54 protein-coding genes, 3 tRNA genes and 2 pseudogenes (1 of these 59 cut by a window edge) are annotated in these 56,164 nt (G+C 65.7%); 27 read left to right on the forward strand and 32 right to left on the reverse strand.

Translation table 11 applies throughout. The features are described 5' to 3' along the window. The 12 genes and pseudogenes from dnaA to NMQ03_RS00060 all read left to right on the forward strand — a co-directional run bounded on the left by dnaA (window position 1) and on the right by NMQ03_RS00060 (window position 13,226). On the forward strand, window positions 1-1,422 hold the full coding sequence (dnaA, locus tag NMQ03_RS00005) for a chromosomal replication initiator protein DnaA (RefSeq protein ID WP_255173836.1): 1,422 nt from the start codon (window positions 1-3) through the stop codon (window positions 1,420-1,422). Window positions 1,423-1,960: 538 nt separating this feature from the next. After that, a complete protein-coding gene (gene dnaN / locus NMQ03_RS00010; RefSeq protein ID WP_214945168.1) occupies window positions 1,961-3,085 on the forward strand; it encodes a DNA polymerase III subunit beta in 1,125 nt (374 codons plus the stop codon). A gap of 54 nt (window positions 3,086-3,139) precedes the next feature. Beyond that, entirely contained in the window at window positions 3,140-4,024 is an 885-nt protein-coding gene (gnd, locus tag NMQ03_RS00015) for a phosphogluconate dehydrogenase (NAD(+)-dependent, decarboxylating) (RefSeq protein ID WP_255173837.1), read from the forward strand. Between the two features lie 45 nt (window positions 4,025-4,069). Continuing rightward, window positions 4,070-5,275: a DNA replication/repair protein RecF gene (gene recF, locus NMQ03_RS00020; RefSeq protein ID WP_255173838.1), complete on the forward strand. Its 1,206-nt coding sequence runs from the start codon at window positions 4,070-4,072 to the stop codon at window positions 5,273-5,275. Continuing rightward, entirely contained in the window at window positions 5,265-5,819 is a 555-nt protein-coding gene (locus NMQ03_RS00025) for a DUF721 domain-containing protein (RefSeq protein WP_255173839.1), read from the forward strand. Before recF ends, NMQ03_RS00025 begins: the two co-directional genes overlap by 11 nt. Window positions 5,820-6,197: 378 nt before the next feature. Next, a complete protein-coding gene (gene gyrB / locus NMQ03_RS00030) occupies window positions 6,198-8,285 on the forward strand; it encodes a DNA topoisomerase (ATP-hydrolyzing) subunit B (RefSeq protein ID WP_303694134.1) in 2,088 nt (695 codons plus the stop codon). Between the two features lie 55 nt (window positions 8,286-8,340). Next, the gene (gene gyrA / locus NMQ03_RS00035; protein ID WP_255173840.1) at window positions 8,341-11,019 is read left to right on the forward strand and encodes a DNA gyrase subunit A; all 2,679 of its coding nucleotides are present in this window, start codon (window positions 8,341-8,343) and stop codon (window positions 11,017-11,019) included. After that, window positions 11,012-11,661 (forward strand): annotated as a pseudogene (locus NMQ03_RS00040) (DUF3566 domain-containing protein). The gene gyrA and the pseudogene NMQ03_RS00040 overlap by 8 nt, the downstream one beginning before the upstream one ends. A 97-nt stretch (window positions 11,662-11,758) precedes the next feature. Next, window positions 11,759-11,832: transfer RNA gene (locus NMQ03_RS00045), tRNA-Ile, on the forward strand. Window positions 11,833-11,903: 71 nt separating this feature from the next. Then, window positions 11,904-12,020, forward strand: coding sequence for a DLW-39 family protein (locus NMQ03_RS00050; protein ID WP_210411329.1), 117 nt, complete (start codon window positions 11,904-11,906; stop codon window positions 12,018-12,020). Between the two features lie 72 nt (window positions 12,021-12,092). Next, a tRNA-Ala gene (locus tag NMQ03_RS00055) sits at window positions 12,093-12,168 on the forward strand. Between the two features lie 83 nt (window positions 12,169-12,251). Continuing rightward, window positions 12,252-13,226, forward strand: a complete 975-nt coding sequence (locus tag NMQ03_RS00060; RefSeq protein ID WP_255173841.1) for a DMT family transporter — start codon at window positions 12,252-12,254, stop codon at window positions 13,224-13,226. A gap of 3 nt (window positions 13,227-13,229) precedes the next feature. Here the strand turns inward: NMQ03_RS00060 and NMQ03_RS00065 are convergent, their stop codons facing one another. Both NMQ03_RS00065 and NMQ03_RS00070 read right to left on the reverse strand, forming a co-directional pair. After that, a complete protein-coding gene (locus NMQ03_RS00065; RefSeq protein WP_159629370.1) occupies window positions 13,230-14,105 on the reverse strand; it encodes a glycosyltransferase family 2 protein in 876 nt (291 codons plus the stop codon). Between the two features lie 156 nt (window positions 14,106-14,261). Continuing rightward, entirely contained in the window at window positions 14,262-15,203 is a 942-nt protein-coding gene (locus NMQ03_RS00070) for a hypothetical protein (protein ID WP_255173842.1), read from the reverse strand. A gap of 154 nt (window positions 15,204-15,357) precedes the next feature. Between NMQ03_RS00070 and NMQ03_RS00075 the strand changes: the two genes are divergently transcribed. The 3 genes from NMQ03_RS00075 to NMQ03_RS00085 all read left to right on the forward strand — a co-directional run bounded on the left by NMQ03_RS00075 (window position 15,358) and on the right by NMQ03_RS00085 (window position 17,801). Then, entirely contained in the window at window positions 15,358-15,903 is a 546-nt protein-coding gene (locus NMQ03_RS00075) for a peptidylprolyl isomerase (RefSeq protein WP_255173843.1), read from the forward strand. 9 nt (window positions 15,904-15,912) lie between these two features. Continuing rightward, window positions 15,913-16,791 carry a rhomboid family intramembrane serine protease gene (locus NMQ03_RS00080; protein ID WP_255173844.1) on the forward strand — a complete coding sequence of 293 codons (879 nt, stop codon included), beginning with the start codon at window positions 15,913-15,915 and terminating at the stop codon, window positions 16,789-16,791. Between the two features lie 542 nt (window positions 16,792-17,333). After that, on the forward strand, window positions 17,334-17,801 hold the full coding sequence (locus NMQ03_RS00085) for a carboxymuconolactone decarboxylase family protein (RefSeq protein WP_255173845.1): 468 nt from the start codon (window positions 17,334-17,336) through the stop codon (window positions 17,799-17,801). A 215-nt stretch (window positions 17,802-18,016) separates the two neighbouring features. Here the strand turns inward: NMQ03_RS00085 and NMQ03_RS00090 are convergent, their stop codons facing one another. Then, complete coding sequence (locus NMQ03_RS00090) at window positions 18,017-18,628, reverse strand: DNA-3-methyladenine glycosylase I (protein ID WP_255175694.1); 612 nt, start codon at window positions 18,626-18,628, stop codon at window positions 18,017-18,019. A gap of 34 nt (window positions 18,629-18,662) precedes the next feature. After that, window positions 18,663-18,914, reverse strand: a complete 252-nt coding sequence (locus NMQ03_RS00095) for a cell division protein CrgA (RefSeq protein ID WP_141158788.1) — start codon at window positions 18,912-18,914, stop codon at window positions 18,663-18,665. A gap of 173 nt (window positions 18,915-19,087) precedes the next feature. Between NMQ03_RS00095 and NMQ03_RS00100 the strand changes: the two are divergent. The 3 genes and pseudogenes from NMQ03_RS00100 to NMQ03_RS00110 all read left to right on the forward strand — a co-directional run bounded on the left by NMQ03_RS00100 (window position 19,088) and on the right by NMQ03_RS00110 (window position 20,691). After that, a pseudogene (locus NMQ03_RS00100) lies at window positions 19,088-19,880 on the forward strand (class E sortase). 2 nt (window positions 19,881-19,882) lie between these two features. Beyond that, complete coding sequence (locus NMQ03_RS00105; protein WP_201302364.1) at window positions 19,883-20,053, forward strand: hypothetical protein; 171 nt, start codon at window positions 19,883-19,885, stop codon at window positions 20,051-20,053. Then, entirely contained in the window at window positions 20,050-20,691 is a 642-nt protein-coding gene (locus NMQ03_RS00110) for an aminodeoxychorismate/anthranilate synthase component II (RefSeq protein ID WP_255173846.1), read from the forward strand. Before NMQ03_RS00105 ends, NMQ03_RS00110 begins: the two co-directional genes overlap by 4 nt. Before the next feature lie 27 nt (window positions 20,692-20,718). On the opposite strand, the gene pknB is transcribed toward NMQ03_RS00110, so the two are convergent. The 7 genes from pknB to NMQ03_RS00145 are packed head-to-tail and all read right to left on the reverse strand — an operon-like array spanning window position 20,719 to window position 30,253. Next, complete coding sequence (pknB, locus tag NMQ03_RS00115) at window positions 20,719-22,731, reverse strand: Stk1 family PASTA domain-containing Ser/Thr kinase (RefSeq protein WP_303694144.1); 2,013 nt, start codon at window positions 22,729-22,731, stop codon at window positions 20,719-20,721. Window positions 22,732-22,749: 18 nt separating this feature from the next. Further along, a complete protein-coding gene (locus NMQ03_RS00120) occupies window positions 22,750-24,480 on the reverse strand; it encodes a serine/threonine-protein kinase (protein WP_255173847.1) in 1,731 nt (576 codons plus the stop codon). Next, entirely contained in the window at window positions 24,477-25,937 is a 1,461-nt protein-coding gene (locus NMQ03_RS00125; protein WP_255173848.1) for a penicillin-binding protein 2, read from the reverse strand. Before NMQ03_RS00125 ends, NMQ03_RS00120 begins: the two co-directional genes overlap by 4 nt. Further along, window positions 25,934-27,322: an FtsW/RodA/SpoVE family cell cycle protein gene (locus NMQ03_RS00130; RefSeq protein WP_255173849.1), complete on the reverse strand. Its 1,389-nt coding sequence runs from the start codon at window positions 27,320-27,322 to the stop codon at window positions 25,934-25,936. Before NMQ03_RS00130 ends, NMQ03_RS00125 begins: the two co-directional genes overlap by 4 nt. Further along, on the reverse strand, window positions 27,319-28,971 hold the full coding sequence (locus NMQ03_RS00135; protein WP_255175696.1) for a PP2C family serine/threonine-protein phosphatase: 1,653 nt from the start codon (window positions 28,969-28,971) through the stop codon (window positions 27,319-27,321). Before NMQ03_RS00135 ends, NMQ03_RS00130 begins: the two co-directional genes overlap by 4 nt. 59 nt (window positions 28,972-29,030) lie before the next feature. Next, window positions 29,031-29,513, reverse strand: a complete 483-nt coding sequence (locus tag NMQ03_RS00140) for an FHA domain-containing protein (protein WP_255173850.1) — start codon at window positions 29,511-29,513, stop codon at window positions 29,031-29,033. Next, entirely contained in the window at window positions 29,510-30,253 is a 744-nt protein-coding gene (locus tag NMQ03_RS00145; protein ID WP_255173851.1) for a DUF3662 and FHA domain-containing protein, read from the reverse strand. The genes NMQ03_RS00140 and NMQ03_RS00145 overlap by 4 nt, the downstream gene beginning before the upstream one ends. A gap of 394 nt (window positions 30,254-30,647) precedes the next feature. Between NMQ03_RS00145 and NMQ03_RS00150 the strand changes: the two genes are divergently transcribed. Continuing rightward, a tRNA-Leu gene (locus tag NMQ03_RS00150) sits at window positions 30,648-30,730 on the forward strand. Window positions 30,731-30,902: 172 nt separating this feature from the next. Here NMQ03_RS00150 and NMQ03_RS00155 read toward each other — a convergent pair. Further along, window positions 30,903-31,607 carry a FadR/GntR family transcriptional regulator gene (locus NMQ03_RS00155; protein ID WP_255173852.1) on the reverse strand — a complete coding sequence of 235 codons (705 nt, stop codon included), beginning with the start codon at window positions 31,605-31,607 and terminating at the stop codon, window positions 30,903-30,905. Window positions 31,608-31,630: 23 nt separating this feature from the next. Beyond that, entirely contained in the window at window positions 31,631-32,758 is a 1,128-nt protein-coding gene (locus NMQ03_RS00160) for a mandelate racemase/muconate lactonizing enzyme family protein (protein WP_255173853.1), read from the reverse strand. A 153-nt stretch (window positions 32,759-32,911) separates the two neighbouring features. Between NMQ03_RS00160 and NMQ03_RS00165 the strand changes: the two genes are divergently transcribed. After that, window positions 32,912-33,841 carry an NADP-dependent oxidoreductase gene (locus tag NMQ03_RS00165; RefSeq protein ID WP_255173854.1) on the forward strand — a complete coding sequence of 310 codons (930 nt, stop codon included), beginning with the start codon at window positions 32,912-32,914 and terminating at the stop codon, window positions 33,839-33,841. A 15-nt stretch (window positions 33,842-33,856) separates the two neighbouring features. Here the strand turns inward: NMQ03_RS00165 and NMQ03_RS00170 are convergent, their stop codons facing one another. Further along, window positions 33,857-34,567: a TetR/AcrR family transcriptional regulator gene (locus NMQ03_RS00170; protein WP_255173855.1), complete on the reverse strand. Its 711-nt coding sequence runs from the start codon at window positions 34,565-34,567 to the stop codon at window positions 33,857-33,859. Window positions 34,568-34,703: 136 nt separating this feature from the next. Here NMQ03_RS00170 and NMQ03_RS00175 point away from each other — a divergent pair, with 136 nt between their 5' ends. Further along, window positions 34,704-36,095, forward strand: a complete 1,392-nt coding sequence (locus tag NMQ03_RS00175) for an NAD(P)/FAD-dependent oxidoreductase (RefSeq protein ID WP_255175697.1) — start codon at window positions 34,704-34,706, stop codon at window positions 36,093-36,095. A gap of 66 nt (window positions 36,096-36,161) precedes the next feature. Continuing rightward, window positions 36,162-36,644 (forward strand): pyridoxamine 5'-phosphate oxidase family protein, encoded by a 483-nt coding sequence (locus NMQ03_RS00180; RefSeq protein ID WP_255173856.1) that lies wholly within the window; start codon window positions 36,162-36,164, stop codon window positions 36,642-36,644. Between the two features lie 28 nt (window positions 36,645-36,672). Here NMQ03_RS00180 and NMQ03_RS00185 read toward each other — a convergent pair whose 3' ends face one another. After that, window positions 36,673-37,281 carry a hypothetical protein gene (locus tag NMQ03_RS00185; RefSeq protein ID WP_255173857.1) on the reverse strand — a complete coding sequence of 203 codons (609 nt, stop codon included), beginning with the start codon at window positions 37,279-37,281 and terminating at the stop codon, window positions 36,673-36,675. Window positions 37,282-37,341: 60 nt separating this feature from the next. Beyond that, complete coding sequence (locus NMQ03_RS00190; RefSeq protein WP_255173858.1) at window positions 37,342-37,968, reverse strand: hypothetical protein; 627 nt, start codon at window positions 37,966-37,968, stop codon at window positions 37,342-37,344. A gap of 162 nt (window positions 37,969-38,130) precedes the next feature. On the opposite strand from NMQ03_RS00190, the gene NMQ03_RS00195 reads away from it, so the two are divergent. After that, entirely contained in the window at window positions 38,131-38,511 is a 381-nt protein-coding gene (locus tag NMQ03_RS00195) for a VOC family protein (protein ID WP_255173859.1), read from the forward strand. Window positions 38,512-38,542: 31 nt separating this feature from the next. Here the strand turns inward: NMQ03_RS00195 and NMQ03_RS00200 are convergent, their stop codons facing one another. After that, window positions 38,543-38,944, reverse strand: a complete 402-nt coding sequence (locus NMQ03_RS00200; protein WP_255173860.1) for a DUF5997 family protein — start codon at window positions 38,942-38,944, stop codon at window positions 38,543-38,545. Here NMQ03_RS00200 and NMQ03_RS00205 point away from each other — a divergent pair. After that, window positions 38,907-39,728, forward strand: coding sequence for a LysR family substrate-binding domain-containing protein (locus tag NMQ03_RS00205; protein ID WP_255173861.1), 822 nt, complete (start codon window positions 38,907-38,909; stop codon window positions 39,726-39,728). The two genes, NMQ03_RS00200 and NMQ03_RS00205, sit on opposite strands and share 38 nt — an antisense overlap. Before the next feature lie 101 nt (window positions 39,729-39,829). Here NMQ03_RS00205 and NMQ03_RS00210 read toward each other — a convergent pair whose 3' ends face one another. The 3 genes from NMQ03_RS00210 to NMQ03_RS00220 are packed head-to-tail and all read right to left on the reverse strand — an operon-like array spanning window position 39,830 to window position 41,816. Further along, window positions 39,830-40,492 (reverse strand): DUF3618 domain-containing protein, encoded by a 663-nt coding sequence (locus NMQ03_RS00210; RefSeq protein WP_255173862.1) that lies wholly within the window; start codon window positions 40,490-40,492, stop codon window positions 39,830-39,832. Further along, window positions 40,489-40,920: a phage holin family protein gene (locus NMQ03_RS00215; RefSeq protein ID WP_255173863.1), complete on the reverse strand. Its 432-nt coding sequence runs from the start codon at window positions 40,918-40,920 to the stop codon at window positions 40,489-40,491. The genes NMQ03_RS00210 and NMQ03_RS00215 overlap by 4 nt, the downstream gene beginning before the upstream one ends. Then, a complete protein-coding gene (locus tag NMQ03_RS00220) occupies window positions 40,920-41,816 on the reverse strand; it encodes a hypothetical protein (RefSeq protein WP_255173864.1) in 897 nt (298 codons plus the stop codon). The genes NMQ03_RS00215 and NMQ03_RS00220 overlap by 1 nt, the downstream gene beginning before the upstream one ends. Window positions 41,817-42,091: 275 nt before the next feature. Here NMQ03_RS00220 and NMQ03_RS00225 point away from each other — a divergent pair, with 275 nt between their 5' ends. After that, window positions 42,092-42,625 carry a MarR family winged helix-turn-helix transcriptional regulator gene (locus tag NMQ03_RS00225; protein ID WP_255173865.1) on the forward strand — a complete coding sequence of 178 codons (534 nt, stop codon included), beginning with the start codon at window positions 42,092-42,094 and terminating at the stop codon, window positions 42,623-42,625. Between the two features lie 72 nt (window positions 42,626-42,697). On the opposite strand, the gene NMQ03_RS00230 is transcribed toward NMQ03_RS00225, so the two are convergent. The 9 genes from NMQ03_RS00230 to NMQ03_RS00270 all read right to left on the reverse strand — a co-directional run bounded on the left by NMQ03_RS00230 (window position 42,698) and on the right by NMQ03_RS00270 (window position 51,703). After that, window positions 42,698-42,982: a hypothetical protein gene (locus NMQ03_RS00230; protein WP_255173866.1), complete on the reverse strand. Its 285-nt coding sequence runs from the start codon at window positions 42,980-42,982 to the stop codon at window positions 42,698-42,700. A gap of 46 nt (window positions 42,983-43,028) precedes the next feature. Next, entirely contained in the window at window positions 43,029-44,165 is a 1,137-nt protein-coding gene (locus NMQ03_RS00235) for a Vms1/Ankzf1 family peptidyl-tRNA hydrolase (protein WP_255173867.1), read from the reverse strand. A gap of 158 nt (window positions 44,166-44,323) precedes the next feature. Then, on the reverse strand, window positions 44,324-44,659 hold the full coding sequence (locus NMQ03_RS00240) for a hypothetical protein (protein WP_255173868.1): 336 nt from the start codon (window positions 44,657-44,659) through the stop codon (window positions 44,324-44,326). A gap of 22 nt (window positions 44,660-44,681) precedes the next feature. Further along, window positions 44,682-45,932 (reverse strand): D-arabinono-1,4-lactone oxidase, encoded by a 1,251-nt coding sequence (locus NMQ03_RS00245; RefSeq protein ID WP_255175698.1) that lies wholly within the window; start codon window positions 45,930-45,932, stop codon window positions 44,682-44,684. 165 nt (window positions 45,933-46,097) lie between these two features. Further along, entirely contained in the window at window positions 46,098-47,870 is a 1,773-nt protein-coding gene (locus NMQ03_RS00250) for an amidase (RefSeq protein ID WP_255173869.1), read from the reverse strand. Next, entirely contained in the window at window positions 47,867-48,970 is a 1,104-nt protein-coding gene (locus NMQ03_RS00255) for an agmatine/peptidylarginine deiminase (protein WP_255173870.1), read from the reverse strand. Before NMQ03_RS00255 ends, NMQ03_RS00250 begins: the two co-directional genes overlap by 4 nt. A 42-nt stretch (window positions 48,971-49,012) precedes the next feature. Then, window positions 49,013-49,729, reverse strand: a complete 717-nt coding sequence (locus NMQ03_RS00260) for an alpha/beta fold hydrolase (protein WP_255173871.1) — start codon at window positions 49,727-49,729, stop codon at window positions 49,013-49,015. Between the two features lie 44 nt (window positions 49,730-49,773). After that, complete coding sequence (rsgA, locus tag NMQ03_RS00265; protein WP_255173872.1) at window positions 49,774-50,934, reverse strand: ribosome small subunit-dependent GTPase A; 1,161 nt, start codon at window positions 50,932-50,934, stop codon at window positions 49,774-49,776. A 250-nt stretch (window positions 50,935-51,184) separates the two neighbouring features. Beyond that, complete coding sequence (locus NMQ03_RS00270; protein WP_255173873.1) at window positions 51,185-51,703, reverse strand: CGNR zinc finger domain-containing protein; 519 nt, start codon at window positions 51,701-51,703, stop codon at window positions 51,185-51,187. A 109-nt stretch (window positions 51,704-51,812) separates the two neighbouring features. Between NMQ03_RS00270 and NMQ03_RS00275 the strand changes: the two genes are divergently transcribed. Continuing rightward, window positions 51,813-53,078, forward strand: coding sequence for an MFS transporter (locus NMQ03_RS00275; RefSeq protein WP_255173874.1), 1,266 nt, complete (start codon window positions 51,813-51,815; stop codon window positions 53,076-53,078). Window positions 53,079-53,096: 18 nt separating this feature from the next. On the opposite strand, the gene NMQ03_RS00280 is transcribed toward NMQ03_RS00275, so the two are convergent. Beyond that, window positions 53,097-53,333 (reverse strand): zinc-ribbon domain-containing protein, encoded by a 237-nt coding sequence (locus NMQ03_RS00280; RefSeq protein WP_255173875.1) that lies wholly within the window; start codon window positions 53,331-53,333, stop codon window positions 53,097-53,099. Window positions 53,334-53,480: 147 nt separating this feature from the next. Here NMQ03_RS00280 and NMQ03_RS00285 point away from each other — a divergent pair, with 147 nt between their 5' ends. Next, complete coding sequence (locus tag NMQ03_RS00285; protein WP_255175699.1) at window positions 53,481-54,632, forward strand: diguanylate cyclase; 1,152 nt, start codon at window positions 53,481-53,483, stop codon at window positions 54,630-54,632. Between the two features lie 36 nt (window positions 54,633-54,668). Here NMQ03_RS00285 and NMQ03_RS00290 read toward each other — a convergent pair whose 3' ends face one another. Further along, window positions 54,669-55,784: a Gfo/Idh/MocA family protein gene (locus NMQ03_RS00290; protein WP_255173876.1), complete on the reverse strand. Its 1,116-nt coding sequence runs from the start codon at window positions 55,782-55,784 to the stop codon at window positions 54,669-54,671. Further along, on the reverse strand, window positions 55,769-56,164 hold the 3' portion of the coding sequence (locus NMQ03_RS00295; RefSeq protein WP_255173877.1) for a ThuA domain-containing protein. It continues 303 nt past the right edge of the window; only the last 396 of its 699 coding nucleotides appear in the window; its start codon lies beyond the right edge, outside the window; its stop codon occupies window positions 55,769-55,771. Before NMQ03_RS00295 ends, NMQ03_RS00290 begins: the two co-directional genes overlap by 16 nt.

The following is a 56,164-nucleotide window of genomic DNA, read 5'->3' on the forward strand; positions in this document are numbered from 1 at the left end:
ATGACAGTAGACGAAGCCAACCACGCCAATACTGTCGGAAGTTCCTGGCGCCGGGTTGTCAGCCTGCTGGAACAGGACCACCGCGTATCACCCCGCCAGCGTGGCTTTGTCATCCTTGCCCAGGCGCAGGGTCTCATTGGTTCCACGCTTTTGGTTGCCGTACCCAACGAACTCACCCGCGAGGTGCTCCAGACCCAGGTCAAGGAAGCCCTTGACGATGCACTTCACAATGTCTTCTCCGAAGACATCCGCTGCGCCATCGACGTGGACACCGATCTGGTCCCCATCCACGAGGAACCCGAAGCCACCGTCGAGCCGGCTTTCGCACCGGACCAGGTCGTCGAGCAGAAACCGCAGCCCATGCTGCCCAGCACCTCGCACGAATTCGGCCGTCTGAACCCCAAGTACGTCTTTGACACCTTCGTGATTGGTTCCTCGAACCGTTTCGCCCACGCCGCCGCCGTTGCTGTTGCCGAAGCGCCGGCCAAGGCCTACAACCCACTCTTCATCTATGGTGACTCCGGCCTGGGCAAGACCCACCTCCTGCACGCCATCGGCCACTACGCCCGGAGGCTGTACAGCGGGATCCGCGTCCGCTACGTAAATTCCGAAGAGTTCACCAACGACTTCATCAACTCCATCCGCGATGACGAGGGCACGAGCTTCAAGACGACCTACCGCAATGTGGATGTCCTGCTGATCGATGACATCCAGTTCCTGGTAAGCAAGGACCGGACGCTGGAGGAGTTCTTCCACACGTTCAATGCCCTGCACAACAACAACAAGCAGGTGGTCATCACCTCGGACCAGCCGCCCAAGCTGCTGGCCGGCTTCGAGGACCGCATGAAGTCACGCTTCGAGTGGGGCCTGCTGACGGACATCCAGCCGCCGGAACTCGAGACCCGAATCGCCATCCTCCGCAAGAAGGCGCTCAGCGAGGGCCTGTCGGCGCCGGACGACGCCCTCGAGTACATCGCGTCCAAAATCTCCAGCAACATCCGCGAGCTTGAAGGCGCACTGATCAGGGTAACGGCGTTCGCCAGCCTGAACCGCCAGCCGGTGGACGTGGCCCTTGCCGAGATGGTCCTGAAGGACCTGATTACCGACGACGGCGCCCAGGAGATCACGTCCGCCCAGATCCTCCAGCAGACCGCTGACTACTTCAAACTCAGCATGGAAGAACTGTGCAGCAAATCCCGGACCCGGACGCTGGTAACTGCACGGCAGATCGCCATGTACCTCTGCCGGGAGCTGACGGACATGTCACTTCCCAAGATCGGCCAGGAACTCGGCGGCCGCGACCACACCACCGTCATCCATGCCGACCGGAAGATCCGCGAGCTGATGGCGGAGCGCCGTGTGATCTACAACCAGGTGACCGAGTTGACCAACCGGATCAAGCAGCAACAGCGCGACTCCTGAATCCACACTGCGCCCGGCACTCTATACCTTATTAACAGGGGCATGTGGATAAGCCTGTGGATACTTAAGGGGACAAGCGCGGTTAATGGGCTTAAAACCCTTAAGCCGTCTGTGGATCGTTAAAAATGGCCCTTTGCGTTGTCCCCATCCACACCCTGTTTAAAACCCACTTAACGCACAGCCGGTGAACAGGGCTTAAGCGCGGAACCGCGCGGCAGAACTGGGTTATCCACAGTTTCCACAGCAGTTATTAACACTACTAATCCCAAAAAATTGAAATCCCTCAAACAACAAGAACGATCCGCACATCCGGCAGAGGGGGCCTGCGGGCCCCCGGCGGGCTGGACCGGACCCCGGGGGATGGGTTAATCCCCGATCTTCCGGCTAAGCTGTCAGCAGCGCTCCCATCCCTGGGTTTTCGTGTGGTTTCCGTCTTCGCGGACCATGCACCAGCCGGGGTGCGCCCAACTTCTTCCGGAGTTTCCTGCGAAATTCCCGGGTTTTACATGGCAGCAGCAATGAAAGGCGGCACCCTTCCGTGAAGTTCAGAGTCGATCGGGACGTCCTGGCAGAAGCCGTCACCTGGACAGCCCGGTCGTTGTCTCCGCGGCCGCCCGTACCTGTCCTCTCCGGCCTGCTTTTGAAGGCTGAAGCGGGAACCGTCAGCCTTTCGAGCTTTGACTACGAGACCTCGGCACGGCTCGAAATCACGGCCGACATCAGGGACGAGGGCACCATCCTGGTATCCGGCCGGCTGCTCGCCGACATCTGCCGGAGCCTGCCTTCTGCTCCCGTGGACGTGGAAACCGACGGCAACAAGGTCACGCTCACCTGCCGTCGAAGCAGCTTCCATCTCGCCACCATGCCGGAAGCCGAATACCCGCCCCTGCCTTCTCTGCCGGCCATCAGCGGAACCGTCCCCGGCGATGCCTTTGCGCAGGCCGTCTCACAGGTCATCATCGCGGCAAGCAAGGACGACACCCTCCCCATCCTCACCGGTGTGCGGATGGAGATCGAGGACGATCTGATCACCCTGCTGGCCACCGACCGTTACCGGCTCGCCATGCGCGAAGTTCCGTGGAAGCCGGTCACGCCCGGCATCTCCACCAGCGCCCTGGTCAAGGCCAAAACCCTCAACGAGGTAGCCAAAACGCTTGGTAACAGCGGCGACATCAACCTCGCCCTGTCCGACGACGACAGCCGGCTTATCGGCTTCGAAAGCGGCGGGCGCACCACCACATCACTGCTGGTGGACGGGGATTATCCGAAGATCCGTTCTCTGTTCCCCGAGTCCACACCCATCCACGCCACAGTGCAGACCCAGGAGCTGGTTGAAGCTGTCCGCCGTGTATCGCTCGTGGCAGAGCGCAACACTCCGGTCCGGCTGGCCTTCACGGCAGGCCTGCTGAACCTCGATGCCGGCACCGGTGAGGATGCCCAGGCATCGGAAGAACTCGAAGCCCAGCTGTCCGGTGATGACATCACGGTCGCCTTCAACCCGCACTACCTGATCGAGGGACTCAGCGTCATCGAGACTAAGTTCGTCCGGTTCTCATTCACCACCGCTCCGAAGCCCGCCATGATCACGGCCCAGGCGGACGCAGACGGCGAAGACCAGGATGACTACCGCTACCTGGTGATGCCGGTCCGACTCCCCAACTAGGCCCCACCCACCGCCAACCCGGTTCCTCCCACTAGCGCAGAAAAGAGTTCCACCATGCACATTGGACTGATCGGCCTCGGCAAAATGGGATTCAACATGCGTGAGCGCCTGCGCAAGGGAGGCCTGGAAGTCACCGGCTACGACCGGAACCCTGACGTCACGGATGCCGCCAGCGTTGATGACCTGATCGCTGCCGTTCCGGCGCCCAGGATCATCTGGGTGATGGTGCCCTCGGGCCCCATCACGGACGCCGTCATCACTGAGCTCAGCGAGAAGCTGGAAACCGGCGACCTCGTCATCGACGGCGGCAACTCCCGGTTCACCGAGGATCAGAAGCACGGCGAACTCCTCGCCGCCAAGGGAATCCGCTTCGCGGACTGCGGCGTGTCCGGCGGAGTCTGGGGCCTGCAGAACGGCTACGGGCTCATGGCCGGCGGCGACGCCGCGGATATCGAACGTGCCCTGCCCGTCTTCGATGCGCTGCGGCCGGAAGGTGAAAGGGCGAACAGTTTTGTCCACGTCGGCGGCATCGGGGCCGGTCACTACGCCAAGATGGTCCACAACGGAATCGAATACGGCCTGATGCAGGCCTACGCCGAAGGCTACGAACTGCTCGCCGCCAAGGACATCGTCACCGACCTTCCCGGCACGTTCAGGGCATGGCAGAAGGGAACGGTAGTCCGTTCATGGCTCCTAGACCTCATGGTCAAGGCCCTTGACGAAGATCCCGGTTTGGCCACCATTGACGACTACGTGGAGGATTCCGGCGAAGGCCGGTGGACCGTGGAGGAAGCCATCGCCAACGCGGTCCCCGCCCCGGCCATCACCGCCGCGCTGTTCGCCCGGTTCGCATCCCGGGAGGACACCTCGCCCGCCATGAAGATGGTTTCCGCGCTGCGCCACCAGTTCGGCGGCCACGCAACCCGTCCCGCCAAGTAGTACCCACCGGGAACCAGCAGAGTTCCCAGAATTGCCGAAAACCGCGTGTATCTGGAACACCTTTCCCTGACCGACTTCCGCAGTTATGCCCAGGTTGACCTCACCCTGGGACCGGGCGTCACCGTCCTGGTGGGTTACAACGGCATCGGCAAGACCAACCTGATGGAGGCCATCGGGTACCTGGCCACGCTCAGTTCCCACCGGGTCAGCTCGGACGCGCCCCTGCTCAGGTTCGGGACGGAACGCGCACTGGTCCGCGCGCGGCTGGTCCGCGGCACGCAGACCACGGTCCTTGAGCTGGAAATCAACGCCGGCCGCGCCAACCGGGGACGCATCAACCGCAGCAACCCCGTCCGGGCCCGCGACATACTCGGCATCTGCCAGACGGTCCTGTTTGCCCCGGAGGACCTGGCACTGGTCAAGGGGGATCCATCGAACCGCCGCCGCTTCCTGGACGAGCTGCTGGCAAGCCTTATCCCGCACCATGCTGCCACCCGCAGCGACTATGACCGGGTCCTGAAACAACGCAACGCCCTGCTCAAATCGGCGCGCGCGGGCAGGTTTACCGCCGCACACGAATCCACCCTGGACGTGTGGGACCAGCACATGGCCCGGGCGGGAGCGGAGTTGCTGCACGCGCGGCTGGAACTGGTCGAACGGCTCCGCCCGCATCTTGCCCGCGCCTACGCCCAACTCACGGACGCCTCCAAGCCGGCGGATGCCACCTACCGGTCGACGCTCCAAAGCCAGATGGACGACGACGGCGTCCCGGCGGGAAGCGCGCAGCGCTCCGCAACAGGAGGTGCTTCAGACGGCCAGGATGATCTTCGCCTTCTCTCCGTGGAACAGCTCACCGAACGCTACGTCCAGGCGTTCGCGGAATCCCGCAAGAAGGAACTGGAACGGGGCATATCCCTGGTTGGACCGCACCGAGACGAACTGGAACTCATGCTCGGGCAGGCGCCCGCCAAAGGATATGCGTCCCATGGTGAGACCTGGTCCATGTGCCTGTCCCTCCGGCTGGCCTCGTACTACGTGATGCTGGACGATGCCCGGACCGGAGGTTCTGCCCCCATCCTCATCCTTGACGACGTCTTTGCCGAACTGGACGTCCAGCGGCGGCGTAAACTGGCGGCAATAGTCTCCGGCGCGGAACAGGTCCTGGTGACCGCCGCCGTCGACGCCGATATTCCGGAGGAACTGTCCGGGCGGCGGGTGAAGGTCATCCCGGGAGGTATCGATGAGCAGTGACCAGGGCGGCGGGCTCCAGCCCGGCCGCGAGCCTGACGACATCGATGCGCCGCAGGCGGCGCTGAACCGGATGCGCGAAGCGGCGGCCGCGCGGGGCGAAGTCCGCCGGAAAGTTGCACGGCCCGGTTCCCCAAAGGCTAAAGGCAGTATTCGGGACACCCGTGGCTTCAGCCAGTTCCACGCCACCGGCCGGGACCCATTGGGCCTGGGGAAGGTGGTCGGACGGCTGGTGGCCGAGCGGGGCTGGACTTCACCTGTGGCTGTCGGATCGGTCATGGCCGAGTGGCCCACGCTGGTGGGGCCGGAAATCTCTGCCCACTGCACGCCGGAAAGCTTCACCGACACCACCCTGCACGTGCGGTGCGATTCCACTGCCTGGGCCACCCAACTTCGTCTTTTGAGCAGCAGCCTGCTCGACAAATTCCGCCGCGAACTGGGCGACGGGGTGGTCACCAGCATCCAGGTGCTGGGACCCTCCGCACCAAGCTGGCGCAAGGGCGGACGCAGTGTCAACGGCCGTGGTCCGCGGGACACGTACGGATAGTCAGGACGGCGGCTCTTGAAACTGCGCGCAACGGCGTGTAGGGCGCTGTAAGCACCGCGGCGTGTATAGGCACCCGGAGGCCGTACCGCTGGGCCGCCCTAGGCGCGGCCAAGAGCCTCGCACAGCCATATTCACCGGCGCTGAAGGCTCCGGAATGCGGGGATATGTCCTGGTTCACGGTAGAATTGGTGCAGATAACTGGGCGCGGATGAAACGTTGACTTCAGTCCGTTCTGCGCGCGCTCTCCGCGCGCGGAGCGCGGACCACCAACCGTCAGCAGGTCACCGGCGCCATGAGTTTGTGCCTGTTGGCGGGTGGCTTTTCCCTGGGAAAAGCCACCGGCCGGTCATCATCGAGAACAGAGGAGTCGCAGCGCCTGTGGCTAACGACAATACAGATATTCTGGCAGCAGATACAGCAGTCGAGGATGGCCGCACCCCTGATACTCCACCCGCGCCAGCCACCCCAAGGGAGTACGGCGCCAGTGACATCACCGTGCTGGAGGGCCTTGAAGCTGTCCGCAAGCGTCCGGGCATGTACATCGGCTCCACCGGGCCCCGTGGCCTGCACCACCTGGTCTACGAAGTGGTGGACAACTCTGTGGATGAGGCGCTGGCCGGTTACTGCAGCCATATCGAGATCGTCCTGCAGGCCGATGGCGGCGTAAAAGTGGTCGATGACGGCCGCGGCATTCCGGTGGATATGCACCCCACGGAACACAAACCCACCGTCGAGGTGGTCATGACCATCCTGCACGCGGGCGGCAAGTTCGGCGGCGGCGGATACGCCGTTTCCGGTGGCCTGCACGGCGTGGGCATCTCGGTGGTCAACGCACTGTCCAGCCGCGTGGATACCGAAGTGCGCCGCCAGGGGCACGTGTGGCGGATGTCCTTCGCTGACGGCGGCAAGCCGCAGGGCAGTCTGGTCAAGGGCGAAGAGACAGACGCCACCGGCACCACCCAGACCTTCTACCCGGACCCGGCGATTTTCGAAACCACCGAATTCGATTTCGAAACGCTGCGCGCCCGCTTCCAGCAGATGGCCTTCCTGAACAAGGGACTGCGCATCACCCTGACGGATGAGCGTGCTGCAGCCAGCGACGACGCCGACGGTGACCTGGACCTCGACGACCTCAGCACCGAGGGTGAGGTCAGCGCCGAACACCGCACCGTGGTGTACCAGTACAACGAAGGCCTGCTGGACTACGTCAGGCACCTGAACTCGGGCAAGAAGGTGGAGGTGGTCCACGAGGACGTCATCGCCTTCGAAACCGAGGACACGGAGCGCCGCATTGCCTTGGAAATGGCAATGCAGTGGACCAGCGCCTACTCGGAAAGCGTCCACACCTACGCCAACACCATCAACACCCACGAGGGCGGCACGCACGAAGAAGGCTTCCGCGCCGCCATGACCTCCCTCATCAACCGGTATGCCCGCGAAAAAGGCATTATCAAGGAGAAGGACGACAACCTCACGGGCGACGACATCCGCGAGGGCCTCACCGCCGTCATCTCGGTCAAGCTGGCCGAACCCCAGTTCGAGGGCCAGACCAAGACCAAGCTGGGCAACTCCGAGGTGAAGGGCTTCGTCCAGCGCGTGGTCACAGACGGCCTGGGCGACTGGCTGGAGCGCAACCCCGGTCCCGCCCGCGACGTGATCCGCAAGGCGATCTCTGCCGCGCAGGCCCGGATGGCGGCACGGAAGGCCCGCGACAACGCCCGTCGCAAGAGCCCGCTGGAATCCTTTGGCATGCCTGGCAAGCTTTCGGACTGCTCCTCCAAGGACCCGGAGAAATGCGAGGTCTACATCGTGGAGGGTGACTCGGCCGGCGGCTCCGCCAAGCGCGGCCGCAACCCCGAGACCCAGGCCATCCTTCCCCTCCGCGGCAAGATCCTGAACGTGGAGCGCGCACGCCTGGACAAGGCCCTGGGCAACGCGGAAGTGCAGTCCATGATCACTGCCTTCGGTACCGGCATCGGCGAGGACTTTGACCTGGCCAAGCTGCGGTACCACAAGATCGTGCTGATGGCAGATGCCGACGTGGACGGCCAGCACATCACCACGCTGTTGATGACACTGCTGTTCCGTTACATGCGGCCCCTCATCGAGAACGGCTACGTATACCTGGCCCAGCCGCCGCTGTACCGGATCAAGTGGTCCAACGCACCGCACGATTATGTGTACAGCGACCGCGAACGCGATGCCAAGCTTGTGTCCGGCCAGGCCGCCGGCCGCCGCATCCCCAAGGACAACGGCATCCAGCGCTACAAGGGCCTTGGCGAGATGGACTACACCGAGCTCTGGGACACCACCATGGACCCCGACCACCGCACCCTGCTGCAGGTGACCATGGACGATGCCCTGGCTGCCGACCAGATCTTCTCCGTCCTCATGGGCGAAGACGTCGAATCCCGCCGCAACTTCATCCAGCAGAACGCCAAGGACGTCCGGTTCCTGGACATCTAAGGATCCGCTCCAACGTATTCGGAACCAGACATATACCTGAAACGGAAAATATCTAATGAGCGACGAAACCCCCGAGAATTCCGCCCCTGAGGCCGGAACTCCGGACACCGTTCTTGAAGGCGACGTGCTGATCGACCGTGTGGAACAGGTGGACCTGCAGACGGAAATGCAGCGGTCCTACCTGGACTACGCCATGGCCGTCATCGTGGGGCGTGCCCTCCCGGACGTTCGCGACGGCCTCAAGCCGGTGCACCGCCGCGTGCTCTACGCGATGTTCGACGGCGGTTACCGCCCCGACCGGTCCTTCAACAAGTGCGCCCGCGTGGTCGGCGAGGTCATGGGCCAGTACCACCCCCATGGCGACACCGCGATCTACGACGCCCTGGTACGCCTCATCCAGGACTGGACCATGCGCTACCCGTTGGCGCTCGGGCAGGGCAACTTCGGCTCGCCGGGCAACGACGGCGCCGCCGCACCGCGGTATACCGAAACCAAGATGGCGCCCCTGGCCATGGAAATGGTCCGGGACATCGACGAGGAAACCGTTGATTTCCAGGACAACTACGACGGCAAGAACCAGGAACCCACCATCCTGCCGGCACGGTTCCCCAACCTGCTGGTGAACGGTTCCTCCGGTATCGCTGTTGGCATGGCCACCAACATCCCGCCGCACAACCTCCGCGAAGTGGCTGACGGCGTGCAATGGTACCTGGCCAACCCCGGTGCCACGCGCGAGGAACTCCTCGAGGAATTGCTGGTGCGGGTCAAGGGCCCGGATTTCCCCACCGGAGCCACCATCCTTGGCCACAAGGGCATTGAGGACGCCTACCGGACCGGCCGCGGATCGGTCACCATGCGCGCAGTGGTCGCAGTAGAGGAACTGCAGGGCCGCACGTGCCTGGTGGTCACCGAACTTCCGTACCAGGCCAACCCGGACAACCTGGCCATCAAGATTGCCGAACTGGTCAAGGACGGCAAAATCTCCGGCATCGCCGACCTCCGCGATGAGACCTCCGGACGCACCGGCCAGCGCCTGGTCATTGTGCTGAAGCGTGACGCAGTTCCCAAGGTGGTGCTGAACAACCTCTACAAGCACACCGAACTGCAGAGCAACTTCTCCGCCAACATGCTGGCCATCGTTGACGGTGTTCCGCGGACCCTGAGCCTCGATGCGTTTATCCGCCACTGGGTGACGCACCAGATGGACGTCATTGCGCGCCGCACCCGGTACCGCCTGCGCAAAGCGGAGGAGGAAGCCCATATCCTCCGGGCCCTCCTGAAGGCACTGGATATGCTCGACGAGGTCATCGCCCTCATCCGCGCTTCCAACACCACCGAAGCCGCCCGCGACGGGCTGATGGAACTGCTGGACATCGATGAGCTGCAGGCCCGGGCCATCCTGGACATGCAGCTGCGCCGCCTGGCCGCACTGGAACGCCAGAAGATCCAGGACCGGCATGCCGAACTTGAGGCCCTGATCGAGGAGTACAACGCGATCCTGGGTTCCGAGCAGCGACAGCGCGAGATCATCAGCGTCGAGCTGGGCGAAATCGTGGACAAGCACGGCGACGACCGGCGGACCAAGATCCTCATGGGCTACGACGGTGACATGTCCATGGAGGACCTGATCCCCGAAGAGGAGATGGTGGTCACCATCACCCGCGGCGGCTACGTCAAGCGCACCCGCAGCGACAACTACCGGTCGCAGCAGCGCGGCGGAAAGGGCATCAAGGGTGCCCAGCTTCGTGGTGACGACGTGGTGGAACACTTCTTTGTCACCACCACCCACCACTGGTTGCTGTTCTTTACCAACCTGGGCCGCGTCTACCGTGCCAAGGCGTACGAACTGATGGAAGCGGGCCGGGACGCCAAGGGCCAGCACGTGGCCAACCTCTTGGCGTTCCAGCCGGATGAACATATTGCCCAGGTCCTGGACCTGAAGGACTACCAGCAGGCGCCGTACCTGGTGCTGGCCACCAAGAGGGGCCTGGTGAAGAAGACCAGGCTGGAGGATTACGACACCAACCGTTCCGCCGGCGTGATCGCGATCAACCTGCGCGACGGCGATGAACTGGTCTCCGCCCAGCTGGTCTCGGAAACCGACGACCTCTTCCTGGTTTCCCGCAAGGGCCAGTCCATCCGCTTCACCGCCACCGATGACGCACTGCGCCCCATGGGACGTGCCACATCCGGCGTTACCGGCATGAAGTTCCGCGAGGACGACGAACTGCTGGCCGCCGACGTGGTCACCGACGGTTCGTTCGTGTTCATCGTGACCGAAGGCGGGTACGCCAAGCGCACGGCAGTGGAGGAATACCGTCTGCAGGGCCGTGGCGGACTGGGTATCAAGGTCGGCAAATACCAGGAAGAACGCGGCCACCTGGTAGGTGCGCTGATCGTCCAGGAAGAAGATGAAGTCCTGGTGGTCATGGAAGGCGGCAAGGTTGTCCGTTCCTCCGTTACCGGGGTTCCTGCCAAGGGCCGCGACACCATGGGCGTCATCTTTGCCAAACCGGACAAGAATGACCGGATTATCGAGGTGGCACGTAACAGCGAACGCGGTCTTGAGGACGAGGAATCCGCCGGGGATGACGTAACGTTGGCTGAAGATGGCGGGACCGCTGGGGAATCCGCCGCGCCAGCAATGGCAGAAGAATCACCGGCCGTTGAGTCAGAGGACGCCTCGGGCGACGCTGAGCCGAACGAAGACAACACGGAGGTAACGAGTGAGTAATTCCGACTCATTTCCCAAGCCGAACAGTACTGTTCCCGACGGGAACCGGCCTTCAGCGGCACCCCGCGTGAACGCCCCCGTTCGTCCGCAGCAGCGCCCCGCGGCGCCGCGCTCGCTCCGGGCCAGCGCCCTGCCGTCCCTGGCCAGCGGCCGCAGCAGGGCGACCGCCCCGTGCAGCCCGGCCAGCGCCCCTTCCAGGGCCAGCCCGGACAGCGTCCTGCGCAGGGCGCCTCCAGCCAGGGAACCCCTGGCCTGGTGAAGCCGGCGCCGAAGGCAAAGGTCCGGCGGGCCCGGCTCCTTATCAGCAAGGTGGACCCGTGGTCCGTCCTGAAGATGGCATTCCTGCTGTCCGTGGCACTGGGGATCGTGACTGTGGTGGCCGCCATTGTCCTGTGGACGGTCCTGGACCTCACCGGGATCTTCGACCAGGTGGACAGCCTGCTCGGCACGCTCGCCGGCTCGGAAAGCGGCGGCTTCGAACTGAAGAAGGTGGCTTCGCTGGGCCAGGTTGCCTCGTTCGCCACCATCATCGCCGTGGTTAACGTTGTCCTGCTGACAGCACTGTCCATGCTTTCGGCTGTCCTCTACAACATCTCTGCCACCCTGGTGGGCGGCATTGGCGTGACCCTCACCGACGATTAGGAACCATTTTCGCCGGGCCCGCACCGGCGAAAAGGCCCGATTTGAGATCGGGCCGGGGTGTGCTGTAAAGTCATGTCTCGGCCCGATGAGGGTTTGAGGGCGTATAGCTCAGGCGGTTAGAGCGCTTCGCTGATAACGAAGAGGTCCCAGGTTCAAGTCCTGGTACGCCCACGGAACCTGTGCAGGTTTCAAACGGAGGTTTGGTCCGGATTCATCCGGTACCGGATCGGAACGGGGAGCATGTGAAAAAGTTGCTTGTACTGGCAGCGGCAATCGCAGGCTTCCTGGTCTACCGGAAAGCACAGGAATCCGAAGCACGGAAGACAGTCTGGAGCAAGTCAACCGATACGGTGGACTAGGCCGGACACCTGCTCCGGGAGCCTGTCAAGGGCTTCCTGGTTCTAGGGTATGATGGACGGGTTGCTTCTTATGGGGGCATGGCGCAATTGGTAGCGCACCTGCTTTGCAAGCAGGGGGTTCGGGGTTCGAGTCCCCGTGCCTCCACCATAGGGAAGTCCCGGTCAGCGGAAACGCCGGTCGGGACTTTTTGCTTTCCATCTGCGCAAGGAACCAGCACCAAGGGGGCTGCATTGAACTTCTTCTTCGCTGCCCTGGGGGTCCTGGGCGTTGCATCATCCGGGCCCTTGATCGCGGCCACGCTCGGCGCCACGAGTGTCAGCGCCCTTGCCATCGCCTTCTGGCGCAACGCCATCGGCGCCGCCGTCATGGCCTCCCCCACCCTGGTCCGGGAGCCCGGCCAGTTCCGCAGGATCAGCCGCCGCGAGTTCCGCTGGTCGATGCTGGCTGCCATCGCGCTTGCGCTGCACTTCGCCTGCTTCATCACATCCCTTCAGCTGACATCCGTTGCAGCTGCCACCGCGCTGGTCTGCCTGCAGTCAGCCTGGATTGCCGTCTTCCAGCTCTTCCGCGGCATCCGCCATCGCTGGCAGGTCCTGGCGGGGCTGGGAATCGCCTTTGGCGGGGTTGTGGCGATCACCGGCTTCGATATGGGCTCTTCCCCGCAGGCCCTCACGGGAGACCTGCTGGCGATGGCCGGGGGCGCCCTTGCCGGCCTTTACACGCTCGCGGGTGGCAAGGCGCGGCAAAGTATGACCACAGGAACCTACACCACGCTCTGCTACGGAATGTGCGCCGCCCTCGTTGCCGTCCTTGCCCTGTTCGCGGGCCAGCCCCTGACGGGGTTTGAGCCGTCCGGGTGGCTGGGCATCGCAGCAATCACCGTCTGCGCACAATTGGTTGGCCACACCGCCTTCAACCACCTGCTGGCCACCATGAGCCCGCTCATCGTCTCCATGATCATCCTCCTGGAAATCCCGGGGGCAGCGCTTTTGGCAGCCGTGTTCCTGCATGAGACCCTGCCCGCAGGCACCTATGCCGGGCTCGGCCTGATCCTGGCGGGACTCGCCGTCGTGGTCCTCGGTCAAAGGAACAGCAGAAGTCACAGGAGCAGCAGGGGCCAGGGGAGCGGCAGGCGCGGCAGCCGTGGAACGGCACCCACGGAGGAACCGCCGTCGGACCGCCTGGCCGGGCTGGGAACTGACTGAGCGCTACTGTCCGCCGCGGCGGACCGGCTGTGCAGTGTTGACCGTGTGGATGGCCCTGAGGAGCTTGGCCGGAAAGTACACCGAGAAGAAGACCACCATGGGGGCCTTGAGCGCCATCTTCCTGACGTTGTGGGCTTTGTAGGTCCGGTCAAAGCGGGTGACGTAGTAGCGGTAGTCCCGCGGTGAATCCTCCAGGCGGCGCGCAGACATCCCGGACACCATTTGCGGCCAGTAGCGCACCGGCAGTTCATGGTCGGCCAGGTGCAGGGACAGGTCGATGTCCTCGTGCATCTCGTCCTTCTCGTCCCGGCAGGTCTCGGAACGGATGGTCTCCCAGGCGGTGGCCCGCAGGGCCATGTTGGAGCCGAACAGGAAATGGTACTGGTGCTTGGCCAGCTTCAGCATGAGCTGGCGCATTTTGTCGTCCGCCTTGAGTCCGAACCGGCGCATCGGCATGTCGTAATAGACCACAGGGCCGGTGGCGGCCTGGACCGACTGGTCAGCGAAGGCCTTCTGCACCTGTTCAACCCAGTCGGGTTCCACGATGGAGTCAGCGTCAATCCGCCCCAGGATATCCCCGGTGGCACTGTCCAGACCGAAGTTCCTGGTGGGGATGAGTCCCTGTTCCCGGTCCTGGCTCAGGAGGATGATGGGGCTTTCCGGATACTCGAGCTGCATCTGGCGCACAATGTCAGCGGTCCGGTCCTTCGAAAGGTTGTCCACCACGATGATCTCGTGGGCGGGAACGGACTGGTAAATCGCAGCTATCAGGCACTGCCTGATCACGCTCTCCTCGTTGTACGCCGGGATGACGATTGACACGCGGAGCTGTACGGCTGCGTCGTTCACGGCATCCCCAGAGGATCGATTGGCTGACATCACTTCAAATCTAGCATCCGGGAAACGTCCTGCCACGGTCACCGCGGTCCGGATGAACCGCGGTCCGGGAGTCTGGGACAGCCGGTTTCCAGGGCCTGTCCAGGCATGCAAAAGGGGCCCCGTCGCAAAACGGAGCCCCTTGCAACAGCTTGAGAACTAGGCCTGGCTGCTGCCCTTGTCTTCATCGGCAACCGTCTTGGCGCCGCCTTCGGTGTCGTCGGCAACGTGCTTGGCCTTGTCGGCAGCTTCTGCGGACTTTTCCTTGACCGCGTCCGCTGCGTCGGCGGACTTGTCGGCCACGGCACCGGCACCGGAAGCAGCCGCGGAAGCACCCTTGTCAGCGGCGTCAGCAGTGGTTTCCTTGACATCGCTGACGGTGGTGGCCGGAACCGGCGCAGGAGTCGGCGTGACCGGCGAGGGGGTCTTCCACGGGTCTTCCACGGGCTTGGATGCCTTCCATGCGGCAACGCCCGCGGCAACGGCAGCGGCCACCACGCCGAAGATCAGCCAGCCACGCTTCTTGGGCTTCTCCGGCTGGGCAAGCTGCACATCGACGGCGCGGCTTGCTCCTGCCGCGGCTGCCTTCAGCTGCGTGCCGGTGGCCTGGGCCTGCTCCTGGAGGGCGTGGATGATTCCCACGTCCCCGAGCTTCTGCGCGACTGCGTCAACCCGTGCAGGGGTGTTTTCCAGGGTGCGGTGAACGGCGCCGGACGCCACGCCAATCTGGTCCGAGAGCTTGGGCAGGTACTCCACCACTACCCGGTCACGGGCATTCAGGACCACCGGGGTGGCCTTGTCCAGGGCTTCGTGCAGCCTGGGCGATGCGCCTTCAACCACGTCATTGATCTTCGGGGCCAGGTGGGCCAGTCCGTCCTGGATCCGCGGAGTCACAGTGGCCACGCCGTCGGCCAGGCTGTGGGCCGCCGTCTTCAGTCCTTCCTGGATCTTGGGAGATGCGCTGTCCAGGCCCTGCTGCAGCCGGGGAACAGCCCAATCCACGGCAGCTTCCACCCGGGGGGCCGCCCAATCCTTGGCGTTTTCCACCGCACTGGTGACCGACTGCTCAAGGTCACGGGCAATACGATCCGATTTCTTCACAACTACCTCCCGATTAATGTGACGGTTCTGTCGCTAGCCTACGTGCCCAGATCACCACGGGCTATTCACTCTGCGGATTTTAGGGTGATTTCACCCAGCGCGGAACTGCCCCAACCGCCGTGGCTGCCCAGGACCGGCATGGGAGAATCAACCTATGACTGCCATCGCAACTGCAAAAGCAACCATCCACACCAGCCTCGGCGACATCGTGGTTAACCTCTTCGGCAACCACGCGCCCAAGACGGTCAAGAACTTCGTTGGCCTTGCCACTGGCGAGCAGGCGTGGACCCACCCGGAAACCGGTGAGGACAAGACCGGCACGCCGCTTTACAACGGAACGATCTTCCACCGCATCATCAAGGACTTCATGATCCAGGCCGGCGATCCCCTGGGCCGTGGAACCGGTGGCCCCGGCTACCGCTTTGACGACGAGATCCACCCTGAACTGAGCTTCAACCAGCCCTACAAGCTGGCCATGGCCAACGCCGGCATCCAGATGGGCAAGGGCACCAACGGTTCACAGTTCTTCATCACCACCATTCCCACGGACTGGCTTCAGGGCAAGCACACCATCTTCGGTGAAGTGGCTGACGAGGAATCCAAGAAGGTCGTAGACGCCATCGAGGGTGTCCGCACCGGCATGGGTGACCGCCCGGTCGAGGACGTCACCATCAACAGCATCGACATCGAACAGCTGTAACGCCCCACCATGAGTTACGGAATTCCGTCGGCTGAGCCGTCCGCCCAGGTCCCGGTTTGCCCCCGGCACCCGGACCGGCCGTCCTATGTGCGCTGCCAGCGCTGCGGGCGCCCCGCCTGCCCGGACTGCCAGCGGGCGGCCGCCGTCGGATTCCAGTGCGTTGACTGCGTCAACGAAACAAAACGTACGACGCCGGAAGTACGGAGCGTCTACGGCGGTGCTGTTGCTACCGGCAAACCTTTGGTGACGTACGGCATCATTGCAGCCTGCGTTGTCGTCTACGCGCTGCAGATGCTGATTCCCGGGGACTGGGTATACAAACAGTTCGCCTACAACAACATCTTCGCCGCCCCTCAGTACGGCGCGTTCGAGCCGTGGCGGATGGTGACGTCTGCCTTCCTCCATTCCCCGGATTCGCTGCTGCACATCCTCCTGAACATGTACACGCTGTGGATTTTCGGCCAGGCCCTGGAGCCCATCCTCGGCCGGGTCCGCTTCCTGGCGCTGTACCTCATTTCTGCCTTTGGTGGTTCAGTGGGCTACCTGCTGATGAACCCCGTGCTGGTGCCAGGGCAGGGCCTGGTGGGGCTGGTGGGCGCCTCCGGTGCCATCTTCGGCCTCTTCGGCGCCATGCTGCTGGTCCAACGGCAGCGCGGCGGCGACACGCGGCAGTTGTGGGTTCTGATCGCCATCAACGGCGTCATCGGCTTCCTGATTCCGCACATCGCCTGGCAGGCCCACCTGGGCGGCCTCATCACGGGCGGCCTCTGCGCCGCGGTCCTTGCCTATACACCCCGGGGACGCCGTCAGGGCCTGCTCCAGGCGCTGGGACTGGCCGCCGTTTTTGCGCTGCTTGTGGCCGCGAGCTGGGTGCGCGTGACGCTTTAGGCGCCGCTGGTCCACAATCAACCGGAATGCCCCCGTCACCAATGGTGACGGGGGCATTCGTGTTTTCCACAGTGCTTTTCCACAGTGTTGGTAACTTACATAGCTGTAGTTCAGATGCTGATTTGGCCCATACCGGCCCCTGGCAGCTGATATCGATCCAACTGCCGGGCGCTTCTCCACAGTTGTGGATAACCTGTGGGGATATTGCTGTGCGTAAGTGGATAAGCCGTACTTTGTGGGCGCTTCTGTGGAAAAGCTGGTCCATGGAACGCCCGCAGGACCGCTCTGCCGTCCTTTGCGGCAGGTTATCGACACCGGTATCCACACTGTTAATAAGTCACAATGCTGTGGTTCGGATTGCCCTGCGTCCCGCGGCAGTAGGGGCGGGCCCGGCCAGGGGCGCGGATTTCCACGCGGTTTCCCACAGCTGTGGATAACTTGTGGGTATCGCATTGTTGGTAAGTGGATAACACCAGGGGCCGGGACGTGGAGGCCTGCCTATGATGGTTGCCTGCCAAGCCGTTCAACTGACAAGGACATCTGTGACCGCCACCGAGCACCTGTACCTGGATAAACAGCATCCGGACCTGTGGAGGGCGATAAGTGGCCTGGGCCTCAAGGTGCAGGAAGCCGCAGAAGACGCTGGGATCGCGAGGGGCCTGCTGGAACTGCTCAACGTGCGGATCTCCCAGATCAACGGCTGCGCCTATTGCCTGGACCTCCACGTGCGGAAGGCCGGCGAGGCGGGAGAAAGCGCGCAGCGGCTGGCGGTGTTGCCTGCATGGCGTGAGACTGCCCTGTTCACGGACCAGGAGCGGGCGGCGCTGGCCCTGGTGGAAAGCATCACCGAACTCGGGGATGAGGAGGCCCGGGAGCATGCAGAGGCGTATGCGCGGGAGCGCCTGTCGGCTGATGAGTTTTCAGCGGTGAGCTGGGTTGCAGTGACCATGAACGCGTTCAACAGGGTGTCCATCACCAGCCACCACCCCGTCCGGCGGAACCGCCCGTAGCCTCAATGGCCGTCCCTCCGCGGATGCGCACCCTTTAGGCTCCTGGACTTATCCACAGGTATTCCACACTGTTAATAACCACATCTTGCGGGCACGTTTTGGCGGAAGGGGCGCTTCACGGGCATGCTGGCGCCTTCTGCAGAAACCAGGGGAAGGTTGTCCACACTGTGGATAACCTTCCCAACAGTTGGGGATAACGGGCGGCGGTAGGGTCTTTAGGCCTGCATGGACCAGATTCCGGAGGAGCCGCGACGGTGGCTGTCCAGCAGATGGGTGTCCACGATTCCCACGGCCTCCATCAGGGCGAACATGGTGGTGGGGCCTACGAAGGAGAAGCCGCGTTTCCGGAGCGCCTTGGACAGGGCCACCGATTCCGGCGACTGCGTGGGGATATCGGCAGCCACCGCGGGCTCCGGGGTGGCTGACGGGCGGAAGCTCCAAACAAAGTCGACCAGTCCGCCATCGTTGCGAAGTTCCAGGGTGGCCTGTGCATTTTTGACTGCGGCAAGGATTTTGAGCCGGTTCCTGATGATTCCCGGATCCTGCATCAGCCGTTCCACGTCCGCGCCGCTGAACAGGGCCACCTGCTCGGGGTCGAACCCGGCAAAGGCGGCACGGAAGGCAGGGCGCTTGCGCAGGATGGTGGCCCAGGAAAGACCGGCCTGAAAGCCCTCCAGGCAGATGCGCTCGTACATGCCCTGCTCGTCAGTGACGGGCAGTCCCCATTCCTGGTCGTAGTAGTCGCGCATGAGCGGATCCGTGGCGGCCCAGGCAGGACGGGCCAGGCCATCCTCGCCAACGATCACGCCGCTGGAATCGGGAGCCAGTGTGGTCCTCCTTGGAACAGTTCCGCGGCAGGCGCTAGGAGCGCCAGCGGGTGGTCATCAGGAACCCGACGATGGCGATGCCGAAGCCTGCCACGATGTTCCATGACTGCCAGGCCTGGACCGGGAAGCGTCCCTCGCTGATGTAGAAGGTGATGATCCAGAAGAGCCCGATGATCATGAGACCGAACATGACCGGCTTGAACCACACGGGGTTGGGCTTGTACGCCTGCGGGGATGCCGGCTGGGCGGTGCTGGCGGTCTTCCTGCGAGGCTTTGACTCTGGCACTGGCTCTCCTTGGCGGGCTGGGCAAGCTCGGCGGTCCGGGCTTGGTATCCTGCAAGAAGGAACTTGCCAGCGGTCTGCGCGATCTTGGTCAAATCTGGATTCTTACTAGCAGCCAATTCTAGCCGCAGTTGATGGGCACCCGGTGCCCAGGGTGAATGCCCGGAGGGGAACGCGTGGTATTGCAGGAGAAGGCGGAGCCCGCCACTGCGCCCGCGCGCCGTCGTGCCCTCCTCAGTGGCACCATCTCTGTGCTGGGCGAGCTGCTGATTACTGCCGGCGTCATCCTCCTGCTCTTTGTGGCGTGGCAGCTGTGGTGGACCAACGTGGAATCCGATGCCAAGCAGAGCCAGGTCATCAAGGAATTCGCCCAGGACCTGGGCAGTGCCGCTCCCGCGCCGACAGCCTCAGCCCCCGCGGCGCCACCTGCCGGCGGCGAGGATTTTGGAAAACCCATGGTGGGGACCGCTCCCGGCCACGCCGGCACCATCGGCATCATGTACATCCCCCGGTTCGGCCCCACCTACACGCGTCCCATCGTTCAGGGGACCAGCCAGGATGTCCTGGACACGCTCGGCCTGGGGCACTACAGCAATACGGCAATGCCCGGCGCGGTGGGTAACTTTGCCGTCGCAGGGCACCGGCAGACGCACGGGGCGGTGCTGGACAACATCCACACGCTGGTGCCCGGCGACAAGATCTACGTGCAAACCAAGGACGGTTACTACGTCTACGTCTTCCGGAACAACCAGATCGTGATGCCCTCCCGCACTGACGTCCTGGAACCTGTCCCCACCCAGCCGGGCGTCGCGCCCACCGAAAGCTACCTCACCATGACCAGCTGCAACCCCCGTTTCGGCGCGGAAGAACGCATCATCGCCTACGCCCTGCTGGACAGTTGGCGGTAGCAGCGGCAGGGCCGCGGCCGAGATCGCGGCGCAGGTTGCAGCAGCCACCGGAAGGAGCTGACCGTGTACGCCTGGATTTTCCGCCACCTTCCCGGGCCGCTCTGGCTCAGGATCATCATCTCGCTGGCGCTGATCTTCGTTGCCCTGGTCCTGATGGTCCAGTTTCTTTTCCCCTGGATGTCCCACTTCACCCAATTCACCGACTCAACGATTGGTTCCGCAGACCAGCCATGACCACAACCAAGATCCTTGTAGTGGATAACTACGACAGCTTCGTCTACACCCTGGTGGGCTACCTCCAGGAACTCGGTGCCGAGACCACGGTGGTCCGCAACGATGACGTCACCCTGGCCGAGGCCATCGAGCTTGCCAGTACCCGGGACGGCGTCCTCATTTCCCCCGGTCCCGGAAATCCTGCGGAGGCGGGCGTCTGCATCGAGCTGATCAAGTGGTGCGGTGAGAACAGCGTTCCCATGTTCGGCGTGTGCCTGGGCCATCAGGCCCTGGCAGAGGCCTTCGGCGGCAAGGTGACCCACGCCCCCGAACTCATGCACGGCAAGACGTCCCAGGTGGAGCACATCGGCACCAGCGTGTTCGCCGGGCTCCCCTCCCCCGTCACTGCCACCCGCTACCACTCGCTGGCGGCGGTCCGGGAGTCCATTCCCGATGTTTTGGAAGTGACGGCGCAGACCGCGTCCGGCGTGGTCATGGGGCTGCAGCACCGGACTGCACCGTTGTGCGGGGTGCAGTTCCATCCTGAATCGGTCCTCACCGAAGGCGGGTACCAGATGCTCGGCAACTGGCTGGAGTCGCTGGGCATGAAGGGCGCGGCCGCGCGGGCTGCGAAGCTGAGCCCGCTGATCCAGCACTAGCAGGGCCCGCACCCGCCAGGCCGGGCGTCAGCCCTTCCTGGTCGGCTTCGGCGTCGGCGTCGGCGTTGCTGTCGGCGTGGGCGTTTCCGTGGGGGTTTCCGTGGGCGCCGGTGGTGGCGGCGGAGCCTTGGCCACCACGATGGTGATGGTCTTTCCCTGGTCGACGGCGGCGTTGACGGGGTCGCTCTGGTCCGTGACCCGGCCTGGCTCCACCTGTGAGTTTTCCGCCTCGACCACTGAAGCGACCAGGCCCCGTTCCTTCAGTGTGGCCTCGGCCTCTTCGCGGGTCATGCCGCGCAGTTCGGGGACAACCACCTTGCCGGTGGAGACGATGAGCTCCACGCTGGTGCCGACGCCGACGCTTTGCCCCGGTGCCGGGTTGGAGGTGATGACGATTCCGGCGGGGACAGTGGCACTGTTGGCGGTGGTGGTTGACGGAGCGCCAACCAGCCCCACCTGGCGGAGGATGTCCCGTGCTGCTGCCTCGGTCTTGCCGGGGAGGCTGTCCGGGATCTTCACCGAGCTGGGGCCGTCAGAGACGTTGAGGATTACCTCGGCCCCCGGATCCAGGGAACCGCCCGCCGCCGGATCCGTCCCGATGGCGGTCCCCTTGGGCACCGTGTCGTTTGCCGACCTGGCGATCCTGGGGCGAAGGCCCGCGTTGTACAGTTCCTGGAGTGCAGCGGTTTCCGTCATGGACGCCACCGATGGGATTGCTACCTTTGGCGGAGCGGGAGCTGGCCGGTTCACCGTTTGGTACAGCCACAGCCCGCCGCCCGCAAGAATCAGCAGGGTGAAGATCACCAGGGTGGCGATCCAGGCACGACGGCGGGACTTCTGGCGGGTGGACCGCTCGCCTTCGGGAGCGAGGCCAAGCGGGAGCGGACCGGCCCCGAAGGCATCCGCACCATACCCATCCGGCCCGTGCCCATCCGAATCGTGCCCATCCGCCAGCTCCAGGGGAACCGCGGATCCGCCGTCGTCACCGAACAGGCTGGTGGCAGCCAACCGCCCGGTGGGCGCGTCATCAAGGAAGCCTGCCCCCGCTGCGGCGAACGCCTCGGTGGGCGGCGCCGCCTGGGGTACGTGGTCATTCGGATCGGTGGGTGCCTCAGACGCCGGCACAGCCGGGACGGCCACTCCGGCCTTTGCAGCGCGCAGGGCACGCCGGAAGGCTGCCGCATCCTGGAAGCGGTCTGCGCGGTTCTTCTGCAGGGCCTTGGCGAGGACGGTGTCCAGTGCCGGTGACACCTCGGGGTTGAGGCTGCTGGCCGTCTCCGGGATTTCGCGGACGTGCTGGTAGGCCACGGAAACCGGGCTGTCCCCGACGAACGGCGGCCGCGAGGTCAGCATTTCGTAGAGCAGGCACGCGGCGGAATAGAGATCGCTGCGGGCGTCGACGGTTTCGCCCCGGGCCTGTTCCGGCGAGAGATACTGGGCCGTTCCCACCACTGCCTGGGTCTGCGTCATGGTGGCGGAGGAATCGGCGATGGCCCGCGCAATGCCGAAGTCCATCACCTTCACGGAGTTGGTGCCCGGGCAGTACATCACGTTGGCAGGCTTGATGTCCCGGTGCACAATGCCGGCCTTGTGGCTGTATTCGAGGGCTCCCAGGACGCCCAGGCAATAATCGATTGCCTGGCTGATAGTGACCTCGTTGGCGCGGATCAATTCGCGCAGGGTCCTGCCCTCCACGTATTCCATGACGATGTACGGCACCCGCACGTCCTCGGCGGAACCGTCGTGGACCACGTGTTCCCCGGTGTCGAAAATCGCCACGATGGAGGGGTGGTTGAGGGCGGCCACCGCCTGCGCTTCACGTTTGAACCGTGCCTGGAACTGCGGATCCCGGGCCATGTCGGGCCGGAGCAGCTTGACGGCGACTGTCCTGCCCAGGCGGGTATCGGTGCCCTTGTAGACGTCCGCCATGCCGCCGCGGCCAATGAGGTTACCCAGCTCGTAGCGCCCGTTCAGGACACGCCGGTTGTCCACCGGCAGGCTGTCCTCCCGGTGCAACGGTGTGCGTGGTGACTCATTCACTGGTGGTGGTCCCGAGGCTTAAGGTGCGCAGGTCGGGGGCGTTCCCGCCGTTTGACCGGCCGCACAGGTTGCCAGGGGCGAGATGGGCGTTGGTCCCGCTACCGGGGACGAGGACGTGGGGGCAGGGCTTGGCGCCGCCGTGGTGGGCGCGGGGCTGGGAGCCGTGGCGTAGATGACGGTAATGAGCGAACCCTTGGGCACTGTCCCGGTGGGGTTGAGCTCCAGTACAGTACCGGGCGTCTCGGTGCTGCTCTCCTGCGGAAGGACGGTCACCTGGAGTCCCAGGCCTGCCAGCGCGGACTGGACCTGGCGGTAGTCCTTGCCGAGGTACGCGGCCGGTATTACGTTGACCGTGGCCTGGGTGGGCTGCGTGGTGGGTGTGGGCGTCGGCGTGCTGCGCGTCTGCGTGGGCGTGGCCGAGGCGCTGGTCCGCGTGGGCGTTGCGGACGACGGCGGTGCGCTGCTGGCGGTGGCGGTGGAGCTGGGGGTGACGGCCGTCGAGAAGAGCCCCACCTGGTTCAGGAGGAAGCCCACCAGGGCGAAGAGGAGCAGCAGGATCAGGGCCACCAAGGGCCAGGTCCACGGACTGCGTCCCTTGCGCCGGGGCTCATCGGAGGGCGCGTCGTCGTACGTTTCCTCCTCCTGGTCCCAGTTCCGCTCGGCAGCCAATGCGTTGGCGCGGGCCAGCGGTCCCGGCGCACGCTCCCCGCCATGGGCTGATGCGCCGTGGGCGCTGGCAGCCATACCGGCGGCAGCGCCGGCCGCGGCCGCGCCCATCACCGGGAGCGCGGATGTGGCGGTGGGGGCGGAGTCACGCTGCGTGCCGATGACGCCCGTGGGGGCCGTGGCCGTGTCCACGGGTGCGGTGATGGGGCCGGTTTCGGCGTCGAAAAGAAGCATGCCGGGCACCGCGGCACGGGCCGCTCCCACATCCCCGTTGCGGATGGCTTCCGCAGCTTCGGCGAGCTTGATGGCATTCGTAAGCCGGTCCTTGGGATCCTTGGCCAGCATCGACATCAGGAGCGCGCGGACCGGCGTGGGCAGGCTCTCCGGAAGGGGCGGCGGGGCGTCGTTCACCTGGGCCAGGGCAATGGCGATCTGCGATTCGCCGGAGAACGGGCGGTGGCCGCTAAGGCACTCGTATCCGATGACGCCCAGTGAGTAGATGTCCGACGAACCGGTGGCGGTCTGGCCCGTCGCCTGTTCGGGTGCCAGGTACTGGGCGGTTCCCATGACCTGCCCGGTCTGGGTGAGGGGCACCTGGTCGGCGAGGCGGGCGATGCCGAAGTCGGTGACCTTGACCCGGCCGTCAGGGGTGATCAGGAGGTTGCCGGGCTTGACGTCGCGGTGGACAAGGCCCTGGGCATGCGCAACGGCCAACGCGCGGGCGGTCTGCGCGATGATCGACAGCGTACGGTCCGGCGACAGCACCTGCTCGTGTTCGATGATGCTGCTCAGCGGCTGGCCCGGGACCAGTTCCATGACCAGGTAGGCTGAGCCCTCTTCTTCGCCGTAGTCGAAGACGTTGGCGATCCCCACGTGGTTCAGGAGGGCAGTGTGGCGGGCCTCGGCGCGGAAGCGCTGGAGGAATCCCGGGTCGCCGGTGTACTCCTCCTTCAGCACCTTGATGGCGACGATGCGGCCCAGGACGAGGTCTTTGGCCTTCCAGACTTCCCCCATGCCGCCGATCGCAATCCGCGTGGTCAGCTGGAATCTGCCGCCGAGGGTGATTCCCGTTGTAGGCCTCACTTATTCAACACCGCCTCAAAAATCTTCTTCGCGTTAGGACTGGTCAGCTTTGCTCCCGCGTAGATGTCTACGCCTTCCATGACGATCGTGACGCTGACCTTGGGATTGTCAGCGGGGGCGAACCCGGTGAACCACGAGTTGTTGGTTCCGTTGCCGAGTTCGGCGGTGCCGGTCTTGCCCGCGACCTGCACGCCGGGCACCGCAGCACCCTTGGCGATACCGTCCGTCACCACGCTGGTCATCCATTCGGTGATTTGCTTGGCGATCTCCGGGCTGGTGGATGTCCTGAGCTGGGCCGGCTGCGGCTCATCTATGACCCGCAGGTCCGGGGACCGCAGCGTTTTGACCAGGCTGGGCGCCATCTGGACGCCGCCGTTCGCGATGGCGTTCGTCATCATGTTCACCTGCAGCGGCGTCACCCGGACATCTTTCTGGCCGATGGCGGACTGGGCCAGGCCCGGCGCGTCCAGCTTGTCAGGGAAGCCGTTCCCCGTTGCGTGGCCAAGCTTCAGCTGGTTCCCGACGTCCTCGCCGAACCCAAACTTCTTGTACTGGGCGGCGATGGCGTCGCGGCCAAGGTCCAGGGCGATGCTGGCGAACGGGGTGTTGCAGGACTGCTGCAGGGCGAAGGCAAAACCGGCGGTGTCCCTGGTGTAGCAGTTGCCGCCGGCGTAGTTGGGAAGCTTGTACTGGATGCCATCGAAAGGCATCTCTGCCGGGTTGGGCAGGACGCTGTCCTTGTTGTACTTCCCCGACGCCAGGGCCGCGGCTGTGTCCACCAGTTTGAAGACCGATCCCGGGGCGAGGAGCTCGCCGGTGGGGCCGCTGACGTTCTGGTTCAGGTTGATGCCGGGGACCTTCACCAGTTCGTTCATGTTCGCGCTTTCGGCGGCGGCATCCTGCGTGGCGGCGAGGTTCGGGTTGTAGGACGGCTTGGATGCCATGGCCAGGATGGCACCGGTCTTGGGGTTGGTGACCACGATCGAGCCGCGCTGGCCGTCCGGGATCAGGCTGTAGGCAAGCTGCTGGATCTGGGGGTCGATGGTCAGTTCCACCGAGGCGCCCTTGGGCTGGTTGCCCAGGAAGAGCTGGCCCACCCGGTCCAGGAAGAGCTGGTCCGAGTTGCCTGCCAGTTCGGCGCCCATGGCCTGTTCAAGGCCCGTGGCCCCGTAGTTCTTCGAGAAGTAGCCGGTGATCCCGGCATACAGCTCCGGCTGGGCGTAGGTGCGCTGGAACTTGCAGGTCTCCGAGCCGGTCTCCACCGACTCGGCCACGGGAGTGCCGCCAACGATGATGGCGCCGCGGTCATTGCAGTAGTTCTGGAGAATGGCGCGCTGGTTCAGCGGATTGGTCTTGAGATCGTCGGCGCCCACCACCTGCACAAAGCTGATGGCGCCGAAGAGCAGCGCAAACATGGCCACTGCGGCTACCCATGAGTGTCGGATTGCCTGGTTCACGCCTGCTTCACCGCCTCGGTTGGAGTGTCAATGCCGGTTGCCGCCGCCACGCCTGCGGGCGGGAGCGGAGTGGTATCCACGGGTCCGCGGGCGGTGTGCGAAATCATCAGGAGCAGTCCCACGATGATCCAGTTGGCCAGGAGGGACGATCCGCCGGCCGCGAGGAAGGGGGTGGTGAGCCCGGTCAACGGAATGAGCCGGGTGACGCCGCCGATGACCACGAAGCACTGGAGGGCGACCGCGAAGGAAAGGCCGCAGGCGAGGAGTTTCCCGAACGCGTCCCGGGTGCCCAGGGCGGCGCGGAAGCCACGGGTGATGAACAGCAGGTACAGCAGGACCACTGCGAACAGGCCGATCAACCCCAGTTCCTCGCCCAGTGAGGCGATGATCATGTCGCTGTTGGCGAAAGGGACAAGGTCCGGACGCCCCTGGCCAAGGCCGGTTCCCACCAGGCCGCCGTTGGCCATGCCGAACAGGCCTTCGATGACCTGCCGGCTGCCGTTCTCATAGACGTCGGGGGAGAAGGCGTTGAGCCAGCCGTAGACGCGCTGCTGGACGTGGGCGAACACCTGGGCCGCCACGAAGCCGCCGCCAATGATCAGGGCCAGCCCGATCACCACCCAGCTGATCCGGCTGGTGGCCACGTAGATCATGACGATGAACAGGCCGAAGAACAACAGGGAGGAGCCCAGGTCGCGCTGGAAGATGAGCACGCCGATGCTGACCAGCCAGGCGGTGATCATGGGGCCCATGTCCTTAAACCGCGGGAACTGCATGGGGCCGATCTTGCGGCCGGTGAGCAGAATGAGGTCGCGGTTGGAGGACAGATACCCGGCGAAGAATATGGCCAGCGTAATCTTGGCGACTTCGCCGGGCTGGAACGTCATGGGACCGACCCTGATCCACACCCTCGCGCCCAGGATTTCGCCGGCGCTGATCCCCGGGACAAGCGGCAGGATCAGCAGCAGGGCCGAGGCTGCCAGCGAAATAAAGGTGAACCGGCGCAGGATGCGGTGGTCCTTGAGGAAGAAGACCACGGCGATGGCCACCGCCATGGCGATGAGGGTCCACCGGAGCTGGTTGTTGCCGGTGTCCTCGCCAGGCGCGTCAAGTCGATGGATCATTGCCAGACCCAGGCCGTTCAGGGCAACAACAATGGGAAGTATTACTGGATCGGCATATTTAGCACGGAACCGCAGGACGCCGTGGAACACCAGGGCGGCCACCGCCAGCAGGCTCGACTGGAACCAGAAATCGGAGTCGAAGGCCTTTTCCTGGTCCACGCCCACCATCATGTTGGCGCCGATGCCTACGGCAAGGGCCAGCAGCAGCAACGCAAGTTCCACGTTGCGGCGAGGCTTGGGCATGGTGCTTACCTGGCTCATTTGGCCGCCTCGCAGGTGATGGTGGGAGTAGGTGAGGGTGACGGTGCAGACGGCGCCGGGGCAGGAGCGGACGCATCCGGTGCCGGTGGCGGCGCCGCTGCACTGGCAGGGGGCGCACTGCTGGAGGGTGCCGGGGCACTGGCGGACGCGGAAGGCTTGGGGCACTCTTCCTCGGGCGAAGTTGTCCCGGTGAGCTCCAGGTTCTTGACGATCCGCTGGGCGTCGTAGAGGTCATTGGCGGGAACCGTCTGGCGCACGCGCTGCTGCGAGAACGGCGGGAGGGAGTCCATCCGGATATCCGTCACTGCTTCGAGGGAGGAAAGCTGGATGGGACCCAGCCTCTGCGACACCCCGTTGTAGATGGCCACCCGGGAGTCGAACTCACCCACGTAGTAGCGGGTCTGCGTCCACGCGTAACCAAGCCAAAGGCCAACGGCCACCACAACCAGCACGGCGGCCGCGATGGACCAGGTCAACCAGCGGCGGGGACGCAGTGGCGGCAGGGTGTCTTCCCCGTCAGCCGGTTCCGCCTTGTGCGTGAGGAGCGTTGCTGCCCGACGGGCCACGGTACGGCCCGCGACGGTGGGGATGGAACCGGACTCTGCGGCAGCAGCGGCGGCGCCCACCAGCTCATGCGGGCGGGAGGCAAGTTCTTCGCGCAGGACCTCAGCGGAGAGGTGTTCCCCAAGGTGGGGGTCGGTGCCGCCGGAGTCAGCCGGGTTGGCGTCGCCGTCCCTGGCGTCGGCGCCGCCTGCCGATTCCTTGGCAGGCCCGGAGCCCGGCCTGGCAGCTCCGGATTCCGAACCGGCTGCCTCCTGGCCATCGGGCGGGGCGGCGGCAGCAGCCTGGGCCGCCGGGGAAGCATCCGCCGCGGCAGCGGGCCTGCTGCCCTGCACCGGGGGGACAATTTCGACGGCGGCCGTGCTGACGTCGTCGGGCGTTTCCTCCACGATGTCCACCATGACCACGGTGACGTTGTCCGGGGAACCGGCCTCGAGGGTCAGCTCAACAAGGGTTTCGGCGCACTCATGCAGGTTGTGGGTTTCGCGGACAGTCCGCTCCACGGCATGCGCGGCTACGTAGTTCAGGCCATCCGAGCACAGCAGCCAGCGGTCCCCGGGCCGGGCATCCAGGGTGTCCAGGTCCAGCTCCGGGCTGGCGTCAACGTCACCCAGGACGCGCATGAGGACGTTCTTGTGCGGGTGCGTTTCCGCTTCCTCAGGCCGCAGCCGGCCTTCGTCGATGAGCCGCTGGACGAAAGTGTGGTCCACGCTGACCTGCTTGAACTCGCCATCGCGGAGCCGGTAGGCGCGTGAGTCGCCGATGTGGGCGAAATGCAGTTTGCCATCCGCCAGCAGGAGCGCGGTGACGGTGGTGCCCATACCCGCGAGCTTGGGGTTGATGTGCACCAGTTCAGAGAGCAGGGAGTTGGCAGTTTGGATCTCGTCGGCCAAAACGGTCCCGGCGTCCTCGCCGTGGTCCGCGCTGTCCAGGTGGATCATGTCCAGGACGGTCGCGGCTGAGGCAACATCGCCGCCCGCGTGGCCGCCCATGCCATCCGCGACCACTGCGAGGTGGCGGCCGGCGTAGGCGGAATCGTCGTTCTTGGAACGGATCCGGCCGACGTCCGACCGCGCGGCGAAGCGCATGATGAGGGGCCGCTGAGCCGGACTCGAGCCGGTTGCGGGGTTTTCAGCCTCGGCCACAGTTACGGCCTCAATTCAATGACCGTCTTGCCGATTCTCACGGGTACCCCTGGCTCGACAGGCAGGGCACGGGTAAGTTGCTGGTCTCCCAGGTAGGTTCCGTTGGTGGAACCAAGATCTTCGATGAACCAGCGGCTGCCCTGCGGGAAGAGCCTGGCGTGGCGGCCGGAGGCGTAATCGTCCTCAAGGACCAAGGTGGCTTCCTGGGCGCGTCCCAGCAGGATGGGGCTGGCAGCCAGGGGCAGGGTCCGGCCCTTGAGCGGACCCTCGAGCACCACCAGTTGCCGGGCCTGCTGCTTAACAGGCTGTGGCGGCGCTTCAGCCAGTTCCGGGTTGCGCCGGAGCTGCCGGGCCGTGGGCGCGCCGGCGGCAGCCTTGCGGCCCAGCATCAGGTCCCGGCGCATGGCGGAGACGATGCTGAAGATCAGGACCCAGAGGAGCAGCAGGAAGCCGAACCGCAGCGCGGTGATGGTGAGGTCGCTCATGCGTGGCCACCCTGGTTGGCAGGAAGCAGGCGGAAGATGATCTTTGTCCGTCCCATCGTGATGGTGGAGCCGTCTGTGAGTTCGGTGCTTCCGGAGACCTTCTGGCCGTTGACGTAGCTGCCATTGGTGGATCCCAGGTCCACGGCGCTGGTGACACCGTTGGCCGTGCGGATCTCCAGGTGGCGCCGGGAAACGCCCGTATCTTCGATGTGGATATCTGCCTCTGAGGACCGGCCCAGGACGATGGACGGGGCGTTGAGCGAATAGCGCTGGCCGTCAATGTCCAGCACCGGCTGGAGCCTGACAGGCTGCCGGCTCGGGGCCGCGGGAACGTTGGGCTGGGGCTTCGGCTGGGCGGCTCCGGATCCCTGGGACTTTTCGGTGGAGGAAGCTATTTCGAAATCGCCGGCGCGAAGTTCGGAGTCGCGCCGGAACGAAATGCGGACGGGGCCCTGGAGGGTGTAGCCCTGGCTGCGGACGTGGTTGATGACCACGTCGCAGAGCTCTTCGGCCAGCGGCGTGCCCCATTCCTGCGCGCGGCCAAAGTCATCGTCACTGAGCTGGACGTCGAAAACGTTGGGTACCAGCGTGCGCCCGGCAGCCACCGTAAGGGCTTTGTGGTCCACCTCGCGGCGGAGACTGGCGATCTCAACGGGCTCAACCTGTGCTTTGGAACCGGTGGAGAAGACACCGCGGACGGCCTTTTCAATGCCACGTTCAACCTTGTCCAGCAGACCCATGGTTCTTCTCCTTTCCCCCCGGCTCCGGGGCAGTAGTTGTTGCTGGCCAGCACCTGCAGGGCAGTCCACCGATGTGCGGTGATGCCCGCGGGCAGTGGCCACTCCTACATCCGATACTAATGGCCAGCCCTGCGAATGACCTTAATCCACAACGGCCGGGCGCCGGCAAAGTTCGGATGCTTGACTGCTCCGGCCTGTTGCGGCGGGGAATGACGGACGCGGCCGATTGCCCGGTGATCCCTGCTTTTGCGCGGTTTTTTGCCTGGTGTGGAGGTATGCGGGGGCGTGGACGGGGGCCAATTGGTAATTTGCGGCATCTGTCCGTTATGCTTGATCTCGCTGCTTTTACGAGGCGCGGAACGGGAAACCGGCCCCGCTGAGTGGAAGAAGTTGCGCGCGAGTGGCGGAACGGCAGACGCGCTGGCTTCAGGTGCCAGTGTCCGAAAGGGCGTGGGGGTTCAAATCCCCCCTCGCGCACGCAAATGGAAGAGCCCCGGTCTTGGACCGGGGCTCTTTTGCGTTTCGCGCATGGATCGGCGGTTCTGAAGGATTGCACCCGCGCACGGACTTTGCACCCGCGCGTTCCAGGGTGGTTCGTCCGGTGGCGGGTGCGTTGAGCGCCTGTCCGGCACCGCAAACTGACGGGGCTCTAGCTGGACGGGCGCGCCGAAGCCTTGAACCGGCGTCGTGAGTTGGCCAGATGGCTGCGCATGGCTGCCGCCGCGGCAGCCTCGTCACGGTCGGCGATCGCCTCCAGGATGGACCGGTGCTCCTGGACCACCTGGTCAAAATGGTCCCGGGCGTAATGCTCGACGCCGGTCATCAGGCGGGTGCGGGGCATGGCAATCATGGTCTGGCCCAGGGCCGCCAGGCAATCCGAGTAATAGGGGTTGCCGGATGCTGCAGCCACGGCCCGGTGGAACTCAAAGTCCGATTTCATGGCATTGGCAGGATGGCCGGCGCTTCCGTTGAAGGCGTCCAGTGCCGTACCGACGGCGCGCAGTTGCCGGTCCGTGTGGTTCCGGGCGGCCAGGGCCGCAGCCTCCGTCTCCACGCCCATGCGGAAGGCCAGCAGGTGCAGCCGGTCCTCTGTCGTGGCCACGGGGCGGGCTCCGGGCACTGCCAGCGGCCCCTCCGCGGGGGGAGTAAGGGCGAAGCTGCCGCGGCCGCGCTCGGTTTCGACGAGGCCCTCCGCCTGCAGCCGGGTGAGGGCGGCCCGGACCACAGTGCGGCTGACGCCGAAGTCGCTGATGAGCGTGTTCTCGCTGGGCAGCTTTTCGCCCGGCTGGATCACGCCGTCCACGATGCGGTTGCGGAGGTCAGCGGCAAGGTCCGCGGTGAGGTTCCGGCTCATGGCTCAAGGGTACGGGTTCGGGGTTACGCGCCGAACTCCACGCTCTCGGTGGTCCAGGCGCGTGCCTGGTCGCTTAGTGTGACGCCCAGGCCGGGGCGGTCCGGGACGATCATCCGGCCGTCCTTGGTTTCCAGGCGCTCGTTGAACAAGGGGTCCAGCCAGTCGAAGTGCTCCACCCAGGGCTCGCGCGGGTATGCGGCAGCGAGGTGGAGATGGATCTCCATGGCGAAATGCGGGGCAAGTCCCAGTCCGCGCTCGTCCGCAAGGGCGGCGAGGCGGAGGAACTGGGTAATGCCGCCGACGCGCGGGGCATCCGGCTGGATGATGTCGCAGCCGTTCGCGGCAATGAGGCCCTTGTGCTCCGCCACGGAGGCAAGCATTTCGCCGGTCGCAATAGGGGTGTCCAGGACCTGGGCCAGGTGGGCGTGGCCTTCGAAGTCGTAGGCGTCCAGCGGCTCTTCAATCCAGATAAGGTCGAATTCCTCGAGGCGGCGGCCCATGCGCAGGGCAGTGGCGCGGTCCCACTGCTGGTTGGCGTCCACCATGAGCGGAACGTCAGGGCCGAGGTGGTCTCGGATTCCGGCAACGCGGCGCAGGTCTTCCTTGCTGTCCGGCAGTCCCACCTTGATCTTGACGCCGCCGATGCCCTCCTCGATCGACTGGGTGGCGCGTGCCTTTACTTCCTCCAGCGTGGCATTCAGGAAGCCGCCGGAGGTGTTGTAGGTCCGCACGGAGTCGCGGTAGGAGCCAAGGAATTTGGCCAGCGGAAGTCCGGCGCGCTTCGCCTTGAGGTCGTACAAAGCGATGTCGACGGCGGCGAGGGCCTGGGTGGCGACGCCGGACCGTCCCACGGACGCGCCTGCCCAGAGGAGCTTGGTGTAGATCCTGGCGATGTCGTTGGGGTCCTCACCGATGAGGCCTTCGGCAACTTCTTTGGCATGGGCATACTGGGCCGGTCCGCCTGCGCGCTTGGAATAACTGAAGCCGATTCCGGAGTGGCCGAGTTCGGTGGTGATCTCCGCGAACAGGAACACCACCTCGGTCATGGGCTTCTGCCGTCCGGTGAAGACCTTGGCGTCACTGATGGGAACGGCGAGGGGAAGCCTGGCGGTGGACAGCTTAACGTGCCGGATGAGATCGACGGTGCTCATTTATTCTCCTTGGGCGGGACGGGGCTCCTTCGCCCACCTTTTTAGGATATAAGTTACCTACTTGTATTACAAGAAGGTGGGGCTGTTCGTGCGATGCACCACTAACGGTGCGCAGCCGGAATAGCTGCAGGCCAGGAGGCTGTTGATGCAGGCATGAAGGCGATCACTTACAGCGAATATGGCAGCCCTGACGTCCTTGAGCTCACTGAGCAGCCAATGCCGAAAGTGGGACCCGGCATGGTCCTGGTCAAGGTCAAAGCGGCTTCGGTGAACCCTGTGGACTGGAAGATCATGGCCGGTTACCTGGATGCTGCGATGGACGTGCAGTTCCCGGTGGTCCCGGGATGGGATGTGGCGGGCGTGGTGGAATCCGTGGGAATTGATTCCCGGCAGTTCCAGCCCGGGGATGAAGTCATCTCCTATGGCCGGAAGGATTATGTCCACAGCGGCAGCTTCGCCGAATACATTGCCCTTCCTGAACGGCTCCTGGCCCGAAAGCCCGCCTCCCTCGAATGGAACGAATCGGCAGGGCTACCGTTGGCGGGATTGACTGCCTACCAGGTCTTGAACCGTCTTGGCCTCGCGTCCGGCGAGACCGTGCTGATCCACGGCGGAGCCGGCGGCGTGGGATCCCTGGGTATCCAGATCGCTGTGGCCCTGGGTGCCCATGTCATTGCGACGGCGTCGGAAAAGAACCACGATTTCCTCCGGTCCCTGGGCGCGGATCCCATCACCTACGGCGACGGCCTTGCCGACCGGGTCAGGTCGCTCCGTCCGGACGGGGTTGAGGTGGTTGCCGATTTTGTCGGCGGCAATCTCGGGGCCACCCTCGCGGTGCTTGCCGACGGTGGCAGGCATGCCTCCATCGCCGACAGCGACGTCGAGGAACATGGTGGAACCTGGATGTGGGTAAGCCCCGTGGGCGCCCAGCTCCAGGAGCTTGCCGACCTGGTGGACGACAGGAAGATGCGCGTGGAGGTTGCCGAGGTATTCCCGCTGGACCAGGCCGCAGACGCATTCCGGCTCAACATGGCCGGGCATACCCGCGGCAAGATTGTTGTGGCAGTGGACCAAACCCCCTGACGCCCGGGGCGGCCGCTAGGTCCTGATGGCCCCGAACCCGGCAATCAGGGCCTCGAGCCCCAGTTGGAAGGCGGTGTCGGCCGGGCGGCCACGTTCCTGCCCGGCCGGCTTGTCCTGCCCCTGGGCCGAACTCTGCACGGCCGCCGTGAAATGGGGCGTGGACCCGGCTATGGAGCCGGAATCGAAGATGTCCTCCGGTGCCGTGACGTCGTACGCAGAGCCGAAAATAAAGGACTCCAGTGCCACGATGGCGGGGACAATGCGCTCCCGGGGGAACCCGGCGTCGGAAAACCCCTTGCTGACGGTTTCATACATGGCAAGGGTCTGCGGGGCGTCCGTCACCGGCAGGACTGCGATGACGGGAATGAGCGGGGTATGTTCGGCGAAGACATCCCGGTAGCTCCACGCCCAGGTGCGGACGGCGTCTTCCCAGCTGCCGTCCCCGAAGCCTGAGACGTCCACCAGCGACATCAGATGGTCCTCCACCAGGAGCAGTACGTCCTGTTTTGATGCCACATGGTTGTAAAGGGCGGAAGGTGCCACGTCGAGCACCTTGGCCAGCGCTGCCATGGTCAGGCCGTCGTAACCTTTGCGGCTTACCAGTTCCAGGGCGGCTGCGGTGATCCCCGCCTTGTCCAGCACTGCAGCCGACGGTAAGCCTGCCCGCCTCCTTTGTGCGCCGCCATTGCTGGCGGAGCGCCCCTGTGCGGCTGATACTGCCGGCATTGCTGCCCTTTCGTCGGTGTCCCCTGCATTATTCCATCCAGCACTTCCGCTCCCGGCAGGCACCGGCTATAGTTCTAGCTAAATGAATGATATTCATTTAGTGGTCCCCGTCACCAAGGGCCGCAGAGAGGACATCATGCTGAACCTGAACCGCGACGTCGTGGTCGTTGGAGCCGGGCCGTCCGGACTCACCGCCGCCCGTGAACTGAAGAAAGCCGGCCTCACCGTCGCCGTGCTCGAGGCCCGCGACCGGGTGGGCGGCCGCACCTGGACCGACACCGTGGATGGCGCCATGCTCGAAATCGGCGGCCAGTGGGTCTCTCCGGACCAAACCGCCCTCCTGGAACTGCTCCAGGAACTGGGCCTGGAGACCTACCCGCGCTACCGCGAAGGGGAGTCCATCTACATCGGCGCCGACGGCTCACCCGTGCGCTACACCGGGGACACCTTCCCGGTGAACCCGGACACCGCCGTCGAAATGGACCGCCTGGTGGCGCTGCTGGACGGACTCGCCGCAGAGATTGGACCAACCGAACCCTGGGCACACCCCAAAGCGCGCGAACTGGACACCATCTCCTTCCATCACTGGCTGCGGCAGAACTCAGCCAACGAGGAAGCCTGCAGGAACATCGGCCTGTTCATCGCCGGCGGCATGCTCACTAAACCCGCGCACTCCTTCTCCGCCCTGCAGGCGGTCCTGATGGCCGCCTCCGCCGGATCCTTCACCCACCTGACGGACGAGGACTTCATCCTGGACCGCCGCGTCGTGGGTGGAATGCAGCAGGTCTCGCTGCTGCAGGCACAGGAACTGGGGGAAGACGTGGTCCTTGGCTCCCCGGTACGCACCATCAACTGGGAGCCGGATGCCGACGGCGGCCACCGCGTCACCGTTGAATCCGACAGGGCCACAGTGAACGCCCGGTTCGTCATCATGGCCGTTCCGCCCAACCTGTACTCCCGTGTCTCCTTCAACCCGCCGCTGCCGCGCCGCCAGCACCAGATGCACCAGCACCAGTCCCTGGGCCTGGTCATCAAGGTGCACGCCGTCTACAGCACCCCGTTCTGGCGGGACAAGGGACTCTCCGGGACCTGTTTCGGTGCCGACGCCCTGGTGCAGGAGGTCTACGACAACACCAACCACGGCGACGCCCGCGGCACGCTGGTGGGCTTCGTCTCCGATGAGAAGGCCGACGCCGTCTTCGAGTTGAGTGCCGAAGAGCGCAGGAAGGCGATCCTTGACTCGATCGCCGGTTACCTGGGTGCGGAAGCCCTGGCGCCGGAGGTCTACTACGAGTCCGATTGGGGCTCCGAGGAGTGGACCCGCGGCGCCTACGCTTCCAGTTACGACCTGGGCGGACTGCACCGCTACGGGAAGGACCAGCACGCGCCCGTCGGCCCCATCTACTGGTCATCCTCCGACCTTGCCGCCGAGGGCTACCAGCACGTGGACGGCGCCATCCGGATGGGCCGCATCACCGCTGCCCGCATCGCCGAGGTCGCGAAGGTGCCGGTAACCGCCGGCTGGTAAATAAGCATGCTTACTAATAGGCTGGCGGCGGGGAGCGTCCCCGACTTTCGACGAACGAGGTGAGGCATGACTGACGCCCAGAGCATCAGCAAGGTTACAGACATCATCAACGATTCCAAGATCGGGATGGTCACCACCATCAACGAAGAAGGCGCCCTCGTCAGCCGGCCGCTGGCCGTCCAGGAAGTGAAGGACGACGGCGACATGTGGTTCTTCACGGGCCTTGGCACGTCCCAGGTTGCGCATGTCCGGGCTGATTCGCGCGTCAACGTCGCCTTTGGCAAGAACACTGAATGGGTGTCCGTGGCCGGAACCGCCGAGGTGGTCACGGACCGGGCCAAGATCCATGAACTGTGGAACCAGGCGGTTGAAGCCTGGTTCCCCGACGGCCCGGATACTCCCGAGGTGTGCCTGCTGCGCATCGATTCGGACTCTGCCGAGTACTGGACCAGCCCGGGCGGCACGGCCGCCACGGTCCTGCAGTGGGTGAAGTCAAAGGTCACCAACAGCCGGATGAGCGTCGGCGAAAGCGGCACTGTGGAGCTGTAGCGCGGGCTGTTGACAAGGGGCGGGGCGGCTACTGCTGCTCCGCCCCTTTCAATGTCTCCAGGACTGCAGGCAGCAGCAGGTCATTGCGGCCCCACACAGGATCCAGGATTTCCACATACCAGGAATCCGCGAGCAGGAGGGCCAGTGCATCGTTGGTCTCCCCGGCCCAATCCTGGATCTGGGCCTCCTCCACGGGGTTCTCGCTGGAGCCGAGCACCGTGGCGATCTCTGCTCCGGCCAGGGTGACGGGAATGGCGGCGCTGCTTGCCTCACCGGGAGCGTGGGCTACCGTCACCAGCTCGGTCCGGGTGGAAAGTGCCAGCAGGCCGCGCGCGGTTTCCGCGCTGCAGAAGCCAGTGACGTACTGCCGCTGCGCCGCCCCATCGGCCAGGATGCCCGGCTGGGACTCCTTGGTGAACAGTCCGCTGCGGTTCAACTCCGCCAATTCCGCGGCCAGTGGTTCCGTCTCGGCGTCGAACGCGGCAGCGAAATGGCCCGGCTGGTACGAACTTCCGCCTTCCAGCCACCGTGCCGTCAGCTCGCCGGCCGCCTCCAGCGTGGTGGCCTGCCGCCAGACTCCGCGGTCCTCCAGCAGCCGGTCGTACTCGTCATGGACAGGCAGTTCCTCAGGCTTCATCTTGGGATGCTATCGCCGGGCCTCCGCGCCGATCCAACCCCTTCGACACAGCAGTTAACCTCAGCCGGCCTGCTTCATCGGCATGGCCGCCGGAATTCCCGCCGCCCGTTCCGCTGCTGCGAGCGATGCAGCCAGGCTTCCGACGGCGTCCGGGTAGCCCTTGTGCGTGGCCGTCCGCAGCTGGTCAGCGGTCCGCATGGCCTTGATCAGCGCGGACGTTTCCGGCAGCCGCACGTCGGTCAATGCCGGGTAGTCGATGCTGCAGCCAGGATCCAGTTCATAGCGCCGCCAGCGAAGCATGAGCTCGTCGTGCTGTATCCGCGCGGCCTGATGGGCGGTGAGCTGTTCCCGGTGTTCACGCCGGGCGGCGCGCCACGCCAGGAACTTCGGGCTGCCCCGGTAGGCCGCAAGGCCCGAAGCCGCAGCTGCCCCGGCGAGCACCAGCCCCGCCCAGGGCGAAACCAGGGCCGGGATCAGAAGCGCCGGAAGCGCCACGCAGGAACCAAGGAAGAGGTCCCAAAACAGCTGGTCCGGAGCCTCCGGGGCACCGCCTGCGGACGCCAGGGACCGTCGTCGTACAACGAAAACCGTGGCCGCGACGCTGGCAACCAACACGGGACCGCACAGCAGGACCACCCCCGCACCTTGAAGCAGTCCCTGGGTCAAGGACTCCGCCACGACTGACATCCTGCACCTCCCGCGCCCGTCATTCCCCACAAAGACTTGGCCCCGGCCGGAAAGCCCGGGCTGGTCCTTCCATTGGACCGTCTTCCGGGCACAGCGTCAATGGCTGCAAAATGCGGAGGCAGGCACTCCAAAGGGCGCCATGATGGGCGGTAGCGTGGGACCATGCGACTCAAAATGTGCAGCATCCACGTCCAGGACCCCGCAGCCGCCCATGCGTTCTACACCGGCACGCTCGGCTTTGACACCCTCATGGCCATGCCGGAGTACAACCTGTACATCATCAAGGATCCGGGGGCGGCCGACAGTTCGGTGGGGCTGCTCCTGGAACCCAGCGACAACCCGATCGGCGCCAGCTACATGAACGCCGTGCGTGAGGCCGGCCTCCCCGCCATCGTTTTCGGGGTAGCCGACGTCCAGGCAGAGTATGACCGCCTGTCGGCTGCCGGGGTCAGCTTCAAGACCCCGCCCACCACCGATTCATTCGGGACCAGCGCCGTGTTCGACGACGGCTGCGGCAACTACATCCAGATCCACCAGGACTGAGGGCCGGGGACGAACGGAGTGGCTGCGCCTGTTACGCCTGCGCGCGGTCCTTCTTGGCCTGCTTCTTCGCGGCCTCGTCCTTGACCCGCTGGGCTTCGGCGCGGACCGCAGCGTGCGTGGCGCGTTCGGTGACGAGCCACTGCGGGGGAGCCTGCAGCAGCGCGGTGATCTCCGCCGTCGTAAGCGCTTCCTCCACGCCGCCGCGTGCCAGGCCGCTGATGGACACGTTCAGCTTCTGGGCCACCACGGGGCGGGGGTGCGGCCCGTTGCGGCGGAGTTCGGCAAGCCATTCCGGCGGGTTGGCCTGGAGTTCGGCAAACTCCTCGCGGGTAATGGTTGAATCCTGGAACTCCTGCGGGGTGGTAAGCAGGTAGATGCCAAGTTTCTTGGCAACGGTGGCCGGTTTCATGGACTGGGAGTTTGCAGAGGTCATGCTTCAAGGGTATCCGGGCGGCGGGTACTGTGAAGACGTGCCCGCCGACGATACCCCCACGCCTGATGCCCAGCCCGCCCCTGACGAGGCGGCCCCGCGGGTGCTGCGCATCGCGTATGTGGCAGGGGTGACGCCGGGCAAGTGGATCCGCCGCTGGGAAGAGCGGATGCCGCATATTCCCCTTGAAGCATTCATGATCGACGACGACGCCCAGCGTGAAGTGCTGGATGACGGCAGAGCGCATATGGGCTTCGTCCGCCTTCCCATTGACCGGGAGGGCCTCAGCGTCATCCCCCTGTACGAGGAACAACCGGTGGTGGTTGCTCCGAAGGGCCACGAGATTTCCGTGTTCGAGGAAGTGGCGCTTGCCGACCTAGCCCAGGAATCCTTCCTCGATGCTGCTGCCCTGGGCGGACCCGAGGCGGCGCTCCAGGTGGTGGCCTCCGGGGCCGGGCTGCTGATCCTCCCGATGTCAGTGGCGCGCCACTTCAACGTCAAAGACACCGTGGCGCGCAGGCTCACCGGGGCTGAGGGGACCGAAATCGCCCTCGCCTGGCCCGCGGAGGCCACCGACGACGTCCTGGAGGAATTCATTGGCGTCGTGCGCGGCCGCACCGCGCAAAGCTCCCGGCAGCCCTCCGCCCAGCCGCAAAAGGTGAAGAAGGAACCCAAACCGGACCGCCGCGGCACCGGCACCAAGAAAGCGCCCAAGGTGGCCCAGCGATATGCCCCCAACCCGGACAAGGGCCGCGGCAAGGGGTCGCGGAAGAAGGGCAAGCGCTAGCCCAGGGGCCTCCAGGTATTTGGTGGGTGGCCGGATAACAGAAAGCCGGCCCCGCATGACGCGGAACCGGCTTTGCTGCAGTCCGTTGCTGCCCGCGCGGACTAGGTGTTTTGGATGTTGTCTTTGGCGTCTGTGGCGCGGTCTTTGACGTCGGAGGCTGCGTATTGGCCTTCGGTTTTGACGTTTTGGGCGGCGTCGGTGGCGGTGGCCTTGACGTTTTCCATGGCTTCCTGGGCGGGTTCCTTGAGGTCCTGGGCCATGGTTTTGGCGGCGTCGGTGACCTGGGTTGCCAGGGGCTGGGCTGCGGTTTTGAGTTGGTCCGCGGCTTCGCGTTCTTTGTCGCTGGCCGGGATCAGGGAGGAGATCAGCATGCCGGCGCCGAACGCGATGAGCCCTGCGGCCAGGGGGTTGCCGGCGGTTTTGGCTTTGACCTGGTCCGGGGCGTGGGAGACGGCCTGGCCGGCGTCGGAGAGTTTCGCGGAGACGGTGTCCGAGGCCTGGTGCAGGCTGTCGCCGGCGGTGTTCATGGCGTTGGTGGTGTGCCCGGCGCCGGTGGCGGTGGTGTCGTGGACTTTGGTGGTGGCGGTGTCTGCTGCTCCCATGATTTTCTCCTTCACCCCGGTCACGGCGTCGCGGACCTTGTCGGTTTGGCGGTGGACGATGTTGGACGGGGTGACTTTGTCGGCCACGGCGTCCACGTTGGTGCCCAGGCGTGCCCGGGTGGCTTCTATGTCTGCGCGGATGACGTCAGGGTTGTCGCTCATCGGTTTACCTCACCTGGTTTTAGGGTTGGGGGAATTTCTGAGAGGGTTTCCCCGGTTTGGGGCAGGCCCTTGATCTGCTTGAGTTCCTTGCGGCCGATGGAGGCCAGGACGGCGGCGATGATGGCCCAGATCACGGCGACGATCAGCGCGGACCAGCCCAGGGGCATGATGGCGCCCAGGGCCCACATCAGGGCCAGGGAGAGGAAGAGCAGGACGAAGTGTCCGCCGATCCCGGCGCCGGCGAGCATGCCGGCGCCTTTTCCTGCGCGGGAGGTGGATTGTTTGAGTTCGGCTTTGGCCAGTTCCACTTCCTGGCGCATCAGGGTGGACAGGTCCCGGGTTACGTCCCCGAGCAGGTCACCGAGAGAGGCGTTGTCCGCTTTCACATGCGCCGCGCTGGGCGGCGGCTCCGGAATCTGGCTACTCATCACAGCCCACCCGTGCCGTGACGGCCGGTGCCGGAGGTGCCTTCGCTGCCGAACGGTTCGTCGTCGTTGTAGACGCCGTTTTCGGCCCGGTAGGGGTCGTCATCAAACCGAAGCGGGGTCTCCTCGGCGGTACCCGAGGGCAGGGTGCTGGTGGAAACCGGGGCCCCGCTGCCTATCGTTGGCTCTGCGAAGAGGTCATCAGTTCCGGCTGCGTACACGGTCTCCGGGTGCAGGGGCGCTACGGGCGGTGACTGCACGGCGCGGTGCTGGCCCAAGCCCTGCTGGCCGGAAGCCCGGACCTGTGCCTGTGATTCGGGGGCGCCTGCGGTGAGGCCGCGGGTGAGGCGTCCGGCGAGGACGCCGGCGCCGGCGGCGAGGAGCAGGAATGTTCCGGGCCGGTTGCGGGCGAACCGCTGGACCTCGTTCAGGAGATCACCCGGCTCCCGGTTTTCCAGCCAGGTAGCCATCGAGGAAGTGCGCTCTGCCGCCTGACGGACCAGGTCGCCGGCCATGCCCTGCTGGTCCGGGGCGCTGGCCATGCTGTGCAGCTGGGTGGAGATGTTGCGGATGCCTTCCGCGGCCTTCTGCTGCTGGGTGCCTGCCTGGCTGGTAAGGCCGGACTTTGCCTGGTGCAGCAGGTCCTGCGCATTGGCCTTCGCCTCATACGCCACGTTCGCGGCTTCTTCCTTCGCCGTCTGGGCTACTCCCTGGGCAGCGGATGCGGCCTCACCGGCAACGTTGGACGCCTCCGCCTTGGCTGCCTGGGTCTTGGAGGTGTCAGCCGAAGTAGTGGGGTAGGAGGCCTGCCGGGGAGCTGCCTCCGTTGCGCCATACGGATCGGCGATGGCCGGATCGTTGGCGGTATGGGGGGTCTGGGGCCATTGGTTCTCTGTCATCTTCGCTCTCTTTCAGAAAGGGTTAGCTGGCGATCAAGAACCAGCAATGCTGGCGAGTTAGTAAGCAGGGTTACTAATTAGATACTAAGCACACTTCCCATTTGGATTGCAAGGGGCAGTGCTGCAGTTTCGAAGTCGCGGGGCGCCTGGCGATAGGGTTGGGTGGCCGCTGGATAGTAAGCCTACTTGCGAATATGTTGCTAAGCATGCTTATTGTAGTGGTGTAGCGACGCAGGGTGACCAGCACTTCGCCACCTACAGGAAGGCCGCGGCCGATGACCAGCAATCTCGATCCGGACGCCCGGAGCAGCTACCGCCTGATCACTTTGGCGGCCCGGCTCATCCAGCGGCGCCAGGACGATGCACTGGCCCCCCTTGGCCTCACCCGTGCCGCAGTTATTGCACTGGAAGGCCTGACGGGGGGCCCACTGAACCAGGAACAGCTTGCCGATGCGATAAGGGTCCAGAGCCAGACACTGGGCCGGGTCCTTACCCGGCTTGAGGGGACGGGGCTCATCACCAGGACCCGGCACGCCTCGGACCGCCGGCAGTTGAAAGTGGAGCTGACGGACGCCGGTGTTGCCGCCGTCGAGGCGGCGCGCCAAGCGGAGGTCAACGCCTATCCGGACGATCCGGACATCGGCTGGAAGGAACTCCGGGAGGAACTCACCAAGTTCGTCCGTGCCGTCCCACTCCACCGCGATAGCGGCGTCGTTCCGTTTGCTCCGCCGGAACACCGGGCCGGGCACCGGCCCCAGACCGGGCGGGCAGCCGGAATGCGTGGCTGGGAACAGCCACACCAAAACTGACAGGGCCGGCAGGGAGCCGGAGGCGGTTCCTCAGGAAGCGGTGGCGGCGCGTTAGTACGGCACCGCCTTTTCCTACTCCTTGTCTTCTTCCTCCTCCAGCAGGCCCCGTTGCGCAAGGTCTGCGGCATCGGATGCCTCCGGCGGCAACGGATCCGTGGCCGATGGAACGTCGGCCGGGGCGTAGTCAGCCAGCCCCGCGGCAACCCGTTCCTGCTCGACTGCCTTTTGGTAATCGTCGTCGTCAATTTCTTCGGGCATCTTGCCATGCCCAGTGCGCGTGGGGTTGGGCAGCGCATCCTCTTCCGGAACCATGACGCTGTCCAGCGCCTTATCCGGATTCTCATCTGCAGTGCTCATGGTGCACCTTCCAATCGCTGGTTTCCGGGCGGACAGGCAGCAGGGCTTACGACGACGGGACGTCCGGTCCCGAGGACCAGCGCAGAAGTGCCGCGATATGCACGCCCTTCGGCAGGACCGGTCCCGGAACCAGGAGAACGCGTGCGTCGGTAAGGGCGGCCGCGCGAAGCAGCGCCGCAGGGGCCGGCACTTCTCCCAGGATGCCGGCAGTCAGGGCTTCTTCCCTGGCTGTGGCAACCCACGGTTCCGCATCCAGGGCCAGCAGGGTCCGTCCGGACAAGGCGGCATCATCAAAGATCAGGACGTCCGCCTGCGCCTGCTGGAGTGCATGCACAACCGCTCCGATGCCGTGCGCTGCCTCCGGATTGGCCTGGCCCTCCTGGACGGCCAGCCTGTCCATGACGGCTTGCTGCTCCTCCGCCCACAGTTCAGCAACGTGCTGGTTGACGTGGTCCTCCAGGTTGGCGCTGCCAGCCCCGGCGGTATGGGTGTGGGACTCCACCTCCGACACCAATGCCCTGCCGGCTTCGGAGAGGTTGTCCTTGACCAGGCCCCGGGCACGGATGTCACCGGCGAGCACGATGAGCCGGGCGCCGCTGGCCCTGGCCACCCTGTCGATTTCGCCTGCCACTTCGTCGGCGTTACGGCGCCAGACGTCCTCGGTATGGTGCTGGAACCGCAGTTCGGACCAGCCCCCGCCATGGAACTTGTGCACATGTTCGGATTCGCCTTCCACGTCCTGCACAATGGCGGGAACCCTGGCCCCGGCCCGGTACAGCCGGATTTCGCCGTGTTCCCGGCTTACCTCCGCCACCACGTAGGCAAGGTCTTCGGGCCGGTGCTTGACCAGCGGCAGCAGGTCCGGGACGGGCTCCACTGCGAGCCGCTCCGGCAGGACGGGATCGCCGGGAAGCACCTCATTGACTACGGCCTTCCCTGCGTGGACCAGGACGAAGCGTGCCACGGGGGAGGGAATCCCGGCGGCCGGCTGGAGGGCCTGTTCCATTGCCTCGATATCAGCGGAGGTTGCCCCCTGTGCTTCAAGCCGGGCGCGTGTATTTCCGGCCCTGACATCCCCGGCTTCAAGGGTGTCCACTGTTCCGGTTCCCGCGTCCACGTAGGCCGTGCACCAGGGGCCGGGAGTGCGGTAGAGATCGGCATATTTCTGCAGGTTCGTGGTCATTCCTCCTCCTCCCCGATGCGTGGGGCCGAGGTGGTTTTGCCGCGTTCTGCCATGACGATCTCCTTCGCGCGTGGCGTACTGCCACAGGCTTACTGGTTCGTCATTTCACCGTAGCAGCGGCGATCCGGGCGCTGAAGGGCCTTCCGGCCCCTTGCCGGTCAGCCGCTGCAGGCGTCCTGCAGGGCCCGGACGGAGTCTGCCGGCACCTGGTCCCCGGCCTCCGCAATCCGGCCCAACGGCGTCGTGATCTCTGCAGGAACCCCTGCCGTCCGCGCGGCCGAAACCAAGCCGGCCAGCGCCTGGCGGTCTTCAGCGCTGACCAGGCCGTCCTTGACCACTGCGCAGATTTGCCGGTTGACTTCCTGCGCGGCGGCCGAGGCCGCCCTGGAGGCGGCGTCGCTGGCCGCGGTGCCTGCGGCTTCCCCCACGGCGCCGCATCCCGTCAGCAGCAGGGCGGCGGCAAAGGCAGTGGCGGCGGCGGGGCGAAGTGTCATGCCTCCAGCGTACCGGCGGCTTCTACCGGCGTGCCGGCACCCCGAGGATGCTGTCCAGCAGGGCATTGCGGAACTTGCCCTCGGGGTCATGGCCGGTCGCAAAGGCACGGAAATCGGCGAAACGCGGGTACAACGCCTCCCAGTCATAACCCTCCGGCGTGAACAGCTTGCCCCAGTGCGGCCGGGCACCAAAGGGCCGCAGGGCTTCCTCAAGGACCGGGAGGAAGCCTTCCACCTCAGGCTGCAGCGGCTTCCACGTGAAGTGCAGCGCCGCGCTTTGCTGCCGGTAGAAGGGGCTGAGCCAGAACTCATCGGCGGCGCCGGTGCGGATCTCCGAGACGAACAGCAGGGGCGAGAGGTCCTCAGCCAGCGCACGGACTGCCTGGAGGGCGGCGGGGGCCTGCTCCAGGGGAAGGATGAACTCGCTCTGGAGTTCGTCTCCGTTGCTTGGGGTGAACTCGTGCCGGAAGTGCGGCAGCCGGTCCAGCCACAGCCCGGGTTCGTCCAACTGGGCCGTGCAGTTCTCCGCTGACATGTCCGGGAGGGGGTGCCGGGGATGCAGCGCGGCGGTTGCCCCGAACAGGTTTGGAAGCGGCTCCTCGCCGTCGAGCGCTTTGAGCCAGACCTGGTTGATGCTGCTGCCCGCGTAGTCCGTAAAGAGGCTCACGCTGTAGGCGCTGGACACGATGCCGGCGAATTCTCCCAGGGCGTTGTCCCACGGCAAGTCCTCCAGAACCCGCTGGCGCATCCTGAAGCTGGGCCGCACCGCCAGTTCCAGCCCGGTGACAATGCCCAGGGCCCCAATGCCCACCACGCTTGCAAGGAACTCATCGCCGTCATCCCTGGTCAGCGTGACCTGCTCTCCGGAGGCCCGGACCAGGTCGATGGACTCCACGGCACCGGCGAGGGACGGGTTGTTCACACCGGAGCCGTGCGTGCCGGTCTGGACCGCGCCTGCCACCGAGATGTGCGGCAGCGAGGCAAGGTTGTGGATGGCAAGGCCGGCCTCTTGGAGCGTCCGGCAGAGCGCCCCGTAACTCACGCCCCCGCTGACGCGCACTGTTCCGCGGCCGGAATCCAGTTCCACCTGCTGGGGCAGGGCATCGAGCAGCACGTGCACGCCGTCGGTGTCCGCCACCCGGTTGAACGAGTGCCGCGACCCCAGGGCCTTGATCCGCGGCGAAGCGGCCACGATGGATGCCAGTTCCGCTACGGATTCCGGCCGCCTGACATCCGTGGAGGAGTATTCGAGGTTTCCTGCCCAGTTCTTCATCGAGTGGCTTTCGCTTGGCATCGGTTTCCTCCCACTGTCAGCGCTAACAATCGAGGCTGTCAAGGCGCTTCCGCTGTGTGGGCGGGGATGTGGCGTGGTCGTGATCCGCCTGCCTCCAGCCGCCGCGGGGAGGGCCGAAGGCAGGCGGACACCGAAGCCGTCCAGTCAGGAGCTTCTTTCGTTGCAGGGTGTGGTGGTGCGGGGCGGGGGCATGCGGCGGCTCCCGGTGGCTTCGATGGCCGCGGCGAGCCGGAGCAGGGCGGTATCGCTATAGGCTTTGCCGGCGATGGTGAGGCCCACCGGCATGGCGATGTCCGCCGCGATGCCCATGGGGACCGTGACCGTGGGTATGCCAAGGTGCCGGGGGACCAGGTTCCCGTTGGCCACCCACACACCGTTGCGCCAGGCGGTGTCCGCCGAGGCGGGATTGGTGTCCGCGTCTGCCGGGGCAACATCGGCTGCCGCCGGGAACACCACGGCGTCCAGGCCCAGCTGGTCCATCCATTCCTCCAGGTCCACCCGGCGGGTTTCCTCCAAGCCTGCCAGGCCCCCGGGCAGGTGCGGAATGTCGGCCAGGACGGGCACTCCCTGCCCGCGGATCCAGCCGGGATAGTCGCTGATGTCGTCATCGAAGCCGTCGTAGCGGTCCGGAAGGGCGCCGTCCGGGGCCGGGAAGATGGCGGCACCGTCGACGTCGGCAAGGCGGTTCAGCTGCGGGTCGCCGTTGGCGTCCAGGAAGTCATTCCACGCCCAGGCCGACAGGTCCACGATTTCCCGGCGCAGGTATTCCGGGGACACCAGCCCCCGGGTGGCGATGGTGGGCGCGCCGGGCCGGTCGCCTTCGTAGTTGGAGACCACGGGGAAGTCCACCTCCACCACGTCGGCGCCTGCGGCTTCCAGGTCCCGGCGGGCCGCCTTCCACAGCTCCACGATGGACGCGCGGGTTTCAATCCGCTGCCCTGTGGGCCCGCCGATGCCTGGCGCTTCGGCAGTGCCGGCTTCCGGGTCCGCGTTGACGTACATGCGGGGCACGCCCAGTCGCTTTCCTGCGAGTACGCCTGCCGCCGCGGCGGCGTCCGTAACGGTGAGGTCAAGGTACGACGCCGGCCGGACGGTGGATGCCTTGGGCACCCGGATCCAGGGCTGGACACGCCAGAAGTCACCGCGTGGTTCGACGTCGTCCGCCACCACCACATCCAGGACCTCCAGCAGGTCGGTCATAGTGCGGGTATGCGGAACCACTACATCCATGGTGGGCACCAGGGGCCAGTTCCCGCGCACGGAGATGACGCCGCGGGAGGGCGTATAGGCGCAAAGGGCATTGTTCGACGCCGGCGCCCGGCCTGAGGACCAGGTCTCCTCCGCCAGTCCGAAGGCTGCGAAGCTGGCGGCCGTCGCCGTTCCGGACCCGTTGGATGAACCGGACGCGAAGGCCGCGGTGAGGAAGTCCGCGCTGTAGGGACTCTCGGCGCGGCCGTATACCCCGCGCTGCATACCTCCGTTGGCCATGGGCGGCATGTTGGTCAGTCCGATCAGGACGGCGCCCCCGGCCCGCAGCCGCTCGATGGTGAAGGCGTCGCGCTGCGCCACCAGGTCCTTGAAAGCGGGTGAACCGGCAGCCACGGTAAGGCCTTTGACCTGGTAGCTGTCCTTTGCGGTGTAGGGGATGCCGTCCAGCGGGCCGAGAGTGTACCCGGCGGCACGGCGGCGGTCCGATTCCTGCGCCTCGGCGATGGCCTCCGGGTTCATCACGACGAGCGAGTTCAAACGTATTCCTGATGAGTCATACTTCTCGATGCGCGCCAGGTAGAGGCGGACCAGGTCTTCACTGGTGACCACACCCGCGTCAAGGGCCGCCCGGAGCTGGCTGATGCCGGCCTCCACCACGTCGAAGGTCCCCGCAGCGGCCGGTGGACGAGTGGCCTGCGCCTGCTTCATGCTGCATCGCCTTTGCGCAGGGCCGGCTGCTGCTGGGTGATGCAGTGGATGCCGCCGCCGAAGGCGAAGATGTCCCGGGCATCCACCAGTTGCACGGTGCGTCCGGGGTAGGCGCGCGCCAGGATGCCGGCGGCGATGGTGTCGTTGGGATCGTTGAAGCCGCAGAGCACCACCACGTTGTTGGCCACGTAGTGGTTGATGTAGGACCAGTCCACCCAGCCCTCGTCATCCTTGAGCGTGGTGGGGGCCGGGACATCGATGATGCGCAGCGGCCGGCCCTGGGCGTCCAGTTGCCCGGCAAGGACTGCCTTCAGCTGCAGATAGACGGCATGGTCCGGGTGGGCGGGGTCGTCCTGGCGGTGGAGCAGGATGGTTCCCGGGCCGGCAAAGGCGGCCACGATGTCTACGTGGCCGCGGGTGCCGAACTCGTCATAGTCCCTGGTGAGTCCGCGCGGAAGCCAGATGGCCTTGGTGGTGCCCAGGGCTGCATGGACTTCTGCCTCGACGGATTCTTTGGTGGCGCCGGGGTTGCGGCCGGGATCGAGCTGGACCGTTTCGGTCAGCAGTACCGTGCCTTCACCGTCCACATGGAATCCGCCGCCCTCGTTTACCAGGGAGCTTCGCCTGACTGGCACGTTGGTGCTGGCTGCCACGCTCCGGGCCACGTCCTGGTCCTTGGCCCAGGCAGCCCAATCCTGCGCGCCCCAGCCATTGAAGATCCAGTCGACCGCGGCAAGGGAGCCGTCCGCCGCATGAACGAAGGTGGGGCCGCTGTCCCGCAGCCAGGCGTCGTCCAGCGGAACGGCCAGGACGTCGATGCCCTGGCCGAGCCATTCCCGCGCGGCGGTGGCATCGCGCGGATCGGCGACGACCGTAACGGGCTCGTACCTTGCAATGGTCCGGGCCACCGTGGTCCAGGCGGCCCGCGCCCGGTCCAAGGTGGAGCTTCCCACCGGCCCGAAGGTCTCATTTGGCGGCGGGAAGGCCATCCAGGTCCGCTGGTGGGCTTCCCACTCGGCGGGCATGCGGGACGCGGTACTGACGGCCGCATGGTCAGGGGCGGCGCTGCCACCGACTGCTGTCGTATAAATGAATGCCATTCATTTATTATGGAGACGGCGCCGTCCGCACGCAAGGGTTTTTCAAACCTGGCGGGGATTGGTCCGGTCAACGGCCGCCAGGATGGCCCGTGCCAGCTGCTCCGGCTTGGTGAACTGCGGCCAGTGCCCGGTGGGCAGGTCGATGTACTCCACGTCATGGACCTTGGCCAGCTCGGCGACGAAGGGGTGCCCGGCCACGATCCATTCCCGGATCATGGCGGAAGGGAACTCGCAGGCGATCACGGTGGCGGGGACCTCGTAGCGGCGTTCGTCATGCAGTTGCTGCTTGCCATACGCCACGCCCCGGGGTTCCGGAGTGGCGCGGTCACGGAAGGCCTGGCGAAGCCCGTCATCGAGATCCACCAGGTCGGCGTCGTCGAAATTCCCCCACGGCGGCAATGGCACCTCGTCTCCAACGGCCGGCAACTGGTCATTGATGACGCCCCCATCACCGAGTGGTCCACTGTCCACGTACACGGCGCGCGCCACCTTGTCCGGCCGCGCATCCACCACGCCGTGGATGATGGCACCGCCGCCGGAATGGCCCACCAGGACCACCTTGCCGGGGAAGCCGTCCAGGACCTCCACCACCGCGTCGATGTGGTCCTGCAGATTGATGCCCGCCCTGGCGGCGTCCACGGATTCCTTCCCCGGGAGGGTGAGGGGGTGGGGGCGGTGCCCTGCCGCCTCCAGGAGAGGGGTCACCTCCTCCCAGGATGAGGCGTCCAACCAGAAACCGGGAACCAGGATGATGTCCATGACCGAACCCTACTCCCCGCCCCCACGCGGGAATACGGTCTCTCCTACCGCTTCCGCTTACGGTCCTTCCCCGCGGTCCGGCCTTGGCGTTCGGAGGCCTCGCGTTCCGCCCAGCGCTGCGATTTTCCGGCGGACACCACCTTCTGGTGCCACTCCCGGTGGTAGGCGCGCTGGGCGGCGACGTCGGAGCGGCGTGCCAGCGAGGCCAGTTCGCGCTGCATCTTCAGGTAGGAGTTCCAGCGCCGTTCCTCCAAAACGCCGCCGTCAATCGCTTCCCGCACCGCGCAGCCGGGCTCACCGCCGTGGCCGCAGTCCGCGAAGCGGCAGCCGGCGGCCAGTTCCTCCACATCGCCGAACATCCCGCCCAGGCCTTCGCCGGCGTCGAACAAACCGAAACCCCGCACACCGGGCGTGTCCATCAACACCGTGCCGTTGGACAGCGGCACCAGCTCGCGGGCGGTGGTGGTGTGCTTGCCCTTGAAATCCCCGGACCGTACCTCCCCGGTCTGCTGGACCTCGCGGCCCACCAGCGCATTGATCAAGGTGGACTTGCCCGCGCCGGACGGACCCAGGAGCACGATGGTGCCGCCGGGCTGGATGCGGGACATCAGCTCGTCGATCCCGTCGCCGTTTTCAGCGGACGTGGTGACCACCTCCACGCCTGCCGCCTGCAGGATGACCTTCCCGACGACGTCGTCCGCCACATCAGCCAGGTCCGCCTTGGTGACAATCACCAGCGGGGTGGCCCCGGAGTCCCAGGCGGCAACGAGGGTGCGTTCCAGCCGGTTGTGCGTGAGCGGCCGGTCCACGGGCACCACCACCCCCACGGTGTCCATGTTCGCGGCCAGGACCTGTTCCTCGGAGGAATCCTCGAACGCGCGTTTGCGGCTGAGCTCCGAGCGGCGGGGAAGCACTGCCAGGATCTGGCGGTCACCGCCCCGGTTGGGGCCGATCCAAACCCAGTCGCCGGTGACGGCGGGCTCCCCGGACAGCGGATACGGCAGGTGGAGCAGGCCGTCCTCGACCGCGACCAGCAGCAGGGTGCGGTCCACGCGGACCACCCGTCCGCGTTCCGTGGCGCCGGGGCAGGGGTACTGGTCGAAATGGCGGGCGACGGCGTGGATGTAGCCGTAAGCGCAGGGGCCGCCGGTTGGTTGGGTGGTACTTGGGGTGTTGTCCAGGGGGTTGCCTGAAGAATTGTGCACTGTGGTTTCCTTGCGGGGTCCCCGGTGCAACAGCGCCGCTGCTGGCAACTGCCGACAGGTCAGGCGGGTGCAGCCGGGAGGATGGATGATGTGATGGGTGCGGAGCGCTCTGGGCGCGCGGCAACTGCAGTCATCAAAACCACCTCCATTCCCTCGCGGGTTCACCGTCCTCCTGCCGGGGACGGCAGGGTCTGAACGGGTCCCACTTTAGCGCCCGCCGCCGTCGGGGACCAGGCCTAACGGCTGTCTCCTAAAGACGGCCTGCGGGGCGCCCGCGCTCGCGGTAACGCATCACGGCATCGGCGTTGCCGCACCGGGCGGAGCAGTAGGCACGGCGTCCGCCACGGCTGGTGTCGGCGTAAACCTTCGGGCAGCCATCCCTGGCGCAGGTACCCAGCCGGCCTCCCGCTGCCTCCGTGACGAAGAGGGCCAATCCACCTGCGGTGAGGGCGCGCACGCGCTCAACGAGGCTGTCGCTGGTTTCAGCAAAGTGAAGGTGTGGGCCCAGTCCGTCGTGGACCGTCAGGAACACACGCTTGACCCCCTGTTCGAGCAACGAGTTCACCGCGGCACAGCGGTCCCCCTCGCTGTCCGACTCAAAGACAGCGCGCAGGCGTACTGTCCACTCCTGCAGGAGCGCTTCCTCCTTCGCGCCCACCTGCGGATTGTGGAAAAGGTGGTCCGCCAAAAGGTCCTCCAGAGCACCTTCGTCCCAGCCTCCGCCGCCCAGCATGTTGACCAGTGCTTCCGCCACCCGGACGCCAGACATATTGTCATGGTTGAACTGCATAAACCCATGACACCACACTGGGCATGACGGCGGGCTGCCCCAGAGGGTCCTGCCACACCCCACGTTTTCCTGACCAGGAGCCAGATCCTTGACCACCTCCTCCGAAACCACTCGGTCCCTGCAGTCCCGCATGCGCAGGACGCTGGTGTCCGCCCAAATCTTTTCCGGGCTGGGCAACGGCTCCACGCTGGCCTTGGGTTCTATCCTGGCCGTGGATTTGTCAGGCTCCGAGGCCTGGGCAGGCTCAGTCAACACGTTCCTGACGCTGGGAACGGCAGTGACAGCCATACCGCTGGCGCAACTGGCGCTCTCCCGCGGCCGCCGTTTTGCCCTTGCTTCAGGGCTTGTCGCTGCGATTGCCGGTACCGCCCTGATGGTGGGCGCCGTGATCACGGGGCTCTTCCTCCTGCTGCTCGCCGGTGCCTTCCTGGTAGGCGTGGCTTCGGCAGTGAACCTCCAGGCCCGCTTCGCGGTGACGGACCTGGCCGAACCCGCGCACCGCGGACGTGACCTTTCCCTGGTGGTGTGGGCCATCACCGTCGGGGCAGTAGCCGGACCCAACATGGTAGGTCCCGGCGCGGTGCTGGCCGGTTGGCTGGGCATTCCTGCCGCAGCAGGGCCGTTCCTCATCTCGGCGGCCGGCATGGTCATCGGTGCTTCGATTGTGTGGCTCTTCCTCCGGCCCGACCCGCTGCTGACCCGCCGCACCATGGATGGTGCTGATTCCGGTGACAGTGTCCGGCGCCGGGGCGCCCTGCAGGCCGGATGGCGCATCGTGCGGGAGAACCGCACCACCCGCGGGGCGGTGGTGGCCGTGGTGGCCGCGCACGCTGTGATGGTGGCGGTGATGTCGATGACCCCGCTGCACATGCAGCACCAGGCCGGAGCGGCCGCGGGCCACCCGGACACCATCGCGCTGATCGGGCTGACCATCTCCCTGCACATCGCGGGGATGTACGCCCTGTCGCCGCTGGTGGGGTGGCTCACGGACAGGATGGGGCCAGCCCGGATGGTGCTGGCGGGTCTGGCAACCCTTACGGCCGCACTGGCACTCACGGGATTGGCACCGGAGTATCCAGCGGCCGTGACCATCGGGCTGGTCATGCTGGGCCTGGGCTGGTCCGCCACCACCGTGGCCGGATCCACGCTGCTCGTCGCTGCCTTGGCACCCTCCCAGCGGATCCCCGCCCAGGGTTTTTCGGACGCCGCCATGTCTCTCGCGGCAGCGCTGGGCAGCGCGGCCGCAGGGCCGGTCATGGGCATGACCGGGTATTCGGGAATCAGCGCCGCCGCAGCCGTCCTGGTGGCAGCGGGCGCGGTTGCCCTGCTGCGGCTTCCGGAACTGGGCCGCTGACTTCCGGAACGGCCGTCCCTACCGCCGCAGCTCCAGCGCATGCTTCTGGCGGGCGCTGATGGACGAGACGTGGCCGCAGTTGGTGCAGGTGATCCGGTATTTCCGGGACACGGTAAGCACCGGGATGAAGAACAGCGTGAACCTGGTGGCCTGCTCCTCAAGGAGGTGGTGGATGAAGGCGCCGCAGTGCGGGCAGGTAGCGGTCCGTCCCGGCAGGGCCTTGTGCACGGTCTTGAACCCAAAGAGAAGAAGCATGGCGGCCTTTCGTGGTCCGGTGGCTAAGCACCACCCTAGGCGAGTTTCGAAGGTCGCGATCAGGGGTACGGAAGCTTCTGCAGTGTCTGTGTGAAATGCAATACTTGCGTGAGCAGCAATCGCCGCGTTTGGGGGGACTTCTGGCACATGGTTCTGGATACGGCAACCCTGCGCATCGCTTTTGGCCTGATGGCCCTGGTGCTGGTGGTTCTGTTCTACTTTTCCGCCTACCGGGTGACGCGCTCGCCGTACAGCGCCTGGTGGTGCGGCGCCCTGCTGTTCTTCCTGTCGGGATCGGCCTGTTTCCTCCTCGATGGCACGCCCCACCAGTGGTGGGCCAACCCGGTGGGGAACACCTTGCTGGTCCACGGCGGGGTCGCGGTGTGGGCGGGGGCACGTTCGCTGCGGACCGTGCGGCCGCCCAAGTGGGCCTTCACGGGTATTCCGCTGATCACCCTGGTGGCCTCCCTGCTTGACCATCCCGCTACGAACACCTGGTCCGGCGGTCCCGTCTTCCTGGCCGCGATGAGCTTGACCGTTGGCCTGGCGTCCCGTGAACTGTGGCGCCTTGAGCCGGGGTATTCACGGGTGCGCATCCCCATGGCGGTGGCTGCGGGCGGACTTTCCGTTTATTATTTCTTCCGCTGGCTGGCATTCCTGGCGGAGGGCCAGGATGGCCCCGTGTTCGTTAATGTCTTTGGATCGGCCATCACCACGCTGGTCACCATGGTGTTGCTGGTGGTGGTTTCCTTCAGCATGGCGGCGTTGAGCAGTGAACAGCAGACACGTGCCCTGCGCGTGGTGGCCACCCGGGACGACCTCACGGGGCTTTTAAACCGCAAGGCCTTCATGGACCTTGCTGCAGAACAGCTTGCCGACCGCAGCATCACGGGCGGCTCGGGAGCCCTGCTCCTTGCCGACCTGGATCACTTCAAAGCGGTCAACGATACGTACGGCCATGCCGCCGGGGACCTGGCGCTTCAGGCCTTCGCCGACGCCTGCGTGGCAACTGTCCGCTCCACTGACCTGATCGGGCGGTATGGCGGGGAGGAGTTCGTCATCCTGGTTCCGGGGGCAAGCGCGGAACGGGCAGAGACGATCGCGGAGGAAATCAGCAGGCGCCTGGCCGTCGCGAAAGCACCGGATGGCATGGAGATGCCCACCGCGAGTTACGGGATTTCCACGTACGACGACGGAACCTACGATGCGGATGACCTGGTCGCCTCGGCGGACGCGGCTTTATACAGGGCCAAGTCCCAGGGCAGGAACCGCGCCGCCCGCAGCGATCGGCTGCACTAGCCCTGCTGCTTCGGCGGCGCGGTTCCGGACACCGGCCTACTTGGACCGGAGCGCGTCTGCCTGCTCAGCCAGGACCGTCAGCTCCACGCTGTCAGGCCGCTCAACGGTGCTTTGGATGGCCACCGCCGTGCCCTTGTGTGCGGATTCCAGGACGGATTCCATGACCTCCAGGGCGTGGTAGGCCAGGGCTCCGCCGGCCCGGGGTTCCTTGCCCTGTGGAGTGGCGGCCAGGTCCGCGATGCCGAACCCGCGGCCGGAATCAACGTATCCGGCGGACACGGGCAGGGTTTCCCAGTCCTCGGCGCCCAGGGAAAACAGCTGGACGTCGCCGTCGAAGTGGTTGGGGTCCGGTACCACCAGGGAGCCGCGCTCACCGTGGATCTCGATGTTGGGGGATTTGGACTTCACGGCATCGAAGCTCATGAAGAGCGTGGAGAGCGCGCCGGATGCGTGGACCAGGACGCCGGTGACGTGGGAATCGATGTTCACGGGTACCTTTTCGCCCTGGCGGGGCCCCGAGCCGATGGTCCGCTCATTCCGGGTGTGGCTGGCGGCACCCATCACCGACACCACGGGGCCCAGCAGCGTCACGAGTGCCGTGACGTAGTAGGGGCCCATGTCCAGGAGGGGGCCGCCGCCGGGCTGGTAGTAGAAGTCCGGGTTGGGGTGCCAGCGCTCGTGGCCCGGCGTCACCATGGTGGCGGACGCCGAGATGGGTGCGCCGATCAGTCCGTCATCGATGGCTTTGCGGGCGGTCTGGATGCCGGTGCCCAGCACGGTGTCAGGTGCACAGCCGACGACGACACCTGCCTCCCGCGCCGCCTCCAGCACCCGGCGTGCTTCTTCGGTGGTGGCAGCCAAGGGCTTTTCGCCGTAGACGCTCTTTCCTGCGGCGATGGCCTTCAGTGCCACCTCCGCGTGGGCGGCGGGGATGGTCAGGTTCAGGACCAGGTCCACGTCCTTCGCGGAGAGCAGTTCCTCCACCGTGACGGCGCGGACGCCGTCGTAGTCATCCGCAACTGCCTGCGCACGTGCCGGATCCAGGTCCGCCACGGCCACCAACTGGATCTGGTCCAGGCGGCGGAAGTTGGCGAGGTACTGCGCGATGATGGCTCCGCAGCCAACGATTCCGACTTTCAACGGCTTGCCCACAGCAGGCCCCTTTCGATGATGGTGCGTACGTTCCGGTCCTGGAGGATTTCCACGCGGTGCCCGGGGGTGGACACGAAGATCCGGCCTTTGCCCCACTGGCGGGTCCAGATGGCAGGGGACGTCACTTCGCGGTTCCAGGGGTCCCATTCGCGGACTTTTTGGGTGGTGGTGGCCAGGACGTCGACGTAATCGTCAGAGAGGACCCAGTACTGCTCGGTGACCAGGTCGAAGTCCTTGATGCCTTTGGTGATGGGGTGGTCGGCGGCGGCCGGCAGCATGTTGACGGTGTAGGGCACGTAGTTGTCCGACTGCTCACCAATGCACTCGTCCGGGTGCTTGCCGGGGTGGCAGGCGAACTGGCCGCCGATCAGGTGCAGGTA

This window comes from Arthrobacter sp. DNA4 (assembly GCF_024362385.1).
Lineage (GTDB): Bacteria > Actinomycetota > Actinomycetes > Actinomycetales > Micrococcaceae > Arthrobacter.

Bases quoted from the DNA above. Each gene is read 5' to 3' on its own strand.
- dnaA (WP_255173836.1), top strand. From the start codon at position 1: ATGACAGTAGACGAAGCCAACCACGCCAATACTGTCGGAAGTTCCTGG.
- gnd (WP_255173837.1), top strand. From the start codon at position 3,140: ATGCACATTGGACTGATCGGCCTCGGCAAAATGGGATTCAACATGCGT.
- NMQ03_RS00025 (WP_255173839.1), top strand. From the start codon at position 5,265: ATGAGCAGTGACCAGGGCGGCGGGCTCCAGCCCGGCCGCGAGCCTGAC.
- gyrA (WP_255173840.1), top strand. From the start codon at position 8,341: ATGAGCGACGAAACCCCCGAGAATTCCGCCCCTGAGGCCGGAACTCCG.
- NMQ03_RS00065 (WP_159629370.1), bottom strand. From the start codon at position 14,105: ATGTCAGCCAATCGATCCTCTGGGGATGCCGTGAACGACGCAGCCGTA.
- NMQ03_RS00075 (WP_255173843.1), top strand. From the start codon at position 15,358: ATGACTGCCATCGCAACTGCAAAAGCAACCATCCACACCAGCCTCGGC.
- NMQ03_RS00080 (WP_255173844.1), top strand. From the start codon at position 15,913: ATGAGTTACGGAATTCCGTCGGCTGAGCCGTCCGCCCAGGTCCCGGTT.
- NMQ03_RS00110 (WP_255173846.1), top strand. From the start codon at position 20,050: ATGACCACAACCAAGATCCTTGTAGTGGATAACTACGACAGCTTCGTC.
- NMQ03_RS00130 (WP_255173849.1), bottom strand. From the start codon at position 27,322: ATGAGCCAGGTAAGCACCATGCCCAAGCCTCGCCGCAACGTGGAACTT.
- NMQ03_RS00135 (WP_255175696.1), bottom strand. From the start codon at position 28,971: ATGCGCTTCGCCGCGCGGTCGGACGTCGGCCGGATCCGTTCCAAGAAC.
- NMQ03_RS00140 (WP_255173850.1), bottom strand. From the start codon at position 29,513: ATGAGCGACCTCACCATCACCGCGCTGCGGTTCGGCTTCCTGCTGCTC.
- NMQ03_RS00145 (WP_255173851.1), bottom strand. From the start codon at position 30,253: ATGGGTCTGCTGGACAAGGTTGAACGTGGCATTGAAAAGGCCGTCCGC.
- NMQ03_RS00155 (WP_255173852.1), bottom strand. From the start codon at position 31,607: ATGAGCCGGAACCTCACCGCGGACCTTGCCGCTGACCTCCGCAACCGC.
- NMQ03_RS00160 (WP_255173853.1), bottom strand. From the start codon at position 32,758: ATGAGCACCGTCGATCTCATCCGGCACGTTAAGCTGTCCACCGCCAGG.
- NMQ03_RS00165 (WP_255173854.1), top strand. From the start codon at position 32,912: ATGAAGGCGATCACTTACAGCGAATATGGCAGCCCTGACGTCCTTGAG.
- NMQ03_RS00170 (WP_255173855.1), bottom strand. From the start codon at position 34,567: ATGCCGGCAGTATCAGCCGCACAGGGGCGCTCCGCCAGCAATGGCGGC.
- NMQ03_RS00175 (WP_255175697.1), top strand. From the start codon at position 34,704: ATGCTGAACCTGAACCGCGACGTCGTGGTCGTTGGAGCCGGGCCGTCC.
- NMQ03_RS00180 (WP_255173856.1), top strand. From the start codon at position 36,162: ATGACTGACGCCCAGAGCATCAGCAAGGTTACAGACATCATCAACGAT.
- NMQ03_RS00185 (WP_255173857.1), bottom strand. From the start codon at position 37,281: ATGAAGCCTGAGGAACTGCCTGTCCATGACGAGTACGACCGGCTGCTG.
- NMQ03_RS00190 (WP_255173858.1), bottom strand. From the start codon at position 37,968: ATGTCAGTCGTGGCGGAGTCCTTGACCCAGGGACTGCTTCAAGGTGCG.
- NMQ03_RS00195 (WP_255173859.1), top strand. From the start codon at position 38,131: ATGCGACTCAAAATGTGCAGCATCCACGTCCAGGACCCCGCAGCCGCC.
- NMQ03_RS00200 (WP_255173860.1), bottom strand. From the start codon at position 38,944: ATGACCTCTGCAAACTCCCAGTCCATGAAACCGGCCACCGTTGCCAAG.
- NMQ03_RS00210 (WP_255173862.1), bottom strand. From the start codon at position 40,492: ATGAGCGACAACCCTGACGTCATCCGCGCAGACATAGAAGCCACCCGG.
- NMQ03_RS00215 (WP_255173863.1), bottom strand. From the start codon at position 40,920: ATGAGTAGCCAGATTCCGGAGCCGCCGCCCAGCGCGGCGCATGTGAAA.
- NMQ03_RS00220 (WP_255173864.1), bottom strand. From the start codon at position 41,816: ATGACAGAGAACCAATGGCCCCAGACCCCCCATACCGCCAACGATCCG.
- NMQ03_RS00225 (WP_255173865.1), top strand. From the start codon at position 42,092: ATGACCAGCAATCTCGATCCGGACGCCCGGAGCAGCTACCGCCTGATC.
- NMQ03_RS00230 (WP_255173866.1), bottom strand. From the start codon at position 42,982: ATGAGCACTGCAGATGAGAATCCGGATAAGGCGCTGGACAGCGTCATG.
- NMQ03_RS00235 (WP_255173867.1), bottom strand. From the start codon at position 44,165: ATGACCACGAACCTGCAGAAATATGCCGATCTCTACCGCACTCCCGGC.
- NMQ03_RS00240 (WP_255173868.1), bottom strand. From the start codon at position 44,659: ATGACACTTCGCCCCGCCGCCGCCACTGCCTTTGCCGCCGCCCTGCTG.
- NMQ03_RS00245 (WP_255175698.1), bottom strand. From the start codon at position 45,932: ATGAAGAACTGGGCAGGAAACCTCGAATACTCCTCCACGGATGTCAGG.
- NMQ03_RS00250 (WP_255173869.1), bottom strand. From the start codon at position 47,870: ATGAAGCAGGCGCAGGCCACTCGTCCACCGGCCGCTGCGGGGACCTTC.
- NMQ03_RS00255 (WP_255173870.1), bottom strand. From the start codon at position 48,970: ATGGCATTCATTTATACGACAGCAGTCGGTGGCAGCGCCGCCCCTGAC.
- NMQ03_RS00260 (WP_255173871.1), bottom strand. From the start codon at position 49,729: ATGGACATCATCCTGGTTCCCGGTTTCTGGTTGGACGCCTCATCCTGG.
- NMQ03_RS00270 (WP_255173873.1), bottom strand. From the start codon at position 51,703: ATGTCTGGCGTCCGGGTGGCGGAAGCACTGGTCAACATGCTGGGCGGC.
- NMQ03_RS00280 (WP_255173875.1), bottom strand. From the start codon at position 53,333: ATGCTTCTTCTCTTTGGGTTCAAGACCGTGCACAAGGCCCTGCCGGGA.
- NMQ03_RS00285 (WP_255175699.1), top strand. From the start codon at position 53,481: ATGGTTCTGGATACGGCAACCCTGCGCATCGCTTTTGGCCTGATGGCC.